Raw genomic sequence first — 51,375 nt, forward strand, 5'->3', positions numbered from 1 at the left:
AACACGTCCACGGCGTCCGGGCCCGCGATGTGCATGCCGCCCTTGGCGAGCACGGCCGCGCCGGAGATCTCGTGGATTCGCTCGGCGGCGGCGGTCAGGTCCTCCACGGTGCGCACGGTCATGCCGGAGAGCTGCTCGGTCTCGAAGCGGTTAGGGGTGGTGAAGGTCGCCAGCGGGAGCAGCTCGTCCCTCAGGGCCCGGTCCGTGTCCAGCGCGTGGCCCGGCTCCTGGCCCTTGCAGATCAGCACCGGGTCCAGCAGGACGTGGTCCCACTCCTGGCGCTTCAGCGCCTCGGCGGTGGTGCGGACGGTCTCCGGGGAGCCCATCATGCCGAGCTTCACGGTGCGCAGACGGCCGGCGTAGTCCGCCTGCACCGCCTCCAGCTGATCCGCGAGCACCGCGGTGGGCACGGGGAAGAAGCGGTGGCTCCAGTCGTCCCGCGGGTCGAAGGAGACGATGCACGTCAGGCTGACGACGCCGAAGACTCCGAGCTCCTGGAACGTCTTCAGGTCGGCCTGCGCACCGGCGCCGCCGGTGGCCTCCGATCCGGCGATGGCCAGGGCGAGGGCGGGCGCGGTGGACGGGGCTGGGGCGTCGGTGGCGGGCATGCGTCCATGGTAGGGCGGACGAGGCCGGGCGTAGGGCGGACGAGGCCGGGGGCCCCGGCCGTGCGGCGCCGTCCGGACACGCAGCGGTGGCCTGGCCCCGGCGTCGTCGGTGTTGAATGGAGGGACGGCGCCCGGTCCGCGCGTCCCGCTCCCGGGACCCCGGTGCCGCGACGGAAGGAAGCGGGTGCGCATGCTCGAGATCCTCACCGGCGCCGGACTGGCCACCTCGGCCGGGCTGAACGCCTTCATCCCCATGTTCGCCCTCGGCCTCCTGGACCGGTTCACGAACCTGGTGAACCTGCCGGAGGCGTGGGCGTGGCTCTCCAGCGACGTCTCCCTCTGGGTCGTGGGCGTCCTGCTCGTCCTGGAGGTGGTGGCGGACAAGATCCCCGGCGTGGACGCCATGAACGACGCCGTCCAGACCGTGGTCCGTCCCGCCGCCGGCGGCATCACCTTCGCGTCCGGCATCGGCACGGAGACCACCACCGTGCGCGACCCGGACGCCCTGTTCGCGGGCGGCGCGTGGGTGCCGATCGCGATCGGCGCGGCCATCGCGCTCGTGGTGCACCTGGCCAAGGCGGGCACACGCGTGGGCGCCAACACGGTCACCGTGGGCACGGCGGCCCCCGTCCTCTCGACGGCGGAGGACGTCTCCGCGGCGGCCCTCACCCTCACGGCCCTGTTCCTGCCGGTGGCCGTGCTCGTGGTCCTCGCCGTCGCGCTCGCGGGCCTGTGGCTGCTCGTGCGCACGGTCCGGGCACGACGACGGCGCGGCACCCGGGGTGGGGGCCGCGCCGTCGTCGGGGGCTGAACGGGGCGAAGCCCCCGCCAGGCAGGGCGGATCAGTCGATCTGGAGCTCGCCCATGGGCCCCCAGCCGTCGCCGTCGACCTGCTTGGAGATGATCTGCGGGGTCTTCGCGAGGTAGGGGCGCTGGGCCTCGAGGCCGTCCTTGAAGTGCTGGGACTCCACGTGCGGACCCGCGCCCTCGTCCGTGAACGCCTCGATGAGCAGGAGCTCGTCCGGGCTGCCCTCGACGGGGCGGTACCACTCGAACCACAGATTGCCCGGCTCGGCCCGGGTGGCGGCGGTGAACTCGGCGGCGGCGGCCAGGAGCTGGTCCGCCTGCCCGGGCTTGGCGGTGAACTTGACGTTGATGAGGATCATGCCGTCATTGTCCCAGTGTTGGCCGGGGCGGCGCACGTCCCGGCGGTCGGACGCGGGGAGCCCTGTCTTCCGCATCACATCGGGGCTAGCGTGAGCCCATGAGCATCCCGCAGCAGGAACCCCTGGAGAACGGACGCACCGCCCGCGTCCCCCGCGAGGGGCGGCTCGGACACCGTTGGCCCACCCGAGTGGCGGACCCCGCGTCCGAGGGCGACGGCCACGCCATCCGCCGCATCACGCAGCTCGCATTCGAGTCCGATGCCGAGGCTCGGCTCGTCGAAGAGCTGCGCCAGGACGAGGGTGCATGGCTGTCTCGGTACTCGATGGTCGCCATGATCGCGGCGATTCCGGGGACGGACCTGCACTCGGACCCCGTGGCGTACGGCGTCCTGGTGCGCGCCCGGATCGGCGACGAGCCGACCCTCGCGCTCGCCCCGCACGGCGTGCTGCCCGAGCACCAGAACCAGGGCGCCGGCACCGCCGTCGTGGAGGCGCTCCTCGAGGCCGCGCAGCGGGACGGCGAGAAGCACGTGGTGGTCTACGGCTGGCCCGAGTACTACTCCGGCTTCGGGTTCCGCCCCGCCGGCGAGCACGGCGTGACGGCCGGGTTCGCCCGCCAGCCGGAGGCCCTCCAGGTCCTGGTGCTGGACGAGACGGCCGAGGTGCCCGCGGGTGAGTTCCGCTATCCGGAGGCGTTCGGCGCCGACAACGCGCAGGTGGCCGGGCGGGACTGACCGCGGCAGCGCCGCCGGCCGGACGCGGTGGGCAGGCACGGGTCTCCCGGAGGTAGTGTGACGTGTCACATCGATCCCGCCGTCGCCCCTGGAGCCTGAGATGACCGAGACCCTGCCCACCGCCGAGCCCGACTACTCCGTCCAGAACCCCCTCGACACGGACTTCTACCTGGCCTTCGCGGACCTCTCCGCCGACGACCGGGCCGTCTGGGAGCGGGCCCGCGCGTTCGCGCTGGAGCCGGACGTGCTGCCTCGGGTCCGCGAGGCGTGGGACCGCCACGAGTACCCGACCGAGCTCGTCGCCCGCCTCGGGGCGGCGGACCTGCTGCGGGACGGCGTCACGGTGGAGGGCATGCCGGAGGTCTCCCGCGTGGCCGCCGGACTCGCCGCCATGGAGCTGTCCCGTCTGGACGGGTCCATCGCGACCATCGTGGCGGTGCAGGGCGGCCTGGCCATGCGCTCCATCGAGCTGTGCGGGTCCGAGGAGCAGAAGTCCGAGCACCTGCCGGCCATGGCCCGCGGTGAGCTCCTGGGTGCGTTCGCGCTCACCGAGCCCACCCACGGCTCCGACGCCGTCTCCCTCGAGACCCGCGCGGAGCGCGTGGACGGCGGCTGGCGCCTCCACGGCCACAAGAAGTGGATCGGCAACGGCGCGGCCGGCGGCATCACCGTGGTGTGGGCCCGCGGCGGCGACGACGAGAAGGTCCGCGGCTTCGTCGTCCGCCAGGAATCCGAGGGCTACGCGGCCGAGGTGATCAAGGGCAAGATCGCCCTGCGGGCCATCGACCAGGCCCACATCACCCTCGACGGCGTGTTCGTCCCGGACGCCGACGTCCTGCCGGACGCCCGCTCCTTCAAGGACACCTCCCGCGTGCTCTTCGCCACCCGCGTGGGCGTGGCCTGGCTGGCCGTGGGCGCCGCCCTGGGCTGCTACGAGGCCGCCGTGCAGTATGCCCAGCAGCGCGTGCAGTTCGGCCGTCCGCTGGCCGCGTCCCAGTCCATCCAGACGCGTCTGGCCGCCATGCTCTCCGACCTCACGCAGAGCCAGCTGCTCGTGCTGCGCGCCGCGCGCCTCGAGGACGAGGGCCGCCTCACCGGGCCCATGGCGTCCATGGCGAAGTTCTCGGCCACGCGGGCGGCCCGGCGCATCGCCGCTGACGCCCGTGACCTGCTGGGCGGCAACGGCATCCTCATCGAGCACGAGGTGGCCCGCCACTTCGCGGACATCGAGGCGATGCACACCTACGAGGGCACGGAGACCGTGCAGGGCCTGATCATCGGCCGCGAGATCACGGGCATCGGCGCGTTCGTCTGAGCGCGGTCAGCCCTTCGGGGCGTAGTACCGGCCGAGGGTCTCGGCCTTGAGATCGGGCAGCGTCCCGTCCTGCATGGCCGCGCGGATGCGGTCCACGAGGGAGACCGTGAACCGCTCGTTGTGGATCGAGACGAGTGTGTGCGCCACCATCTCCTTGGCCTTCATGAGGTGGCGGATGTAGGCCCGCGAGTAGTTCGCGCACACGTAGCAGTCGCACTCGGCGTCGAGCGGCCCGAAGTCCCGCTTGTACTTCGCGCCCGGCAGGTTGAACCGGCCGTCGCGCGTGTAGAACGCGCCGGTGCGGGCCACGCGGGTGGGGGAGACGCAGTCGAACGTGTCCGCGCCGTTCTCCACGGCCGTGAAGAGGTCGTCCGGCTCGGAGATCCCGAGCAGGTGTCGCGGCTTGTCCTCGGGCAGCTCCTGCGCGCACCAGCCGACGATGGTCCCGAGGTTCTCCTTCTCGAGCGCCCCGCCCACGCCGTAGCCGTCGAAGCCGTTCGACGCGGCGTCCAGCTCCCCGGCCGCGGGGAACTCCGTGCGCATCGTGGAGAGGTCCCGGCAGGCCTTGCGGCGCAGGTCCTCGTATTGCGCGCCCTGGATCACGCCGAACAGCGCCTGGTACGGCCGGTCGGCACGGACCCCGGTGAGGCGGGCGTGCTCGTCAAGGCAGCGCTGGGCCCACCGGCGGGTCCGCTCGAGGGCCTCCTCCTGGTAGCCGCGGGAGTTGTGCAGGGTGGTCAACTCGTCGAAGGCGAACATGATGTCCGCCCCGAGGTTGTGCTGGATCTGCAGTGACACCTCGGGCGTGAACCGGTGCTTGTCGCCGGTGAGGTGGGACGTGAACCACACGCCGTCGTCGTCCACGTTGGCCAGGCGCTCCTTGCCGGGGGCGACGGCGTCGTCCGCGCCCTGGCCGGCCGGGGCGTCCGGGCCCTTCATGTCGATGACCTTCTTGAACCCCGAGCCGAGGCTCATCACCTGGAAGCCGCCGGAGTCCGTGAACGTGGGGCCGGGCCAGTTCATGAACGCGCCCAGCCCGCCGGCCTCGTCGAGGAGGTCGTCACCGGGCTGGAGGTACAGGTGGTAGGCATTGGCCAGCAGGGCCTGCGCGCCGAGCTCCTTCATGGACTCCGGCAGCACTGCCTTGACCGTGGCCTGCGTGGCCACCGGGATGAACGCCGGGGTCTGGATCTGCCCGTGCGGGGTGCTGATCACGCCGGTGCGGCCCAGCGGGGCGCCGTCGACGCCCCCGGACTCCAGGCGCGAGGTCACCTCGAACCCGAAGTGCGTGGGATGGGCGGGGGCGCTCGCGGCGGCGGGCGACGACGGCGCGCGGCGCCCTCGGGAGGCAGATGCGGGGGTGACGGACATGCGTCTCAGCGTAGTGGCGGCGTGCGGCGCGGGCGGCTGCTCAGGCCCCCGCGCGCTCGGCCACGGCGACGGCCACCGCGAGGTCCTGCCACGGCATGCCCGTGGTCACGAACACGCCGGGCCTGCCCGTCGGCCGACGCGCCGTCCCCGCCGCGAGCTCGGCGAGCGTGGCCACGTCTCCGATCCCGCGGAGCGCGCCGGCCTCGATCGCCAGGAGCACGTCCCCGGCCTCCCGCAGGGCGGAGTCCCGGGACTCCACGGCCACGAAGCCGCGCCCCATGAGGACGTCGTCCAGCTCTCGGGCGTCCGGGGTGTGGGCGCCCATCGCGACGACGACGGCGTCGTCCCGCACGAGGTCGCCGTCGAAGAAGGGCTGGGTCGCGGATGTGGCGCACACCACCGCGTCGCCCTCGGCGGCGGCCTCCGCGCCGCCGGTGTCCGCGTCGACGCCCAGCTCCCGTTCGATCCGTGCGGCCATGGCCTCGGCCTTGAGACGGTTCCGCCCGGCCACCGTGATCCGCTCCAGCGTGAACACGTCCGCGAACGCCACGGCGTGCTCCCACGCCTGCACCCCGGTGCCGAACACTGCGAGGTGACGTGGCGCCGTCGTCCCCATCAGCCGGACACCCAGCGCGGAGACCGCCGCGGTGCGCAGGTTGGTGAGCTCGGGCCCGTCGATCACCGCGCGCGGGGACTGCTCCTCGCCGCCGAAGAGGACGTAGACGCCCTGGATGAGCGGCCGGTCCCGCGCGGGATTGTCCGGGGAGACGGTCAGCAGCTTCGTGCCGGTGTCCGTGCCCGCCGTCGAGGGCATCTGCAGCAGCTGGCCGTGCGCGGTGTCCAGGCGGGTGCGCGGGGCGTCGTGCTCCGGATCGACGCCGGAGCGCAGCGCCGCCTCGAGGGCGTTCACGGCCTGCGTGGGGGTCAGCGCCGCGCGGACGGCGGGGCCGGGGACGTAGGGCAGGGAGGACGGGGGGACGTCGTTCGCGGTCATGGCCTCCACGGTACGGAAGGGACGGCACGGAAGAGGCGGCCCCCGTCAGGGGGCCGCCTCGTCTCCGGGGGTCCCGCTCGGCTCTCGCCGGCGGGCCCGCCTCATCCGCGCATCACTGCACGCGCACGGTGGTGGTGTCCACCACCCTGCCGTCGTGCAGGATGTCCACGGTGCCCATGTAGGGGCTGACCCCGTCGGTCTCCAGGGTGCCGTGGAAGACGTGCGTCTCTCCGGGCTTCACCGCGGCGGAGGCCGGGTCGAAGGTCAGCACGCCGTTGTCGCCGCCGCCCTCCTGCGGGAAGAACACCCGCAGCGTGTAGTCGATCGGCGCGTCGGAGGGCAGGCCGTCCGCGCCCGGCTTCGCGACCACGTAGACCTGGTGCTCGGGGGCCGAGCTGTAGATCCGGCCCTGGTAGACCTCCGTGCCGGTGCCGCGCGTCGTGGAGCGGGCCACGGGGTAGCCGGACCACGAGCTCGTCACGTAGACGTCCAGGTCCACGTCGGGCGCGGTGGTCTCGGCCTCGATCCGCACGGTGGGGTAGCCGCGCGGGTACGCGAAGTCGTGAGCGGTCAGGGCCGCGTCGGCCTTGTCGAAGAACGGGCGGCGCACCGTGGTGCCGGTGTGCTCCTCGCCGCGGGTCAGCCCGTTCACGCGGGTGGTGAAGGTCCCGTCCACGCCGGAGAGGACCGGCAGCTCGAGCGAGTCGGCGTCCCGCTCCACGGTCACGGTGGCCGGGGCGTCGGCGACGCCGGGGCGCACGACCACGGGGATCCGCACCCGCTGCTCGGCCGGGCCGGTCCACACGATGTGGCCGGTGGCCCACTCGCCCGCGGGAGCGCCCGCGGCGGTGACGGAGATGTCCACGTCCGCGTCGGCCCCGCGGCGCGGCTTGATGACCTGTGGGGAGACGGAGACGTCGAGGCCCTCGAGGCCCTCCACGTGCGCGGTCCACTCGCCGTTGGAGCGACCCACGTTGGTGAGCGTGCGGGTCACGGTCTGCGAGCCGTAGAGCTCGCCCATCGCGATCGAGGGGACGTTGAGGTCCGAGGCGTCGATCGGGTTCTCGGAGACCGGCTCGCCGGTGGCCGCGAACGTGATGCCCTGGCCGGCGAGGTAGTCGAACCAGTCCTCTCGGTCCGAGTCGAACACGAGCCCCGGGTCCATCATCGTCGTCGGGTCCACGAAGCCCGCGCCGCCCGCGAACGGGGACGTCTCGGACGCGTGGTCGCGCGCCGTCGTCATCATGGCGGACTTGATCTCCATGGGGCTGAACTCGGGGCGTCCCTGCTTCACGAGCGCGGCGAGGCCCGCGATGTGCGGGGAGGACATCGAGGTGCCCGAGACGTAGGCGAAGTCCTCGCCCGCCTCCTCCGGCGAGTATGCGGCGAGCACGTCCACGCCGGGGGCGGAGATGTCCGGCTTCAGCAGGTCCGACTCGGCGGCCAGGGACGGGCCGCGCGAGGAGAAGCCCGCGACCTCGGGGACCAGGGTGGTGGTGCCCTCGTTCGTGGCCAGGATCTGGCCGGTGGCGTTCCCGGCCCGCACGTAGGCCAGCAGGGCATCGCGGTCCGTGTGGTCCAGGTGCACGGAGGGGATCGCGTGCAGGTCGGCGTTGAGGCCGGCGTCGGTGACGTTCACGAGCACCATGCCGACGCCGCCGGCGTCCTTGACCACGGTGGACTTCTGGGCGCGGGCGTTCTCGCCGCGGTCGCAGACCACGATCTTCCCGGCCGCCTTCGCGGAGTCGAGGGTGCCCGGCAGGCACAGGGCGGCCTTCGCGGGGTCCGCGCCCGCGGCGGCGATGTCGCCGGCGTAGACCAGGGCAGTGGAGGCGGGCAGCGGGGCGGTGACGGAGGAGCCGATGAAGCGCTGGCCGTCGCCGGTCACGAGCGTGTGCTCGTAGACCGCGTGGCTCGAGGCCGCCACGGTGGTGATCCACGGCGAGGGGTGCGCCGTCGTCGAGACCGTGGGGCCGGAGTTGCCGGACGAGGCCGCGACGAACACGCCGGCGGTGGCGGCGTTCATGAAGGCCACCTCCACCGGGTCCACGACGTTGGTGCTCGTGCCGGAGATCGAGAAGTTCACGACGTCCACGCCGTCGGCCACGGCCGCGTCGATCGCGGCCACGGTGTCCGAGGTGGCGCAGCCGCCGCCGGTGACGCCCTCCCAGCAGGCCTTGTAGGCGGCCACGTGGGCGCCCGGGGCCATGCCGGAGACGGTGCCGCGCTCGAGGCCGCCCACCGTGGCGGTCACGTCCTTGTTGCCGGCCGCCGTGGAGGCGGTGTGGGTGCCGTGGCCGCCGGCGTCCAGCGGGGAGAGCGTCTCGACCTCGGCCAGGCGGGCGGCGCCGAAGCCCTGCACGAAGTACTTGGCGCCGATCAGCTTGTCGTTGCACGAGTCGGCGGGGAATGCCTCCGCGTCACCGGTCTCGCAGCCGCCGGCCCAGTCCGCGGGGGCGGCGGGGTGGCCGCGGTCCTGGAAGGAGGCGGCCTCCGGGCGGATGCCGCTGTCGATCACGCCGACGACAACGCCGCGGCCGGCCTGCGCCTGATCGCCCTTGTTGCCCAGGAGCCCCGCCCACACGCCCTTCTTGCCCGTGAGGCCGAGGAAGTCGGGGGAGGAGACGGTGTCCATCTGGCGGATCTCGTCCGGCACGACGGCGAGCACGGCCGGGTCGGCGGCGAGCGCCGCAGCCTCCTGCGCGGTGAACGTGCCGGAGAATCCGTTGAGGGCGGTGGTGTACCGGGTGTGCGGGGCGCCGGCGCCGGTGCGCTCGAGGACCTTGTCCTGCTTCTTCGTCAGGTGCTTGGCGTAGGCCCGGGCGTTCGCGCTCTTGGGGTTGAAGCCGTTGTCCCGGCCCTTGCCCTTGCCGGGGCGGGTGGGGGCGTACCCCTCGGTGCCGCCGTCGTAGGAGGCCACGGGCGCCTCCGCCAGGACGACGACGTAGGCGCCGTCCTCGAAGGTCTCGGGGGCGGGCGCGGTGCGGGACGTGTCCGCCGCGGCCCCGGTGACGGCGGTGACCGCGGCGGGATCGGGGGCGGCCGAGCCCTGCTCGGGGGCGGCCCCGGCGGTGGCGGCGCCGGAGAGGACCAGGGCGAGGGCCGAGGTCACCCCGAGGGCGCGGTGGCGACGAGTGGGCGAGTGGGTCATGAGGATCCTCCGTGAGTGACGGGACGGCGCCTGGGCGACGTTCCCGCCATCCCACCACCGTGAGGTGCATCACGCACCCCTGTGAGGTAGCGTCAACGTGCCATGACGCCCTTGCGCCACGCCGCTCCCCCCGCCCTCGACCCGGAGGAGCTCGCCGCCTTCCGCGCGCTCCTCGCGCGGCCCGAGACCCGGGCCGATGACGTGGACGCCGCCGCGCTCGCGCACCTGGAGGCGCTCGGGATCGTCCGGCGGCACGACGACGGGTCCCTTGCGGTCCAGTCGCCGCACCGGCCGCTGACGGCCGAGGCGAACCGAGCGCAGGCCCGGGCCGACGCCCTGCGCGAGGCGGCCGAGTCCCTGCACGCCGAGTTCCGACGTCGTGCCGGCGCGGGGCGCGAGTCGCTGGACGTGGTGGTGGGGGCCGCGGAGATCGTGGAGGCTGCCGTCGGGATCGCGCGCACGGCGCGGCACACCGTGCGCGGCTTCGACCGCGGGCCCTACTTCCACGCCGACCCGCTGCCCGAGTCCGCGCAGTCCCGCTCCTCCGCGCGGGGCGTGGAGTGGCGCGTGATCTACGAGGGCGACTCGCTCCGCGGCGAACCACCCGAGCGATGGGAGCTGATCGGGTCCACGCCGGGCGAGACGGGGCGCGTCATGCCGCACCTGCCGTTCAAGCTCCTGATCGCGGACGACGCCGTCGCGCTCGTGGGACTCGTCGGCCCCAGCCCCGGCTCCGGGGAGGGTCTCGTGGTGCGCGGCGCCCTGCTCGTGGACGCCCTCGTCCGCCTGTTCGAGCAGCAGTGGGAGCTGGCCCTCCCGGTCTCCTCGGGGGACCACGGCGCGCTCGACCCCCACGACCGCCGCCTGCTCGCGATGCTCAGCACCGGGATGACGGACGAGGGCATGGCCCGATCGCTCGAGGTCTCCCGCCGCACCGTGCAGCGGCGCGTCTCTGAGCTCGCGCGGCGCATGGGCGCCGAGGGGCGCTTCCAGCTCGGGGTGCAGGCCGCCCGTCGCGGCTGGGTGTGACCCGGCCGTCCCGACGTCGGGCCCGTCAGCCCTCGTAGGCGCGCCGGAAGTTCTCCAGGATCCGCGGCGGCTCGGGCGCGGTCGTCGCGGCGATGCGCGCGAACGTGGCATCGGCCTCCTCGGGGGCGAAGTACCCGTGGTGCGCGTAGATCCGCAGGCGCTCCAGGAGCCCGGCCTGGTCGAGCTCGGGGTGGAACTGCGTGGCGTACTGGTGCTCGCCGAGGCGGAACATCTGCACCGGGCACGCGACGCCGGACGCCAGCACGACGGCGCCCTCCGGCAGCTGCGTCACGGCCTCCTTGTGGCCCACGTAGGCGGTGAAGTCGGCCGGCATCCCCGCGAGGAGGGGGTCTGCCGCGCCCTCGTCCGTGAGGGTGACCGTGACGGGCCCGGCGGACTCGCCGTACGTGCCGTCCACGAGCGCTCCCACGTGACGCCCGAGCGTGCCGACGCCGTAGCAGCAGCCCAAGAACGGACGGTCCTCGGCGAGCACCACCTCGAGCATCCGGGCGAGCTCCGACTCCACCCGCCGCTGCAGCGCGGACTTCGTGTCCTCGGGGTCGGAGGTGGTGTAGGGGCTGCCGGGCAGGATGACGCCGGCGTGCCGGGCCAGGAGGTCACCCCAGTCGGGGCGGGCGTCGGGTGCGGCGCCGAGATCGCGGCCCAGCTGCATCGCGGTCAGCTGTCCGTCCGCGAAGCCCCCGAGGCGCTGCACGGCCTCGGCCTCGGCCAGCGCGGCGTCCACCTCGGGGCGCGTCTGGACCAGGAGGAAGGGGCGCTGCGGGGTGGAGGTCATCGGAGCAGACTAACCGGCCGCGGGCGGGTCTGCGCCGGGTCGTCGTCATGGGACGCCGCGCGTGTCCCTCTGCCTCGCGGGCCGCGTCCCGTGGCCGGGCACGCCCCGCTCAGCGTCCCGCCGCCGCCTTGGACTCCACCGTGCGGGCCAGCTCACGGAGCGTCCCGAGCTCCCGGGAGATCCGCGAGTCCAGGTCCGCGTCCGTGAGGGTCTCGGAGCCGCCGCGCGCCCGCAGGTAGAGCAGCTGGGCGAACCGGGCCTTGCGCCACTGGAACTCGGCGGCGGCGTCCCGGGCCTGCAGGGCCTTGGAGATCTCCCGCTCGTACAGCGGCGGGGCGTTGAGCTGGCGCTGGCGCACCTCGAGCACGCGGGCGGCGCGGCCGGGCTCGCTGGGCACCTCGTCGGCCTCCAGGAGGCGCTTGCCGAGGTTGGCGGCGGTGATGTGCTCGTCCTCCTCCCGCAGGATCTGCGCGGCCAGGGCGAGGGCGGCCTGGATGGACTTCCAGCGGCCCACGGCCCCGTCCCACGGCAGGTTCGTCAGCAGGCCGAGCGTGGCCAGCGTGCCCTCCACGTCCTCGTGCAGCAGGTACATGCGCGCGGCCATGTCGAAGAGGTCCTCGAGCTGGGATCCGGAGCGCAGGTTCAGCCCGTGGGAGAGGCGGGCGGCCGTGGCCACGAGCTCCGGGTCGTCCAGGTGGCGCTGGCCGACGGCCACGATCCGGGACTCGGGGGAGCCCGCGTCCACGGGGGAGAAGGCCGTGTCCGCCGCGGCCTTGCGCTCCTCGGGGCGCTCGGTGCGCACCCGGATCACGGAGCCGTGGGCGATCCTCACCTCGCGGCCGCCCTCCAGGGTGGCGATCACGAGTGCGGGCGTGCCGAAGTCGTCCCGCACCGTCCGCACGGAGGCCACGGCCGGGGCGGGCTCGCCGCGGCGGGTGAGGAAGGAGTCGCCCGGCTGGACCTCCTGGGCCTTGAGGTGACGGAGGTAACCGCCGCTGACCGGTGCCACGCTCATCGCCCCCAGCCCACGTGGGCGAGCGCCTGGCGGAGCAGGTTCCCGCGGCCGCCGATGAACTCGGCCTGCACGTCCTCGCTCAGCGCCTCGTCCGGCGTGAGCCACGTCAGCTCCAGCGCGTCCTGGCGCGGGCTGCACTCGCCCGTCACCGGCACCACGTAGACCATCGAGACGGCGTGCTGCCGGTCGTCGGTCAGCCCCGTCTCGGACGGCGCAGGGAAGTACTCGGCCACGGTGCACGGCACGATCGACGGCGGCAGCTGTGGGAACACGAGCGGGCCCAGGTCCTTCTCGAGGTGGCGCATGAGCGCGGCGCGGATCGTCTCGCGGTACATCACGCGGCCGGAGACGATGGTGCGCTGGAAGCGGCCCTCGTCGTCGGCCACGTAGAGCAGGCCGATCTCGGAGACGTAGCCGAGCGCGTCGAGGCGCACCGGGATCGCCTCCACGTAGACCATGGGCAGCCGCCGGCGGGCCTCGTAGAGGTCCTCCTCGGACAGCCATCCCGGATTCGGGTCGGGGGTGCGCACGCTCATGGCTCTGTTCTACCGGAGTTCCGGGCTCGGGGCACGTCGGGCCGGCGCGTTCCGCCCTCGGCGAGGGGCGCGACGACGGCGCGGCTCAGTGCGCACCCGGGCCCCACGTCGCGCGGAAGTACTGCCGGGCCATGGGGGCCTGCTCCGCGCTCGCCCCCAGCTCGAGGGCCGCCTCGACCGGCCAGTTCGGGTTCGCGAGGGCCGCCCGCCCCACGCACACGGCGTCCGCCGCGCCGGAGGCGAGCACCTCCTCCACCTCCTGCGGCGTGGTCAGGGAGCCGACGGCGGACACCACCATCCGCTGCGTCCCCTCCTTCACCGCCCGCGCCAGGGGCACCTGGTAGCCCGGGCCCTTGGGGCCGTGGTACCGGTCGCCCAGGCCCGCGGAGGAGACGTCCATCCAGTGCACGCCCTCCTCCTCGAGGATCCGGGCCAGGCGCACCGTCTCCTCGATGCCCCAGCCCTCCTCCACCCAGTCGGAGCCGGAGATCCGCACGCCCAGGATCTTGTCCGCGGGCCACACCTCGCGCACGGCCGCCACGATCTCGCGCAGGAACCGCGTGCGCCCCTCGAAGTCTCCGCCGTACCCGTCCGTGCGGGTGTTGGTCAGCGGGGAGAGGAACTGGTGGATGAGGTAGCCGTGGGCGGCGTGCAGCTGCACGGCGCCGAACCCGGCCTCGTCCGCGCGACGGGCGGCGTCCGCGAAGGCGCGCACGGTGCCCGCGACGTCCTGCTCGGTCATGGCGCGCACGTTCGCCGGCATCGAGGTGGCGGGCACGCCAGAGGGGGAGAGGGTCTCCCACGCGTCGGGGCCCTCCAGGATCGGCTCGCCCGCGGGCACGCCCGGGTGCATGGGCACGGTGGAGGCCTTCGCTCCGGCGTGGCCCAGCTGGACCGCGGGCACCGCGCCCTCGGCGGCGACGTACGCGGCGATCGGCGCCCACGCGTCCCGCTGCTCGTCGTTCCACAGGCCGGTGTCCCACGCGGAGATGCGCCCCTCGGGCGTCACCGCCGTCGCCTCCGCCACCACGATCCCGAAGCCGCCCGCAGCCCGTGCCCCCAGGTGCTGGAAGTGCCAGCCGTGGGGGACGCCGTCGCGGGCCTCGCACGCGTACATGCACATGGGCGGCAGGATCAGGCGGTTGCGCACCTCGACGCCGTTGATCGTCAGCGGCTCGAGGATCGCGGGCAGGGCGGGAGAGGTCGCGTCGGTCATGGCCCCACCTTACGAGGGCCCCCGGACCCCGGAGGCCGTGCGGCGCCGCCTCGCTACCCTGGCGGCATGCCCTCCTACCGCGCCCGTCTGCAGATCGGCGACCTCCGCCCCGGCCATCGCCCCGAGGAGGTCATGGACCTCGCCGAGGCCGCCGTGCAGGCCACGCACGTGCTCGCCGCGAAGGACGTCGAGGTCGTCTCCCGGGTGCCGCGCATCGTGCTGCGCTTCACCGTCCCCGCCTCGCACCGCGCGGGGGAGGACGCCGAGGCCGCGGGCGTCGGCGCGCGGATGGCGGAGGCGGTGTCCGGCGTCGCCGTCACGGGGCGCCTGGACGTCCTGCGGCGCGACGGCGGCCGCTGGGTCCCGGTGCACGCCGCGCCGTGAGGGTGACGCGCCCTGAGCACACGGGGGACACCGCGCTGCGCCGTCGACCGGCCGCGCGACGCCGGTCGGGGCTCAGGGGGTGAGGCCCGCGTCCCGCTCCACCTGGCGCACCCACGAGCGGCGCACGGCGACGGCGAGCACGAGGGCGAGGGCCCCGAACACCGCGGTGAGGCCGACCCAGGCGCTCTGCTCGGCACCGAGCGGGGGCGGCAGCAGGCGCGGGAGGCCGAGGTTCAGCAGGGTCCAGCCCATGCCCAGCGCGACCCCCATGCGGCCGCGATCCGTCAGCGCCAGGTGCAGGCCGAGGACCAGCACGGCCAGCAGCAGGAGGGTGGCGAAGAGCTCAGTGGGGAACCACGGCAGGGCCACGCCCCACGCGTTCAGCGCCGAGCCCAGCGTGGTGGGCAGGCCGGCCAGCAGGACACCGGCGAGCAGACCGGCGGCGCCGTCGGTGACCACCCGCTCCGCGCCCGTGCGCGCGGGCCGGTCCGTGAGACGCCGGATCACGCGCACCATCAGCGCCAGGGCCACCAGCCACACCAGCACCTCGAGCCCCCACGGGACGAGCACGGCGAGCGGGAACCACGTGCTGACGGCCAGGAGCGCGCCGGCCAGGGGCCAGCCGACCTCCCGCTGCCGTGAGGAGGCCGCCTGCCCGGGGGCCCACTGGTGGAGCACGTGCACGCCCACCGCCGCCCACAGCCCCGGCCACACGAGCGGGTGCAGCGGATACAGGGAGAAGACGGTGGTGGTGAAGCCGTAGCGGCCGTCGTGTGCGGCGCGGTAGGAGCCGAAGTCCAGGGCGTCCAGCCCGGGGAGGCGGCCGAACAGGCCCAGGCCCCACGCGCCGGCGAGCACGAACACCAGCCACGCGAGCGTCAGGCCGGCCTGCCGCCGGCGGTCCTTGGCCGTCGCCGCGCGGCGCGGCTCGGGCGCACCCAGGGGCGCAGTGTAGGACGGGATCAGGGGGATCGCCGCGGTCGTGGGGCCGTCGGGTGCCGGCGCAGGAGCGGCCGCCGAGCGGATGGCCTCGGCCTTCGTGCTCAGGCGGTCCCGGCGGCGCCACTCGGGCAGCGCGACGCGGGCGCGGGCGAACAGCTCCTCGTCCGTCACGTCCTCGTCCGGGTGGGCGAGGAAGGGCCGCTGGGACGCCACGGGGATGATCTCCGGGCCCTCGAGCTCGCGCGCCGCCCGGTAGAGGGCCTGCGACTCCCGGTCCTGGTGGGCGCGCAGCCGGCTCGCCTCCTCGAGGGCCTGCTGGTCGCCCAGGTGGCGCTCGCGGTCGGCGAGCAGGCGAGCCTGGCTCAGGGCGCGGTCCGCGGAGTGCCCGGCGTAGCGGCGCGCGCGCTCGATCCAGCGCCGGCGCGCCTCCTCCGCCTCCCGGCGCAGACGCTCCTCCTCCGTGCGGCGGCGGCGGCGCTCGGCCTCCTCGGCGGCCGCGGCCTCCTGGCGGGCGCGCTCGCGCTCCTCGGCCTCGCGGCGCAGGCGTTCGGCCTCCACGCGTGCCGCGTGGCGCCGGCGCTCCTCCTCCGCCAGGAGCCGGGCGTGCTCGGCCTCGGCGCGCCGGCGCTCACGCTCGGCGGCCTCCGCCTCCTCCCGGGCGCGACGCTCGGCCTGGACGCGGGCGCGCTCGGCGGCCACCTCCGCCTCGCGGCGGCGCCTCTCCTCCCGCTCCTGGCGGTGGCGGGCGGCCTCCTCGGCCTGGCGGGCCTTCTGCTCGGCGCTCGCGCGGCGCTGGCGCTCGGCCTCCCGCTGCCGGCGGGCCCGCTGCTCCCCCTTGCGGCGGCGGGCGAGCTCGGCGGCGCGGCGACGGCGCTCCTGCTCCTCGGCCTTCTCCAGCGCCAGGGCCTCGGCCGCGCGCCCGGGGTCGACCGTCGGGGCCGCCTCGGGCTCCACCGGGCGGTGGCCGAGGGTCCCCACGAGGGGCGTGGTGAAGCGGGCGAGGTCCTGGCCGCCGATCCGGTCGAGGATGGCGCGCAGGTCTCCGTGGGAGCGCTGGCCCGCCGGCGAGCCCTCCGCGCGCAGGCTGTCCATGGCGGCGTTGACGTCCGCGCGGCGGCCTTCACGAGTGGTGCGCTGGGCGGGCGTCTCCGGGCGCGTCGGCGTGCCGCGCAGGGCACGCGCGTGGCGCTTGATCTGCCGGCGGGAGATCTCCCCGGGGGCGGCGAGCGCGTGCCGCGGGCGCGAGCGAGGGCTCTCGGAGGACTCCGCGGGCTCGGGAGACGCGCCGGTCATGCTGCCCCCTTCCCGGATCGTCGGCGCCATGCCACGATCCCCGCGATGATCATCCCTGCAAGGGTACCCAACGCCACCCCCACCAGTGCCGACGCCCACCAGGGGAGCCCGGTGGTCTGACCGGACACCCACCCGAGCCCCACCATGTAGACGCTCCAGGTCAGCGAGCCGAGGCCGGAGAGCCACAGGAACACGGGCCACCGGATGCCCGCGATCCCCGCCGCGGCCATGGAGGCGGTGCGCCCGCCGGAGACGAACCGCAGCACGAACAGCCCCGCGAGGCCCGTGGCCGGCCCGGCCTTGACCAGCAGGGAGCGGATCCCGCGGTGCACCCAGCGGCCCCACGCCCAGCGGTCGAGGCGCCGGGCCAGCCCGTGCCGGAAGAGCGCGTACAGGCCGATGTCGCCCGCCCAGCAGCCGAGCCACGCGGCGAGGACGGACGCCCACAGGCTGACCCGGCCCGCCAGCGCGAGCGAGCCCGAGCCGATCACCAGGATCTCCGACGGCACCGGCGGGACGGGCGCGTCGAGGGCCACGAGCAGCGCCGTGAGCGGGTGGAACCACGCGCCGAGGCGGTCCAGGAGGTCCGCGGGTCCGGTCTCCGTGGAGGCCGCCGCCAGGGCGGTCATGGCCGTCATCGCGGACGCTCCTGGAGCTGTGCCGGGGAGGCGAAGGTGCGCGGCACGCCCGTGACCGGGTCGGTGAAGCTCAGGGACCGAGAGAGCAGCTGGAGCGGGCGGGCGAGGTCGTCCGGCGCGGCGTCCAGCAGCTCGGGGTAGAACGGGTCGAAGGCGATGCCCAGGCCCAGCGACGCGAGGTGGATCCGCAGCTGGTGCGTCCGCCCCGTGCGCGGGGTGAGCCCGAGGTGCACCACACGCCGCCCCGCGAGCATGCCCGCCGAGCGTCCGACGCCCAGCACCTCCACGCGCGTCTCCGCGTTGGCCCCGGCGTGGGCCGCGTTCGACTTCTTCGTGCGCACCGGCGCCCCGGCGGCCCGGCCCGAGGCCGCCGCCGGGATCTCCTCGACCACCGACCGCAGGACCCCCCTGTCCTTGCGGATGCGGCTGCGGATGGTCAAGGGGAACCGCGTGAGGCGGGGGTCGTCGTCGGGGCGGGCCGCGTCGTCGTCGGGGTCCGCGGGCGACTCCGGGAGCACGGCGACCGCCTCGTACCGCTTGGCCACCGCGCGCCGCTCGAAGAGCAGGTGGTAGGCGCCGCGCGTGGCGGGGTTGGCGGAGAACATGACGACGCCGGCCGTCGCCCGGTCGAGGCGGTGCAGGGGCACGAGGTCGTCGAGGTCGAGCTCGTTGCGCAGGCGGACCAGCGCGGTCTCCTGGATGAAGCGCCCGCCCGGCGTGGTGGGCAGGAAGTGGGGCTTGTGGATCACCACGAGGTGCTCGTCCGCGTGGAGGATCTCGTGGGCGACCGGCAGGGGCTGCTCGTCCGGCAGATCGCGGTAGTACCAGAGGTCCTCGTGCGCGCCGAGCGGGGTGTCCGCGGGGATGGGCGCGCCGTCCACGGCCACGACCTCGCCCTCCGCGAAGCGCCGCCGGATGCCGTCCGGGTCCACGTGGCCGAAGCGGTCCAGCACGTACTCCTGCACGCTCGCCCAGGGCCCGGAGGAGGGCAGGCGCAGTCGGGTCGCGTTGACGCCGTCGCGCAGGGGGAGGGGGGAGGTCACGGCCACGGCCCCATCATTCCAGGCCGGGTGGACGGGCCCGCGCAGTCAGCCCTTCACGGGGGAGCCGGTGCCGGTGGTCTCGTCGCCGCTCTCGGGGGAGCGGTCGCGCGGGCCCAGCACCACGACCTCGTCGGCCGGCTCAGCCTTTCCGAGCACCTCGCGCGCCGGGACGTGCCCGCCGACGTCGACGATGACCGTGTCCAGCACCGCGCCGGAGGGGACCGTGGCGTCGCCGAGGAGGAGGGATCTGCGCACCGTGGCGCCGGCCTCGACCACCACGCCCGGGCCGACCACGGAGTCCACGACCTCGCCCGCGATGCGGCAGCCCGGGCCGAGCAGCGAGCCGGTGACCCGCGCGTCGGAGGCCACCCACGCCGGGGGCGACTGGCGCGCGTTGGTGAGCAGCGGCCAGCCCTCGGCAGTGAGGTCCAGCCCGGTGCCGTCGAGGATCTCGCGGTGGGCCCGGAAGAACGCGTCGAGCGTGCCGATGTCCCGCCAGTAGCCCTCGAGGCGGTGCTCGCGGACCCGCCCGCGGTCCACGAACGCGGGGATGATGCTCTCCCCGTAGTCGCCGAGCGAGCCGCCGACCGGATCGCCGTCCTCGTCGGTCTCGCCGTCCTCCTTGGTGCCGGCCTCGTCCTCGGCGGCCAGGAGCTCGCCCACCACCTCGGAGAGCGCCGCGACGTCGAACACGAACACCTCCGTGGCCACGAGCGAGCCCTCGGGGTCCTCGGGCTTGTAGTCGTAGGCGGTGACGGCGCCGTCGTCGTCGGCCTGGACCACGCCGAAGCGGGAGGGGTCCTCGTCCGTCCGTGTGGTCACGACGGTGAGCTCCGCGCCCGAGGCCGCGTGCTCGGCCAGCACGGGGCGCAGGTCCAGCTGGTAGAGGTGGTCCGCGGACATCACGACGACGGTGCTCGCGCCGAACTGCTCCAGGACGGGCACCTGCTGGGCGATCGCGTGGCCGTTGCCGCGGGAGAAGCCCTCTTCGGCGCGGCCCTGCGCGGGAGGCAGGATCCGCAGGCCGTGGCGCGTGCCGTCGAGGTCCCAGGGGCGGCCGCCGGCCAGGTGCTGGTTCAGCGTGAACGGGCGGTACTGCTCCACGATCCACACGTCCTGCAGCCCCGAGTGCGCGAGGTTGGACAGCGCGACGTCGATCAGCCGGTACTGGCCCGCGAGCGGGACCATCGGCTTGGCGCGGGCCGCGGTGAGCGGCATGAGGCGGCCGCCGGTGCCGCCGGCGAGCACGAGCGCGACCGTGGCGCCCTCGGGGTCCTTCGGGAACGGGTCGGCCATGGGACCACCGTAGTCACCACTGGCAGTTCGGGCACCACCACAGCTGCCGCTCGGCGTCCTCGGGGGAACCGTAGTCCTCCTTGCGCACGCGCCCGCCGCAGCGCAGGCACGGGAAGCGATCGTGGCCATAGACCCAGTAGCTCGGCTGCCGGCCGCGAGGCGGTCCGTCGAGGACCTCGATCGCGAACGGCCGGGACTCGTTGCGGCGGACATGCGTCGTGGCCCGCTGTGAACCGATCACCGGCGACGCCGGCGGGACGTTGGCGCGCAGCAGGTCCCGGGCCAGCAGGACGAGTCCCGGGACGTCGTCGACCTCGCCGATCGGGCGGTGGGGGTCGATCCCGGCGAGCAGCAGCGTCTCGCAGCGGTAGATGTTGCCGATCCCGGAGACGAGGCGCTGGTCCAGCAGGGCCCGCCCCACGGGACGCCCGGGCCGCTCGGTCAGGCGGCGCACGCCCTCGGCGAGCAGTGCCGCGGCGGTGGCGGGGTCGGCCCACCCGGGGTCGAGCAGGTCGGGGCCCAGGTGGCCCACCACCGTGTGCTCGCGATCCGTGCGGACGAGCTCGAGCAGGCCCAGCTGCGCGCCGATCACGCGGTCCTCGTCCGTCTCCAGCACGCACCGCACCTGCCACGCGGGCGCGCCCCAGGGCGCGTCGAGGCCGGAGTCGAGCCAGCGCCCCTCCATCTTCAGGTGGGAGATCAGCGTGAGGGGCGCGGCGCCGTCGTCCTCGGCGGGTGGTGTGAGCCGCATCAACAGGTACTTGGCCAGCGGCCGCACCTCGGCCACCGTCCATCCCTCGAGGCGCGCGGTGGCGTGCCGGGGCACGCGCAGGTCAGCATGCCGCAGCACCCGTCCCGCGAGCAGGGGGCGCAGGCGGTGCGCGGCGCGGACGAGGGAGTCGCCCTCGGGCATGTCAGGCCACCGCCACGACGGCGGCGCTCACACCGCGTTGAGCTGCCACGTCACGCCGAAGCGGTCGGCCACCCACGCGAAGCGGCGGGAGAAGCCGTAGTCGTCCGGGGGCATGAGGTCGGCGCCGCCGCCGGAGACGAGGGCGTCGTGGATCGCGTCCACCGCCGTGGGGTCCGGCAGCTCCACGAAGAGGCTGATCGAGGGGGTGAAGGAGAAGCCGTGCGGGGTGAACGAGTCGAAGAAGCGCAGCCGCTGGCCCGCGATCTCGAGCTCGCCGTGCGAGACCTTGCCCGCCCACTCGGCGCCGCGGGGCGTCGAGTCGTCGAACAGGTCGCGGCGGACCTCGGTGACCGGCAGGTGCTCCACGAACGCGGTGAGGTAGGCGTCCATGGCGGCGCCGGCGTCGCCCTCGAACATGAGGAACGGCGTCACGGAGGGCTCGGAGGGGTGCGGCATGGACTCGCCGAGGAGCTCGGCCTCGGGGTCGGCGCCGAACGGGCCGTCCGGCTCGGACGGGGCCACGGGATCCGTGCCGGCCAGTCCGCTCGCGGGGTCGTGCGTCAGGGTGTCCTCGGCGGTGCTCGGGTTCTCGCTCATGGGCGCGAACCTACCCGGCGCCGCCCGGTGCTGTCGTGCGCCCGCCGCCCGAGCCGCCACGCCTCCCGCGTGACGCCATGATGACGCGCCGCGGCTGCGGTGGGGCCTCCCCACGACGGCCTGCCTCAGCTGCGGTACCGGATCCCAGACGGGGACGAGTAGAACCCCGCGTCGAGCATCGCGCCGGCCAGCGGGGTGCCGAGAACGGGAGCCCCGTTGACCTTCTCGAGGCTCAGGCGCTCGGTCTTCCCGGTGCGCAGCGCCCACACGAGCGCCGCTGCGGCGGCCCGCAGCTCCGCCGCGTGCTCCGTGAAGCACAGCAGGGTCTTGCCGCCGCGCTCCATGTACAGCACCAGCCGGCCGCGGATCAGCACGACGACGGCGCCCGCCTTCCGGCCCGGCCGGTGCCCCGTGGGGACCACACCGCCCGGGCCCGGCGGCACCGAGGGCCAGTCGAGGGCCGCGCCGTAGGGGTTGGCGGGGTCCGTGGCGGCGAGCGCGAGTGCCGGCGGGTCCGGCTCCTCCGGCCGGGCATGGGGGTTGACGGCCGGGCGGCCGGGGGGCGGCCCGAGAGGGCTGACCCAGCCAGAGGGCGGACCGCCGATCGCGCCGGGACCGTCCGCGCCGTCGTCGTCCCCGCCCTCCTCCTGCGCGCGCTGGAAGCCGCGCAGCCGGTCCACCACGGCGCCCGTGGAGAACTGGGCGCCGCCGAGGCCCTCCACGAAGTGGCCGCGGCGCACCTGGCCGGCGTCCTCCATGCGGGTGAGCAGCTGGTACTGCCCCGCGAAGCCGCCGGGCACCTCCTCGGCCACCACGGAGCCGCGCGTGATCACGCCGTAGCGGTCCAGCAGCAGCTCGGCGGTGGCGTGGGCGCGCACGGTGGGATCCTGCTCCGCGGCGGGCAGCAGGGCCCAGCGCCCCGCCGCGCGCGCCTGCTCCGCGGCGGAGAGCCCGCCCACGCCGGGGGCGATGCCCGCGCTCGCCGACCCCGCCGCGCCGTCGCCGGCTGCGAGGCCCGCGTACCGGCCGCGCCCGCGCACCCCCGCCAGCCGACTGCCCAGCCCGCGGCCCGCACCGCCCGTGCGAGCGGTCCGCGCCCGCGGGGACTGCCTCCCCGTGCGGTGCGCGGTCTTGCCGAGCGAGAGCAGTCCGCGCACGGGCGCGAAGGTGTCGTTGCCGACGCGCCCGGCCCACACGAGCCCCCACAGCGCCTCGAGGACCGCGGGGCCGCGCACCGGGTCGGCGCCCTGCTGGGCCCCGAGGGCCAGCACCCGCTCCACGAGCTGCGGGAAGAACCACGCGCCGCCCGCGCCGAGCACCGCGAGGATCCGCTCGCGCAGCTCCGCGTCCGCGGGGGCGGGCCCCTGCTGGGCCTCGGGAAGGCGGAGCGTGAGGTCGACGGCGTCGGCAGGGTGGATCGCCACCCAGCCGTCGTTGCCGGCGGCCTCCGCGGTCCCGGACCACACGTACTCGCCCGTGGAGAGCAGCTCGTCGAGCATCGTGGGCGCGTAGTCCCGCACGCGCGCCGGCAGCACGAGGGACTCCCACGCGCTCGCGGGCAGGGGCATGCCGGCCAGCTGGTCCAGGGCGACGGCCACGCCGTCCACGCCCTCGAGCGACGCCGGGGACGGGCGCCCGGGGCGGGGGCGCAGGTGCTGCCAGTCGGCGAGGAACCGGCCGTAGGCGGCCTGCTCCACCGGCTCCACCTCGGCGCGCAGGGCGGCGAGGGAGCGGCGGCGGATGCGGCGCAGCACCTCGGACTCGCACCACTCGGCGTCCAGGCCCGTCGCGCCGGGCGCGCCGTCCGGGCGGAACGCGCCGGTGCTGACCCGGCGCTCGGAGGCCAGGCGCTGCAGCACCCCCAGCACGACGGCGCCGCCCAGTCCGAGCGCCGCGCCCGCCTCGGCGGCCGTGAAGGGCCCGTGGGTGCGGGCGTAGCGGCCCACGAGGTCGCCGAGGGGATCCTCGACCGGCTCGAGGAACGTGACCGGCACGCCCATGGGGATCGGCACGCCGAGGGCGTCGCGCAGGCGGGCCGCGTCCTCGACCGCCGCGTAGACCTCCCCGCCTTCGCGGCGCAGGCGGAACGCCCGGTTGGCGCGGACGAGCTCGTCCAGCATCCCGGCGACGGCGGCCTCGTGCGCGGCGGGGTCCGGCTCAGACGCGGGTGTCTCACCGGCGGCCGGCTCAGGGTCCGCCGCCCCTGCCTCGACCTCCGGCTGTGTCCGCCGCGCCGCCTCCACCACGGTGAGCGGGCCCACGAGCCGCAGCAGGTCAGCGAGGCCTTCGGCCCCGCGCACGCGCCGGTCCGGGGCGAGCCGCTGCAGCTCCGCCTCGACGCCGGCGATGACGTCCGCGTCCAGGAGCTCCCGCAGCTCCTCCGTGCCGAGCAGCTCGGACAGCAGCGCCGGATCGAGGGACAGGGCCGCCGCGCGGCGCTCGGCCAGGGGGGAGTCGCCCTCGTAGATGAACTGGGCGACGTACCCGAAGAGGATGGACTGCGCGAAGGGCGAGGGCGCCGTCGTCGTGACCTCGACCATGCGGACCGCACGCGACGCGAGGCGGGCGGCGACGTCCTTGAGGGCCGGGAGGTCGTAGACGTCCTGGAGCACCTCGCGGACGGTCTCCAGGATCACCGGGAACTGCGGGAACTTGCGGGCCACGTCCAGCAGCTGGGCGGCGCGCTGGCGCTGCTGCCACAGGGGCGAGCGCCGGCCGGGGTTGCGGCGGGGGAGCAGCAGGGCGCGGGCGGCGTTCTCGCGGAAGCGGGCGGCGAACAGCGCGGATCCGCCGACCTCCGCCGTGACGATCTCGTCGAGCTCCTCCGCCGTGAACTCGAAGAGCTCTGCGCCCGGCGGCTCCGTGTCCATGAGGGGGATGCGCAGGACGATGCCGTCATCGGCGGCCATCGCGGCGCCGGAGCCGGTCTCGAGGCCGTAGCGCTGGGCCAGCCGGGCGCCCACCGCGAGCGCCCAGGGCGCGTGGACGGCCATGCCGAAGGGGGAGTGGAGCACCACGCGCCAGTCGCCGAGCTCGTCCGTGAACCGCTCCACCACGAGGGTCTTCTCCGTGGGCAGGGTGCCCGTGGCCTCACGCTGCGCCTTGAGGTAGGCCACCAGGTTGTCCCGCGCCCACGGGTCCAGGCCCGCGGCCTCGAGGCGGGCGGGCGCGGACTCCGGGTCCGCGTCCACCTCGCGGCGGAAGCGCCCGACGGCGTCGCCGAGCTCGGCGGGGCGTCCGGCGGCGTCGCCGCGCCAGAACGGGAGCTTGCCCGGCTGGCCGTAGGCGGGGAGCACCAGCACGCGGTCGGCGGTGATGTCCACGATCCGCCAGGACGTGGCGCCGAGCAGGATCACGTCGCCCACGCGGGACTCGTAGACCATCTCCTCGTCCAGCTCGCCGACGCGGCGCCCGCCCGAGCGCGCGGAGCCGGCCGAGGACTTCGCCGCGGACTCGCCGGTGTCCCCGTCGGCGGCCGCGCCGTCCGGGCCGCCGCCCGCGCCGGAGGAGTCCGTGGCCAGGAAGACGCCGAACAGGCCGCGGTCCGGGATGGTGCCGCCCGAGGTGACGGCGAGGCGCTGGGCGCCGGGGCGGCCGGAGAGCGTGCCCTCCTCGCGGTCCCACAGGATGCGCGGGCGCAGCTCGGCGAACTCGTCCGAGGGGTAGCGGCCGGCGAGCAGGTCCAGCACAGACTCGTAGGCCGAGTGCGGCAGAGCCGAGAACGGGGCGGAGCGGCGCACGAGGTCGAACCAGGCCTCGGCCTCCACGTCCTCGATCGCGACGGCGGCCACCGTCTGCTGGGCCAGGATGTCCAGCGGGTTGGCGGGGACGCGCAGGGACTCGATGCACCCGGCCACCATGCGTTCGGCGACCACGGCGGTGTCGACGAGGTCCCCGCGGTGCTTGGGGAAGAACACGCCGCGGGAGACCTCTCCCACCTGGTGGCCCGCGCGGCCCACGCGCTGCAGGCCCGAGGCCACCGACGGCGGCGACTCCACCTGGATCACCTGGTCCACCGCGCCCATGTCGATGCCGAGCTCGAGCGAGCTCGTGGCCACGACGCAGCGGATCTGCCCGGTCTTCAGCGCCTCCTCCACGATGGCGCGCTGCTCCTTGGAGACGGAGCCGTGGTGGGCGCGGGCGAAGTCGGAGACCGTCCCCGAGCCGGTGCCGGTCTGCCCGGCCACCTGGGCGGGTCCGTGGACCGGGGTGCGCGGCGTCGCGGGGGCCGCGTCCCGCTGCGCCAGCCATCCGGCGACGACGTCGCCCGCCTGGGCCGGCTCGCGGAAGCCCGGGACGGCGTCGGGCAGGTCCGCGGCGGCGGCCGCCTCCTGGCGGGCCTCCCAGATCTCGTTGAGGCGACCCGTGAGACGTTCGGCGAGGCGGCGGGAGTTGGCGAACACCAGGGTGGAGCGGCGCTCGGACACCAGGTCCACGATCCGCTCCTCCACGTGCGGCCAGATGGAGCCGCCCATGGCCGCGCCCCCGTCGGCCCCGCCCGGGGCGCCCGCCGGAGAGGATCCCGGACCCGTGTCCTGGGCACCCGAGGGGGCGGAGAGGTCGGTCATGTCCGGGATGGGGACGCTCACCGTGAGGTCCCACTGCTTGGCCGAGGCGGGCCGCACGATGGTGACCGGCTGCACGCCGCCGAGGAAGCGGGCGACCTCGGAGGCCGGCTCCACCGTGGCGGAGAGGCCGATGCGCTGCACGGGCCTCTCGAGCAGCGCGTCGAGGCGCTCGAGGGACACGGCCAGGTGGGCGCCGCGCTTCGTGCCGGCGACGGCGTGCACCTCGTCCACGATCACGGTGCGCACGCCGGCCAGGGCCGAGCGGCCCTTCGAGGTGAGCATCAGGAAGAGGGACTCGGGCGTGGTGATGAGGATGTCCGGCGGGTCCTGCAGCAGACGGCGCCGCTCTGCCGCGGGGGTGTCCCCGGACCGCACGCCCACGCGCACCTGCGGCACTGCCCGGCCGAGGGTGCGTGCGGTCTGCGTGATGCCGATCAGCGGGGCACGCAGGTTGCGCTCCACGTCCACGCCGAGCGCCTTGAGCGGGGAGATGTAGAGGACGCGGGTGGCGGAGACCTCCGGGTCCGCGGGCTCGCGCACGAACGAGTCCAGCGCCCAGAGGAAGGAGGAGAGGGTCTTGCCGGAGCCCGTCGGGGCGATCACGAGGGCGTGGCGGCCCGAGGAGATCGCGTCCCACGCGCCCACCTGCGCCGGCGTCGGCCCCTCGAAGGCACCCGTGAACCACGCGCGGGTGGGCTCGCTGAAGCGGGAGAGGACGGCGGCGGCGCTCGGGGCGGGCGCCCCGGCCCCCTCGGCGCCGCTCATGCGTGGTGGTACGGCCGGCCGGCGGAGATCTCCTGCGCGCGGTAGACCTGCTCTGCCAGGATGAGGCGCACAAGCTGGTGCGGGAAGACGAGGCCGGAGAGGGACCACACGCGGTCGGACCGCGCGTGGACGCGCTGGTCCACCCCGTACGCGCCGCCGATCACGAGCGTGACGGGTGCGCCGACGTCGAACTGCGCCTGCAGGTGCCGGGCCAGGCCGGGGGAGTCGAAGCCATTGCCGCGCTCGTCCAGGAGGATCATGTGCTCGTCCCCGCCGACCTTGGCCAGGATGCGGTCCGACTCCTCGGTCCGGGCCGCGTCCTCCTGCCGCGCGGAGTGGGGGAGGAGCTGCCACGTGAGATCGTAGGGCCTCTTGAGGCGCCGCTCGTAGCGTGCGATCCCGTCCGAGACCCACGCTTCATGCTTCTTGCCGACGGCGAGCACCTTCACTGACATGGGGTCCATGATGGCACCGGGCCCGGACGCGCCAGGCACCCGACCCCGGTCGTACGACCCGGTGACGTCAGTCGACGCGCTGCGTGACCTTCGCCCGCTCGCCGGGTGTGCCGCCCCTGCGGGCCAGGAACATCAGGACGCCGGCGGCCGCGAGCGCGAGGCCGGCCAGGCCCATGAGCACCAGGCCGATGCCGGGGCTGGCGCCGTGGCCGGCCACCCTCCCGATGTTCGCGAAGCCGTCCACCATCAGGAACAGGCCGGTGAGGACAGCCAGGACGCCGGCGGCGATGCGCGCCCACGCCGCTGAGACCAGGAAGGCCGCCACGCACAGGGCGATGGTGAGCAGCAGCAGGGCCAGGATGATCCCGGCCTCGTCCGCGCTCGCCTCCAGGAAGCTCTGGCTGATCCGGCCGCCGAAGAGGCTCACGCTCGCGGCCGGCAGGAAGAGGGTGAGCAGGGACACGAGGGCGGAGGCGACCGCTGCGAGCGGCGCCCACGGGAAGCGCAGGTGAGGGGCACGGCGGGCCAGGGATGAGGCGTTCGCCGGCGGGGTGGGGCCTGCGGCGGGATCGGTGGTGGGGGACAAGGGGGGCCTCCAGGGCGGTGAGGGAGCGGTGGTGACGCCGCGCACTCTAGTGGAGGGCGGGGAACGGCCCGTGAACAGGCTGTGCGCCCGATGTGGGTGCATGACGAAGGCCCCGGTCAGCGCAGGATCACGCGGGACTCGGGGCCTTCACATCTGGCGGTGACGGTGGGATTTGAACCCACGGTACGGGGTTACCGTACACAGCATTTCGAGTGCTGCACCTTCGGCCGCTCGGACACGTCACCAGACTGGGACACTCTACCCGAGCGGCCACGACGCGCCCAAACCGGCCGCGGGCCGTCGTCGTCGTCGGCCCCGGAGCCGGCCGTGCCCGGCCGTCGGCTCATTCCCGGTGCGCGGCGAAGAATCCGCGCAGCAGGGCGGCGGACTCCGCGGCGCGGACGCCGCCGCGCACCTGCACCGTGTGGTTGAAGCGCGGGTCCCGCACCACGTCCAGCACGGAGCCGCACGCGCCCGCCTTGGGATCCCACGCCCCGAACACAACGCGCGGGACGCGGGCGAGCAGCAAGGCCCCCGCGCACATGGGGCAGGGCTCGAGGGTGACCACGAGGGTGGAGTCGGTGAGGCGCCATCCGTCGCCGCTGCCCGAGGCCGCCAGGGCCTCGGCCGCGCGGCGCAGCGCCAGGACCTCGGCGTGGGCGGTGGGGTCGTGGTGCTGCTCGCGCTCGTTGCCCTCCGCCGCGAGGACGGTCCCGTCCCCGGCCACGAGGACCGCGCCGATCGGGACGTCTCCGGCCTCGCCGGCGGCGCGGGCGACCCCGAGGGCCAGGCCCATCCAGGCGTGCTCCTGCGCGGAGGTGGGCGCGGGGGCAGACGCGGAGGACACGGAGGAGGGCACGGCTCCAGCGTACGGGGGACGGTAGCGTGGGAGCATGCGCGTTCACGTCGTCGACCACCCCCTCGTCGCCCACAAGCTCACCGTCCTGCGGAAGCGGGAGACCCCCTCGATGATCTTCCGCCAGCTCACCGAGGAGCTGGTGATGCTCCTGGGCTATGAGGCGACGCGCGACGTCGCGGTGGAGCCCGTGACGATCGAGACGCCCGTGACCACGACGACGGGCACCCGCCTGGCCCGCCCGCGTCCCCTCGTGGTGCCCATCCTGCGCGCGGGCCTCGGCATGCTCGAGGGCATGGTCAAGATGGCGCCCTCCGCGGAGGTCGGCTTCCTGGGCATGGCGCGCAACGAGGAGACCCTCGACATCGTCACGTACGCCGAGCGCCTGCCCGCCGACCTGACCGGACGCCACGTCTTCCTCCTGGACCCGATGCTCGCCACGGGCGGGACCCTGGTCGAGGCCATCCGCTTCCTCTACGAGCGCGGTGCGGCACGGGTGACATGCCTCTGCCTGCTCGCGGCGCCGGAGGGCATCGCGCGCCTCGAGGAGTCCCTGGGCGACATGGAGGTGGACCTCTACCTCGCGGCCCTCGACGAGCGGCTCAACGAGCGCTCCTACATCGTCCCGGGACTCGGCGACGCGGGAGACCGCCTCTACGGCCTGGCCGAGTGAACCGGCTGCACCGCCGGCCCCGGCGCTGCAGCCCGCTCCCCGAGACCCCCGCTCCGGCGGGGGTCTCGTGCTTTCGGTGACCACCGTGTCGAATGTGTCGTCCACCAGATGGACGGGCGGGGGGCGACGTCGGAGGCAATCCGGTGTGGGAGATCTCAACTGGGAGTCTGCTGGGAGAATATGCGGCATACATCTGCGAGGCCCTCGATGGGGGCGGCGTCCGGTCAAAAATGACGCGGCGGGGTTATGCAGGTCGACGAATGGTGAGCTTAGACACAAATGGATCCTGAGCGTCCGATATGCGAGACGATCCACTCAGTGTTACTTGCCAGATCGCCGGGCGACGTCACATAGTCGTCATATGACGATCCCGCCCGCGTTCTCGCGAGCAGGCGGGGAACCGACTGAGGAGTGACGGTCATGAGTGAGTCCGCCGGATACGTGCATGTCTCGGTGCGCAACGCGCAGCGCCGGACCCCGGGCCACCGGGTGCGGGGCGCGGCAGGCCGCGGCGACCTCCGCCTCGCCGGGACGCCCGCGCCGGGCCGGCTCCCCGCGCAGACCGATCCGACTCCCGTGCTCGCGCCCAACGGCGTCCCCGGCCCCCAGGCGGTGGCCCGGGAGAACGAGGCCCGCGGCTTCGTGATCTACGTGGGCATGGACGAGCTCGCGGCCTCGGCCGCCGGCACCTCGCTCACCCGCCTCGCCAACGAGCTGCGCCACTACGTCGAGTCGCTCGTCCCGGGCTCCCAGTCCCACGCCGCCGTCGCCCTGGCCCCGGCCGGCGCTGAGGGCGACGACCTCGAGGTGGTCCGCCAGGTGCTGGGCGACCCCACCGTGCAGGGCGCCTTGCGCCCCGACCTGGCCCAGGCGCCCGCCCCGGTGTCCACGCGGCAGCCCGGCGTGCTGATCGACCTGTCCCGTCGCGAGGTGCAGCTGGACGGGGAGCCGCTGAACCTCACGTTCAAGGAGTTCGAGCTGCTCAACTACCTCGTGGAGAACGGGGAGCGCACGGTGGGCCGCGACGAGCTGCTCGAGGCGCTGTGGCGCACCTCGGACGAGGTCCCCAACGAGCGCACGATCGACGTCCACATCCGCCGCCTCCGCGCCAAGCTCGGCCGCCTGGCCAACACCGTGCGCACCGTGCGCGGCCAGGGCTACCGCTTCTACCGGCACCCCGAGGTCGTCGTGTGGGCCGCTCCCGAGTACTCCATCTGACCGCGGCGCCATGAGCGGCTCCGACGCGAAGACCCTGATCGTCCTGCGGCATGCCAAGGCCGGCTGGCCCGAGGGGGCGGACGACCACGACCGCCCGCTCGCCGCGCGCGGGCACGATCAGGCGCCCGCCGCCGGCCGCTGGCTCCGGGAGAACGGGCTCGTCCCGGACGGCATCGTCTGCTCGGACGCGTTGCGCACCCGGCAGACCTGCGTGTGGGTGTGCGAGCAGCTCGGCGAGCTCGCCCCCACCCCCTATCTGGACCGACGGCTCTACGAGGCCGACGCCGCCCGCGCGCTCTCGATCGTCAACGAGACCGAGGAGGGCGTCCGCCGCCTCCTGGTGGTGGGTCACATGCCGTGGGTGCAGAACCTCGGCATGCGCCTCATGAGCCTCGACTCGGACCAGGACGCAGCGCTGGCCATGACGGAGCACTACCCCACGCTGGGGCTGCAGGTCTTCCGGGTGGACAAGCCGTGGGCCGAGCTCGACGGGCGCGACGCCGCCCTCACCCACTTCGTGGTGCCGGGCCGCTGACGCCGCCGGAGCGGGCCCCGACGTCGCTGGACCTCTCGGGGACGACGAAGGCCCCCGCTCTCTGAGGAGCGGGGGCCTTCCCTGTGGTGCGCCCAAAGGGATTCGAACCCCTGACCTTCTGTTCCGTAGACAGACGCTCTATCCAGCTGAGCTATGGGCGCATCTTCCGTTCCGCCGGAGCGGATCGAACTCGTAGAACTATACACACCTTCCCCGCACGTGCAAAACGGGCCCCGTGGGCGGCCGGGCCGCCCTCGGGTGAGGCCGCCCTGGGCGGCCTCGCCTCAGGCCCCTCGGGTACCATGGCCCCAAGACCGTGCGACCACAACGGCGTGGCGCACCATGATCGGTGTGCACGTCTGTGGTGGGACGGAACGGTACAGGACCCCTACGGGAGGACTCTCCATGGCTGACAACGCCACCCCCACCTTCGCGGAGCGTGCTGTGCAGGACGCGCCCACGGACTACGCCCAGCTGCGCGACTGGGTCGCCGAGATCGCCGAGCTGACGCAGCCGGACGAGGTCCACTGGGTGGACGGTTCCCAGGAGGAGTACGACCGCCTCGCCGCCGAGCTCGTCGAGGCCGGCACCCTGACGAAGCTGAACGACGACCTCTTCCCGCACTCGTTCGCCGCGTTCTCCGACCCGGCCGACGTCGCCCGCGTGGAGGACCGCACGTTCATCTGCTCCGAGAAGGAGGAGGACGCGGGCTTCACCAACAACTGGAAGGCCCCCGCCGAGATGCACGGCATCCTCGACGACGCCTTCCGCGGCTCCATGCGCGGCCGCACCATGTACGTGATCCCGTTCGTCATGGGCCACCTCGACGCCGAGGACCCCAAGTACGGCGTGGAGATCACCGACTCCGCCTACGTCGTGATGTCCATGCGCATCATGGCCCGCATCGGCACCGACGTGCTGGAGAAGATGTCCCGCGAGCAGGCCTTCTACGTGCCCGCCGTGCACTCCGTGGGCGCCCCCCTCGCCCCCGGTGAGCAGGACGTGTCGTGGCCGTGCAACGCCACCAAGTGGATCGTGCACTTCCCCGAGGAGCGCTCCATCTGGTCGTACGGCTCGGGCTACGGCGGCAACGCCCTGCTGGGCAAGAAGTGCTACGCGCTGCGCATCGCCTCCGTGATGGCGCGGGACGAGGGCTGGCTGGCCGAGCACATGCTGATCCTCAAGCTCACCAACCCCGAGGGCCGTGCCTTCCACATCACGGGCGCCTTCCCCTCCGCGTGCGGCAAGACCAACCTCGCGCTGATCGACCCCACGATCGAGGGCTGGAAGGCCGAGACCCTGGGCGACGACATCACGTGGATCCGCGCCGGCCACGATGGCGAGCTGCGCGTGATCAACCCCGAGACCGGCTACTTCGGCGTGGCCCCCGGCACGGGCTGGTCCACCAACCCGAACGCCATGCGCGCGATCGCCCGCGGCAACTCCATCTTCACCAACGTCGCCCTCACGGACGACGGCGGCGTGTGGTGGGAGGGCATGACGGACGAAGTGCCCGCGCACCTGACCGACTGGCGCGGGAACGACTGGACGCCCGAGTCCGACACCCCGGCAGCCCACCCCAACTCGCGCTTCTGCACCCCGATCGAGCAGACCGACATGCTCGCGGACGAGTACCGGGACCCGGCCGGCGTGAAGCTGGACGCGATCCTCTTCGGCGGCCGCCGCAAGACCACCGTCCCCCTCGTGACGGAGGCCTTCGACTGGGAGGACGGCATCCTCAAGGGCGCCACCCTCTCCTCGGAGACCACCGCGGCCGCCGCCGGCGCTGTGGGCGTGGTGCGCCGCGACCCGATGGCCATGCTGCCGTTTCTCGGCTACGACGCCGGCGACTACCTGGCCCACTGGATCGAGGAGTCCGGCAAGGCCGACGCGGAGAAGCTGCCGCGCATCTACCTCGTGAACTGGTTCCGCCGCAACCGCGACGGCGGCTTCGCGTGGCCCGGCTTCGGTGAGAACTCCCGCGTGCTCAAGTGGGTCGCGGAGCGCCTCGAGGGCAAGGCCGACGCCGTGGAGACCCCGATCGGCTTCACCCCCACCCCCGAGTCCCTCGACCTGACCGGCCTGGACGTGTCCGACGCGGACCTCGAGGACGCCCTCAAGGTGGACCGTGAGGAGTGGGCCAAGGAGTCCGAGCTCATCGAGGAGTGGCTGGAGCGCTTCGGCGACTCGCTGCCCGCCTCCATCCGCGAGCGCTACGAGGCCCAGAAGGCACGCTTCGCCCTCTGAGCCCCGCCACCGACGACGTCGGCCCCCCACCACCGCGAAGAAGGAGGGGGGGGGCCCGACGTCGTCCTGCGGGCGGCTCCGCTCAGACGGCGAGCCAGAGGTCCGGGCCGAAGATCTCGTAGCGGATCCCGGTCGCCGGCACGCCGGCGTCGATCAGCGCGGAGCGAGTGGCCTGCATGAAGGCCAGCGGGCCGCAGAGGATGACCTCGGCGCCGGCGGGGAGCTCGATCTCGGAGGGGTCCATGCGGCCCTCGTGGACGGTGATGCCCTCGGGCGCCTGCTCCGGGGCCACGCCGAGCCACAGGTGGGCCTGGGCGTTCGGCAGCGCGGAGAGCGACTCCGTGAGCTGCCCGAGCAGGGCCACGGACTCCAGGGAGGCATCGGCGTGCAGGACGACGACCTCGCGGTCGGACCCCTGTTCGGCCAGCGAGCTCAGGATGGAGGCGGCCGGCGTGATGCCGATGCCCGCGGTGGCGAGCATGAGGGGCGCCGAGTCGTCCTTCGGGGTGATCTCGCCGTAGGGGTTGGACAGCTCGACGACGTCCCCGACCTCCACCGCGTTGATGAGCGTGGGGGAGACCTCGCCGGCCTCGTCCAGCTTCACGGTGATCACGCGCTCGGTGGTGGAGGCGGCGTGGTCCGAGAGCGAGTACTGCCGGGCCTGGCGCAGGCCGTCGGCCACCTTGACGCGCACCGAGACGAAGCCGCCGGCCTCGCCGGGGGTCTGCGGGGTGTCGTCGGCCGGCTCGAAGCGGAAGGTCACGGCGGCGTTGCCGGTGGGCTCCTTGGAGGCGACCTTCCAGTCGAGCCACATCTTGTCGTTGGCCTGCTTGGCGTAGAGGCCCTTCTCGAGCTCGATCAGGGCGTCGGCCATGAGCCAGTACACCTCGGTCCAGGCCTCGGCGACCTCGGGGGTCACGGCGTCGCCGAGGACGTCGGCGATGGCCCAGAAGAGGTTCTCGTAGACGATCTGGTACTGGTCCTCGGTGATGCCGAGGGCGGTGTGCTTGTGCGCGATCCGCGCGAGCACGGCCTCGGGCAGGGAGTCGGGGTGCTCGAGCTGGTGCACCGCGAAGCGCACGATCGAGCCGGCCAGGGCCTGGGCCTGCTCGCCGCTGCGCTGGTTGGCGCGGGAGAACAGTCCGTCCAGCAGCTCCGGATGGGCCTCGAACATGTGGGCGTAGAACTTCGGCGTGATCTCCGGCATGTGCTCGGCGACGACGGCGGCGGTGGCCTCGATGACGGGGCGGGACTTCTCGGACAGCATGGGGGTCTCCTCGGGAGCCTTATATGTGCATTACAGATGCAAGATTACACCGTGGCCGCGTGGGATCCCATCGCGGGCAGGCCCAGGGAGACCGGCCCCGCGGCGCCCGCTCCGCCCGGACGCACGAGGTCACGGACCGTCAGGAGGTCGAGCTCGGCCATGAAGGCCTCCCGGGCGCGCGCGAGGGCCTCCCGCAGTCGGCAGTCCGACGCGAACGGGCACGGGACGCCCGTCTCGTGGCCGGCGCAGTCGAGGACCTCTGCGCGGGGGCTCAGGTCGCGCACGAGCTCTCCGACGCGCTGGTCCAGCCCCGCCTCCGTGATCCGGGCGCCGCCCAGCCGGCCGCGGGCCACCTGGATGGTCCCGCGGCGGCGCAGCTCGGCCACGGCCTTGATGACGTGGTTGTACGGCACGTGGATCTCGTCCGCGATCCGTTGGCTGGTCAGCTGGCGCCCCTCGGCGCGGGCGAGCACCATGAGGACGCGCAGGCTCACGTCGGTGAACGCGTTCAACTTCATGGCGCCGATTCTCCCATCGGGGGGCACGCTCCTGCACAGGCGCCCCACGGGAGGCCTGCGTCCCCGGCGTCCCGGCGCCCGCCTCATCCTGTCCGCCTCCGTTGGCATACTGGCGCCATGACCTCCCCCAGGCACGACGCCGGCCCGCCCCTCCCTCCCGCCGCCGCCCCGGGCGGCCCGCGGCGTGAGCCCGCGGCGGACCCGGAGCTGCACTCCCAGGCCCTGGAGGTCCTGCGCCGCCTGGTGGACCGGTCGGACGCCGAGTTCAAGGAGGGCCAGTACGAGTCCGTCGAGGCGCTCGTGGCGCACCGCCGGCGGGCGCTGGTGGTGCAGCGCACCGGCTGGGGCAAGTCCGCCGTGTACTTCGTGGCGTCCCTGCTGCTGCGGGCGCGGGGCGCCGGCCCCACGCTCATCGTCTCCCCGTTGCTGGCCCTCATGCGGGACCAGGTCTCGGCGGCGGCGCGCGCGGGCGTGCGGGCCGTGTCCGTGAGCTCCGCGAACGCCACCGAGTGGGACGAGGTCCGGGCCAAGCTCGCGGCGGACGAGGTGGACGTGCTGCTGATCTCCCCGGAGCGGCTGACCAATCCCCGCTTCCGCGAGGAGCAGCTGCCGGACCTCGTGGCCCGCATGGGCCTGCTCGTGGTGGACGAGGCCCACTGCATCTCCGACTGGGGGCACGACTTCCGGCCGGACTACCGGCGCATCCGAGACCTGATCGGACAGCTGCCCTCCCAGGGACCCCGGGCGGTGCCCGTGCTGGCCACCACCGCCACGGCCAACGCCCGCGTGGTGCAGGACGTGGTGGAGCAGCTCGGCGTGGACTCGGCGCAGGACGTCTTCGTGCTGCGCGGTCCGCTGGCGCGCGCCTCGCTGCGCCTCGGCGTGCTGCGGCTGCCGAACCCCGCGGCCCGCCTCGCGTGGCTGCTGGCCCACCTGGGAGAGCTGCCGGGCTCAGGCATCGTCTACGCGCTCACGGTCTCCGCGGCGGAGGACACGGCGCGGGTGCTGCGCGAGGCCGGCCACGAGGTGGTGGCCTACACGGGCCGCACGGACCCGGAGCAGCGCGCCCGCATCGAGGAGGACCTCAAGGCCAACCGCGTGAAGGCGGTGGTGGCCACGTCCGCGCTCGGCATGGGGTTCGACAAGCCGGACCTCACGTTCGTCGTGCACCTCGGGGCGCCGAGCTCCCCGGTGGCGTACTACCAGCAGGTCGGCCGCGCGGGCCGTGGAACGGACCACGCGGACGTGCTCCTGCTGCCCGGCGCGGAGGACCGCCAGATCTGGCAGTACTTCGCCACGGCCTCCATGCCGGACGAGGCCCAGGCCCACACGGTGCTCGCGGCGCTCTCCGCGGACGGCGGGGCGATGTCCGTGGCGGCGCTGGAGCCCGCCGTGAGCATCAAGCGCACCGCCCTCGAGCTGCTGCTCAAGGTGCTCGCCGTGGACGGTGCGGTGGAGCGCGTGGGCGGCGGCTGGCGGTCCACGGGCCGCCCCTGGACCTACGACGGCGAGCGCTACGCCCGCGTGGCCGAGGCCCGCCGGGCGGAGGAGCGCCTCATGCTGGACTACCAGACGACGCAGACGTGCCGCATGGAGTTCCTGGCGCGGACCCTGGACGATCCCACGGCCGCGCCGTGCGGGCGGTGCGACGTCTGCGCCGGCCCGTGGTACCCCACGGGCTCGGACGGCGCCGCTCGGGAGCGCGCCGAGCACGCCCTGCACCGGGCCGGCGTCCCCCTCGAGCCGCGCCGCATGTGGCCCTCCGGGATGGACCGGCTGGGCGTGCCGGTGACGGGCCGCATGGCCGCCGGTGCGCAGGCGGAGGAGGGGCGCGCCCTCGCGCGTCTGACGGACCTGGGCTGGGGCGGAGTCCTGCGCGAGCTGCTCGCCGCGCCGGATGCCCCGGTGCCGGAGAACGTGCTGCAGGGCGCCGTGGGGGTCCTCGCCGGGTGGGGCTGGCAGGACCGCCCCATCGCGGTGGTGGCCATGCCCTCGAGGGGGCGGCCACAGCTCGTGGGCTCCTTCGCCGAGGGGGTCGCACGGATCGGCCACCTGCCGTTCCTCGGCACCCTCGACCTCGTGGGCGGCGGCCCGACGGCCGGCCCGGGCGGCAACAGCGCCTACCGGCTGGCCTCGGTCCACGGCCGCTTCGCCGTCCCGGAGGCCATGGCCCACATGCTCCGCACGGCGCCTGAGGCGGGGCACGTCGGCCCCGTCCTGCTCGTGGACGACCTCGTGGACTCCCGGTGGTCGCTGGCCGAGGCCACGCGGGTGCTGCGCGAGGCCGGTGCCCAGGGGGTGCTGCCCTTCGTCCTTGCCCAGTCCGGCTGATTCGACAGAGCTGAGGCGGCGGAGGCTGATTCGCCGGGACCCGACGTGACGAGGGCTGACACGCCGAGGGGGCGGGACCGGATGGTCCGGCCCCCTCGGGCCCGTGGAGGGCGGCCCGCCCGCCGTCCGTCAGCGCTCGGTGCGGACGATCTCCAGCACCGCGTCGCGGATGGCCTCCATGGTCTCCGGGGTCCGGGCCTCGCCGTTGTAGCGCAGGAACGGCTCCGTGTTGGAGGGGCGCAGGTTGAACCACCATGAGCCGTCGGCCGCGGAGACGGTGGTGCCGTCCATGCGGAGCACGCGCGTGGCCACGCCCGCGAAGTCCCCGTGGGTGGCCTGGCCGGCGTCGCCGCCGTCCTCGGCGCCCGCGGCGAACTGCGCGAGCACGGCGGCCACGGCGGCGTCCTTGTCCTCCACCTTCGAGTTGACCTCGCCCGAGGCGAAGTACGGCTCGTACTCCTCGGCCAGCTCGCTCAGGGGCTGCTCCTGCTCGCCCAGGGCGGCCAGGACGTGCATCGCGGCGAGCATGCCGGTGTCCGCGTTGAAGAAGTCACGGAAGTAGTAGTGCGCGGAGTGCTCGCCGCCGAACACGGCGCCCTCGGACGCCATGACCGCCTTGATGAAGGAGTGGCCCACACGGGTCACCACGGCGCGGCCGCCGTCGGCCTCCACCAGCTCGGGCACCGCTCGGGAGGTGATGAGGTTGTGGATGATCACGGGGGTCTCCTCCCCGTCCGCCTTCGCGCGGGCGATCTCGCGGCGCGCCACGAGGGCGGTGACCGCGGACGGGGACACGGGGTCGCCGTTCTCGTCGATCACGAAGCAGCGGTCGGCGTCTCCGTCGAAGGCCAGGCCGAGGTCCGCGCCGCGGTCCGTCACGGCCGCCTGCAGGTCGCGCAGGTTCTCCGACTCCAGCGGGTTGGCCGGGTGGTTCGGGAAGGTGCCGTCGAGCTCGAAGTAGAGCGGCTCGATGGTGAGCGGCAGGCCCGGCAGCAGCGTGTCCCCCAGGACCGCCGGAGTCGTGCGTCCCGCCATGCCGTTGCCCGCGTCCACCACGACCTTCAGCGGGCGGATGCCCCGCAGGTCCACGAGGGAGCGCAGGTACTCGGCGTAGGCGCCGAGGATCTCCTGCTCGGACACGGAGCCCGGGGCGTCCACCGCGGGGATCTCGCCGCCGTCCAGGTAGCGCTGGGCCACGTCGCGGATCTCGTAGAGGCCGGTGTCCGAGGAGACGGGCACCGCGCCGGCCTGGGCCATCTTCATGCCGTTGTACTCGGCCGGGTTGTGCGAGGCCGTGAACACCACGCCGGCGGCCTGCTTCACGCCGGCCGCGTAGTACAGCATGTCCGTGGAGATGAGGCCCAGCAGCAGCACGTTCGCGCCGCGAGCCGTGGCGCCGGCCGCGAACGCGTCCATGAACTCGGGAGAGGAGGGGCGCATGTCCCCGCCCACCAGCACGGTCTGCCCGGCCAGCTCGAGGACGTCCACGAAGGCTGCGCCCACGGCTCGGACGGACTCCGCCGTGATGGTCTCGCCCACGATGCCGCGCACGTCATAGGCCTTGAAGGAGTCACGCAGGTCGATGGGTCCAGAGGAAGTAGTCACCCGACCGATGGTAGTGGACCCCTGGATACAGTGGGCTGGTGGCCTCCGCGAACCGCTTCCCGCGCTCCGGCGGCGTGCCGGGCGGCCCGCCGCCGGAGGCCCCGGAGCCGCTCTCGCCCGGCACGCCCGCCTACCGCCGGCTGCTGCTCGGCCTCTTCCTGGCCGGCGTGGCCACCTTCGCCCAGCTCTACTCGCCGCAGGGCCTGCTCCCCCTCGTCAGCGCCGACCTGGGCGTGCCGGCCCACGAGGCGGCGCTGCTCGTCTCCGCCGCCACCCTCGGCCTGGCCGTCTCCGTGGTGCCGTGGTCGCTCGCGGGCGACCGGTGGGGCCGTCGACCGGTCATGGTGGTCTCGCTCGCCGGCGCGAGCGCGCTCGCGGTGGCCAGCGGGCTGGCCCCCTCGCTCGAGGCCATGATGGTGCTGCGCCTGTTCGAGGGGATGGCGCACGGCGGCGTCGCGTGCCTCGCCGTGGCGCTGCTCGCGGAAGAGGTGGCTCCGCGCGCGGTCACCGCGGCGGCGGGCACCTACATCGCCGGGACCACGCTGGGCGGCCTGTCCGGCCGGCTCATCGCGCTGCCCGTCGCCGAGGCGGCCTCGTGGCGCGCGGGCATGCTCGCGGTGAGCGCGGTCGGCGTGCTGTGCACCCTGGGGTTCCTCTGGGCCACCCCGCGGGCCCGCCGCTTCGTCCCCTCCCGCACCTCCGTGCGGCAGGTCACCCGCACGGTCCGTGCGCACCTGCACGCGCCCGCGCTCGTGGCGGTGTACGCGCAGGCGCTGCTGCTCATGGGCGGCTTCGTGGCCCTGTACAACTACGTGGGCTACACGCTCCTGGCCCCGCCGTTCTCCTGGGACCCCTCGGCCGTGGGACTCGTGTTCCTCGCCTACCTCGCCGGCACCTGGGCGTCGCCGTGGGCCGGCCGGCTGGCCGCACGGCATGGCCAGCTGCGGGTCCTGGTCGCGGCGACGACGGCGATGGCCGTGGGCGTGGCCCTCACCCTGGTGCCCCACCCGCTCGTGCTCGTGCCCGCACTGGTGCTGGCCACCGGGGCGTTCTTCGCGGCGCACTCGGTGGCCTCGGCATGGGCCGGCACCGCCGCGGTGACGGGCCGCGCGCAGTCCACCTCGCTGTACAACCTGGCCTACTACGCGGGATCGAGCCTCTTCGGCTGGCTGGGCGGGGTGTTCCACGAGGCCCACGGCTGGCCCGGGACGGTGGTGATGGTGGTGGCGCTCGTGCTCACCGCCACCGTGGTCGCCGTCGTCGTCCTGCGCGGAGACGAGACGGCCCCGGCTCGATGAGCCGGGGCCGGGCGGGTGCGGCGGACGGTCACCTGCCGCGGCCGGCGGCGTCCGTGCCGTCGGCGGAGCGGGCCTGCTCCTGCCACTGCTTGAGCACGGCCGGGTCCTGCAGCTCGAGCCAGTCCAGCATCTGCTGGTAGGTCACGCAGTACGTGTCCTCCTTCTGGCAGACCTCGCGCATGACCTGGTCCACCGCGGGGTTGAACGTGTTGTCGTTCCACGTGTTGAAGTGGTTGCCGAACACGAGCGGGGCGCGGTTGCCGTTGAACGCCGACTCGTACACGTACAGGTAGGTCTCCCGCTGGAACCTGCCGAGGCGCCCCTTGTCTGCGGGGACCTCCTTGCCGCCGTTGCCGTCCATCCAGAAGTTGTAGTCCATGGCCAGGACCATGGGGTACTTCTTGCCCTCCTCGGCGAGCACGGGGGAGTAGACGGTGGGCATGTCGAACTCCCAGATGCCGTCCTTCTGGTAGGGCCAGGCCACCCCGGGCTTGCGCTCCCAGTGCGACGTGTCGTACTCCAGGCCGTGCTCCTTCCAGACCGGCACGAGCGCGTCCCACTCCCCGTCCAGGCAGGGCAGGCGGCCGCCCTTGACGTCCTCCGCCTCGACCTCGAGCTCGGGGAAATCCTCCCCGTAGCCGTTCACGCGGCGCGGGTCGTCCAGGAACTCGTAGAACGTCCCGATCTCCTGCTCCCACTCGGCGGTGGACCACTTGTTCGCGCCGTACTCCGCCGAGGCACAGAGGTGGCCGCTGTAGTGGGTGCCGATCTCGTGGCCGCGGGCGTGGGCCTCGTTGATGTTCTCCACGCGCTGGGCCACCTCGGCCTCCGGTCCGCCGAACTCGGTCTGCACCACGCCGGGCTCGTTGCCCGGGGCGCTGTAGATCTCCTTGTTCGCACTGCCCACCAGGTTGATGCCGGACTGGAACACGGTGAACTTGGCGCCGGCCTCGTCCGCGGTCTCCATGAACGACTTCCAGCGGGCGTCCTGGTTGCCGCCGTCGAAGGAGAACAGGACGAACTGCGGAGGGCGCTCGTCCGCGCCGTATGCGCGCATCGGCACGTCCGGGTTGGACCGGGCCGCCAAGGGGCCCTCGGTCTCCGCCTCCGAGGACGACGCCGCACTCGAGTCCGCGCTCGGCCCCGTGCCGGTCGTCGCCGAGGCGGACGCATCGCCGCCCTGAGCAGCCGGACCGCCGGGTGAGGCGCCGTCGCTCTGGGGGGCGGAGCAGCCGCTCAGGAGCAGGGCCAGGGCCGCCGTCGCACCCCACACGCGGTGCCGCCGAGACCCGGAGCGCTCGGTGAGGCACGAAGGGGGAAGGGGCATGGTGATCTCCTGCGTGGTGGCCGGTGCTGCCGGTGGTGTCGTTGCTGTTCGGGGCGGGCGAGGTCGCGCGCGCGGTGCCGCGGCCGTCCAGCGGCCGCCGCCTGTCCACCCTAGGCACACCCGAGGGCCCCGGCCGGCGATTTCCCGGGAACTGTGACGAAGGTGTGACCCCTCGCCGCGGCGGGCTCTTCGGCCGCCGGGGCCCCGGAGCGCCGACCTAGACTGACGGGCATGGAATACCTCGTTCCCGCCCTGGCCGTGCTGGCGATCGGCGTGCTCACGCTGGCGGTCGGCAACCGGATGGCGCGCAGCGCCCACAGCGGGAGGACGGCCGCGCCGGCGTCCACCCAGCGGGCGGAGGCGAGTGAGGCCCGGGCCAGGGAAGCCGTGTCCCTGCTCGACGAGGGGGGCCACCGCGCCGTCTACGGGCACATCGCCCAGAGCCGCGTCATGGAGGCCATCCGCGCCTACCGGGGCATCACCGGCCGGAGCCTGAAGGACGCCGTCCTGGACGTGCAGTCCCTGGCCGCCTACCCGCAGGTCTACCCGACGCGCCCGCCCGCAGGGCTCGAGGACCTCGACGGCTCGCACGCCTCGACGCCGTCCGCAGGTGGGGACGAGCCCGTGGTGCCCGAGCCTGCCCCCCAGGAGAGGGGCGGGACGCAGAGGGGTGGGGCACCCCGCCGGGTCGGGGAGACCGAGGGCCCGGACGAGGCCGGCGGCGGCGCTGGGTCCCACGCCGCGGCCCCGGGCGCGGAGTCCGGGGCGCCGCGCGAGGCGGACGGCTCCGCCGACGCCGTCCCGGCACCCGCGGAGGCGTCGGCCGGCGCGGAACCCCTCACGATCCCGACCGAGTGGATGGGCGATCCCGCGCCGGAGGAACAGCCGTTCGAGGTGGAGGTGCTGCGCGGCGAGGGATCCGTGCGCGTCTCCTCCCGTGACCTCCCGCCGTGGCTGCGCGATCAGCTGGCCGCCATGGTGCGGGATGGGAACCTGGAGTCCGCGGCCGTGCAGCTGTCCACCCATTCGGAGCTCACGGTCCCGGAGGCGTTCGAACTCCTGCGCCGCATGCGGGAGCGCCGCGAGGGCCACGGGGCCTGAGGGTCCTTGGACGCGGAAAGGGCCGGAATCGCAATGATTCCGGCCCTTCCTGGGTGGCGGAGACGGGGGGATTTGAACCCCCGGCTCAACTTTCGCCGAGCCCTTCATTAGCAGTGAAGTCCATTCGGCCGCTCTGGCACGTCTCCATCCGTTCCGTCGGCGCCGTGACGGCGTCCAGGGAACCCGGTCAGCTTAGCCTGCGCGGGGGAGAGAGGGCAAAGGCTCTGCGCCGGGGTTCGTCGTGCACCGTCTGCACCGCCGCCGGGCGCCCGTTCCCCTGCCGGGACAGAGAGGGCTCAGGCGAAAGGGCCCCGGATCACCGCGGTGATCCGGGGCCCTTTCGGCCTCACTCGACCTCAGCGGCCGGGCGTCGCGTGACTCAGATGCGGTCGTTGCGATCGTTCAGGTCGGCGCGATCGGTGGTGGTGTCACCGTCGATCTTGACGTCCTCGTGGCGCAGCTCCTCGGAGACGGTCTCGGTCTCCTGGATCTGGCGCTTGCCCAGCGACACCTTCTCGGCCTCCACGGTCTTCTCGACGACCGGGGTCTCCTCGTAGGTGGTCACGGAGACCTCGCCGTCAGCGTCGGCGCGACGGGCCTCGGCGGAGTTGGGATCCACGGACTCGCGCTCCACGACGACCTCTTCGCGGGTGACGGGCACCTCCACGGTCTCGGTGGTGGTGTAGGACTGCTTGCGCAGACGCACACGGCCGGAGGCCTTGCGCTCGGTGCCGACGTTCAGGTGCTCGTCACGGACGACGACGCCGTCAGCGTCGTTCACCTCGCGGCGGTCGGTGTCGACGACGTCACGGTCGGTGTCGACGACGTCGCGGTCGCCGACGACGCCGGCGGTGGTGTCCACGTCGCGGCGGTCCTCCACGTGGCCCTCAGTGGCGGTGTACTCCATGGAGTAGTACTCGTAGATGCGCTGCTCCTCCTGCGGGGTCAGCGAGCCGTCGGCGTCCACGTTCGGGGCATCCTTCACGAAGGCCTTCTCGTAGGGGACGGTGATGCCGTCGGCGGTGGTCTGCGCCTGCTGCAGCGGGATGAAGGTCTCGTTGGCGCCGAAGAGGCCGGTCTTCACGGTCACGAAGGTCGGCTCGTTGGTGACGTCGTCCAGGTAGACCTGGCCGACGGAACCGATCTTGTCGCCATCGGTGGCGTACACGGAAGCGTTCTGAAGCTGATCAAGCATGTTGCGGTCCATGGTATTTCTCCTTCTGGGTTGGGCTTTTTCTTTCCCGTACGACAAGAACAATTCCTCACGAGCGTCCTCCGCGTCAACCGTCGATCCACGACTTGCGGTTATTCCCAGGGTTCTCACAGCCGGGAGGGAAGCACCCCCCTCATTCCGCGATCTGTCAAGGATTCGCCGCGAGATCGCCTCTCGGCTCGACCTCGAGGATCGGCGGATCCCACGCCTTGACGGAAGGCGATAGGGTGTGGTTTTACGCGGGCGAGGCTTCGGACGAGTCCGGAAGGAATCCCAGGAGGCAGTGTGCAAGATTCTAGAGAGGGCGTCCGTCGCCTCTCGATCGTGGGCGCCGGGCCGCGCGGCGTCATGCTCCTCGAGCGGCTGCTGGCGCACCTCGAGCAGGGGAGCCTCCACCGCTCTCCCGCGCTGAGCATCCATGTGGTGGACCCGTACCGGCCGGGACCCGGACGGGTATGGCGGACGGACCAGTCCGAGCTCTACTTCATGAACACGCCGGCCTTCTACCCCACGGCGAGCGCGGCCGACAACCCCGGGCTGCGGCCCTCGACGGCCGCCCTCTCCTTCGACCAGTGGCGCCGGGTGAATCCGCAGGAGAGTCGTGGCGTCCAGCGGCACCAATACCCTGCCCGCGCCGCGTACGGGCGCTATCTGCGCCACCTCTACGACACGGTGGTGGAGATGCTGCGGGCCCGCCCCGAGGTGGTGGAGGTCCGGGAGCACCGCGCCGAGGCGACCGCCCTGCACCCGCGGCCCGACGGCGGGGCGCAGCTCACCCTGCGCCATGCCGGCGGCGAGGAGAGCCGGCTCGAGGCGGACGCCGTCGTGCTGTGCCTGGGCCACCAGCCGGCCGAGCTGAGCGCGGGACAGCGCCGCATGGCGGAGGCCGCCGAGGCATCGCCGCACCTGCACTACCAGGGCCCGCAGATCCCCTCGGACGTGGACTGGTCCGCGGTGGAGCCCGGTGCGTCCGTGCTGGTGCGCGGCATGGGCCTGAACGCCTTCGACCTGATGGCTCAGCTGACCCTCGGCCGGGGCGGCGCGTTCCACCGGACCGGAGACGGGGCCGGCCGGGCGCTGCGCTACGAGCCCTCGGGCCGCGAGCCCTCCCTGCGCCTGATGTCGCGGCGCGGCGTGCCGTACCTGCCGAAGGCGGAGGTGGACGCGTTCGTTCCGCGCGGAGTGGCGCTCTCCTACCTCTCCGACGCCGTCGTCGACGGCCTGCTGGCCGAGCACGGGGAGCTGGACCTCGCCGAGCACGTCTGGCCGCTGCTTCATCGGGACGTGGTGCGCCACTACTACGCGACGATGGCGCGCACGCAGCCGGAGATCCTCGGCGGGCCCGTGGCGGCCCGCCGCTTCCTCGGGGAGCTCGTGGGCCTGCTGGAGGAGGCCGGGCGGGGCGCCCCCGTCACGTCGATGCATGCGGCGGACCTGCTCCGCCAGTACGCGCCCGGCCGCGGCTTCCTCGACATCCTGGCGTACGCCGAGCCCTTCCGGGACCAGGTGTTCGACAGCGACGAGGAGTACCAGGCGGCCGTGTCCCACTACGTGGGGCAGGCCTGCGGGGAGGCGGCGCGCGGCGAGGGCTCCCCGTTCATGATGGCGGTCGGCGCTCTGCACGCCGGGCGACTGCGCATCAAGCAGTGGGTGGCGCAGGGGCGGATCACCGAGGCGTCGAGGATCAAGGACGTGCAGGGCTGGTTCGAGCCCCTCGTGGAGGGGCTGGCCTCGGGCCCGCCCCTGTGGCGCGTGGAGCAGATGCTGGCCGTGCACCGGGCGGGCCTGCTGACCTGGTCGGGGCCGTGGCCCACGGTCGAGGCCGACGGCGAGGACGCCTTCCGCGTGCACAGCCCTCAGGTGGGCGCCGCGGACTCCCGCGTGCCGGCGGCGGCCTCGGGGACGTGGCTCGTGGAGGCCATGATGCCGCCCAACCGCGTGCGCTCCGCCTCGACGCCCCTCGTGCGCCAGATGCTGGCCGACGGCGTGGCGGCCACCGGCGTCTGGGAGGACGAGGAGGGCGCCCGGCTCCCCTCGACAGGGTTCGACGTGACCGGACGGCCCCACCGGCTCCGCGCCGCTGACGGCCGCGTGCACGAGCACATCCTCGTGCTCGGCCTGCAGCTCTCCGGGGTGCAGTGGGGCACCGCGATCGCCGCGGAGGCGGGTGCGGACCCGGACGGCCGCGCCCTCTTCCTCGGGGACGCGGATGCGGCGGCCCGCGTCCTGCTCGGAGGCCGACCCGCGGGGTGAGCACGGGGGACCGGTCCCCGCGCTGACGCGGTGGGGCGGGCCGACGACGACGGCGGGGCCGCCCGGGATCATCTCCCGGGCGGCCCCGCCGTCGTGCGAGGGGTCAGCCGATCAGCCGGCGGCGGGCACGAGGACTCGGCCCTTGCCCTTGCCCGGGTGGGAGCCGTCATGGCCCTTGCCGGGGTGCATGCCGGTGCAGCGCATCCACTCGGCGGCGGAGAACCCGCCGTTCCCCTTGCCCTTGCCCTTGGACGGGTGCGTGACGTCCTCGCACTGGCCGCCCGGGGCCGGATCCGTGGGATCCGTGGGATCCGTGGGGTCGACCGGGTCCACGGGGTCGACCGGCTCGGTCGCGGGGGCGTCGAGCTGCAGGCCCACGAGGATCGGGTTGTGGTCCGAGGAGCGCCACTGGTCCGGGGAGTAGAAGTCCTCCTCCACGTAGTCGTGGCGCGAGTACTCGAGGGCCACGGACTCGTTGGCGTTGATCATCCAGATGTCCTGGCCCGTGATCGCGGCCGAGGCCGCGGGCGAGGCGTAGATGCCGTCCAGGCTGCCCACGCTGCCGCCGAAGACGTACGAGTACTCGTCGGTGAGCGCACCCTGGGAGATGTAGCCGGCCTCCTCGAGGACGCGGATGGGGTCCTCCTTCTCGTAGGAGTTGAAGTCGCCCATCAGCAGGACCTTGTCGGTCCCGGCCAGCACCTTCATCTGCTCCGCGAAGGCCACGAGGGCCTCGGCCTGGCCGACGCGGTCCGCGTTGTAGGCGCCCTGCCCGTCGCCGGAGTCCACGTTCTCGCCGGTGGCGCCGGAGCCGCCCTTGGACTTGAAGTGGTTGGTGATCGCGATGAACTCGGTGCCCTCGACGCCGTCGCCGGAGGCGTCCGCCACGCGGAAGACCTGGGCCATGGGCTCGCGGGCGTTGTCGAAGTTCACCTGGTCGTCCAGGATCACGGACTCGCCGACCGGGGTGACCTCGGCGGGCTGGTAGATGAAGGCGCTGCGGATGACGTCCTCGTCCTCGACGGCGGGACGGTCCGCGGGGGAGGCGACGTACGCCCACTTCTCGTAGCCCGCCTGCTCGTTGAGGGCGTCCACCAGGTGCGCGAGCGCGTGGTCGCGGTCCAGGCCGAACTTCTCGGAGTTCTCGATCTCCTCGAGGGCCACCACGGAGGTGTCCATGCCGTTGATCGCGGTGGCGATCTTGGCCTGCTGGCGAGCGAAGGCCTCATCGGTGTAGGCGCCGCGGGGGAGGCAGTCCTTGGTGGCCACCGGGTCGCCGTCGTTGTCGTAGTAGGCGGAGCAGCCCGGCACATCCTCACCGAGGGTGGTGAAGTAGTTCAGGACGTTGAAGCTGCCCACGGTCACGTTGCCGCCGAGCTCCTCCGGGGCCGCCTCCTCCACGCGCGTGTTCTCGATGGAGACGGGCTGCACGGTCGACGCCGTGGCGTCGGTGAGGTGGCCCAGCGGCTGGAAGGACCACGCGCCGAAGCGGTAGTCCAGGATGACGCCGGTGGTGAACTCGAGGCCGGCACCCACGCGGACGGGCTGGTCCGCGTCGAGGTAGGGCAGCGGGTTCTGATTGCCGGGGGAGCGGAAGAAGTTCACGGTCGAGCCGTCGTCGAGGACGATCAGCTTCTCCGCGTTCGCGGCGGCCACGGCCTGGGCGTCGGCGCCGGGCAGCGCGACCGACGTCGGGTTGTCCAGCGGATCGGTGCCCGGCACGATCCCGAGCGAGCCGTACTGGTTCAGGCTGTAGTTGTCCGTCACGGTCCACTCGCCCTGCGGGGCGAGCAGCTCGCCCTCGTGGGCCTCGCGCTCGGCCTCGGTGAGGGGGAACTCCACCGCGGTGGGGGCGACGGCGGCGCCGTCGGCCAGGGTGGTCACGCCGCCGGCGTCCACGCGGATCTGCGTGAGGCCGTAGTACTCGGAGACCGTGCCGGTGACCTGCACGTGGTCGCCCATCGCGACGGTGCCGACCGTGTCCGGGGAGTACACGAACAGGCCGTCCGACGCGCCCGGGGTGGCGTCGACGGCGTCGCCGCCGGTGCCCGCCGTCTGGATGTAGTAGCCGTTGTAGCCGCCCGTGGAGTACACCGCGGTGACGACGCCGGTGGTGGCGACGGACTGGCCCTCGAGCGGGGACACGGCGCCGGTGCCCTGGATCTCGGCGATGGTGACGCGCTCCACCGGGGCGGGCTCGACCGGGTCGACCGGATCGACGGGGTCGGTCGGATCCGTGGGCTCCGTGGAGGAGCTCGTGGAGTTCATCGGCGTCACGTCGGCGGTGACGGTGAAGTCCGCGGAGTTGTCGTTCGTGTCCACGCCGTCCGCGCGGGTCAGCGACTTCGGGTCCGTGTTGGCCGAGGGGGCGCCGGAGGGAGCGGTCTCGTAGGTGTTGGTGGCGCCGTAGCCCAGCAGGTCGGCGACGCCGGCGGTCTCGTCGGTCACGGAGCCGACGGGGAGACCCGCCAGGGTGCCCGCCTGGTCCGCGAGCACGATGGTGCCCTTGGTGCCCGCGGGGTTGAACGAGCCGCCCGCGTTGAGGTCCGGCGTCGGGAGCGCCTCGCCGGAGGTGCCGTTGGAGCCGCCCTGGATCAGGAAGTGGCCGTGGGCCGGGACCACGCCGCTCAGGGCGACGGTGTTGTTGGTGGCGCCCGTGCCGGTGCCGGAGCGGTACTGCAGCGACCAGCCCTCAAGCGAGATGGGCTCGTCCGTGGGGTTGTAGAGCTCGACGAACTTGTTGGTGTACACCGCGTTGGCGGAGCCGCCGTTGGTGTACGCCTCGTTGATCACGAGGCTGTCGCCGGCGGGGGAGGCCATGGCTGGGCCGGCCACCACGGCGGGGGCCAGCAGGGTGAGGGCCGCGAAGACGGCGGCGGGGCGCGTGCGGCGCAGGGAGATCGGCATGATCGTTGTCTCTCTTCTCAGTCTGTCGTCGTCTCAGCGGCCGGTGGGGGCGGTGCTGAAGGCCTTGCGGAAGCGCACGAGCGCACCCGCACCGAGCGCGGCGATCCCGGCGAGCCACCACGCGGCCTCATCGCCGGTCTGCACCTTGGTGGGGACGGTGTGCTCGGCGGTGTCGGACTCGGCCGGCTTGGCGGGCTTGGCCGGCTTCTCCGGGTGGCCGGGCTGCGCGGGCTTGGCGGGCTTGGCCGGCTTCTCCGGGTGGCCGGGCTGCGCGGGCTTGGCGGTCGTGGCCGGCTTCTCCGGGTGGCCGGGCTGCGCGGGCTTCGCGGGCTGAGCAGGCTCGGCGGGCTCGCCCGGCTTGCCGGGGTTCGCGGGGACGGCCGGCTCGGCCGGCTGAGCCGGGGTGGTCGGCTCGGTCGGGTCGGTCGGCTCGGCGGGGACCTCGGCGGCCAGCACCTCGAGGGCGTGGCGCACCACGGTCTCGGTGCCGTCCGCGTAGCGCACGGTCATGCGCAGCTCACCGGCGCCGGCGGTGGCCGGGGCGGTGATGCCCGAGAGGGTCACGGTCTCAGCGCCGGCGGGCACCTCCACGGTGCCCAGCTCCACGGCGGTGCCGTCCGTGCCCACGAAGGCGACGTCCACGGCGGTGGCGGCGGGGGCGCCGTCGGAGTCGATCACCAGGTCGCCGAGGGTGAGGACGATCTCCTCGCCCGCGGTCACGGTGGCCGGGGCGCCGGTGACCGGCACGCTCTTCTTCGCGTAGTCGGGGGCGACGGCGCCGTCCTCGGCGGCCTGGGCCCGCGCGTAGTCCTCGACCGCCTGGGAGTCGAGCAGGCCCGTGTTGACGAAGTTCTCACGGCCCTTTGCGAAGGCGGTGTAGCCGTCGGGGGCCTTGGCCGGGTCGCCGAGGGCCACCCAGGTGTCGTCCGCCAGGAAGGACTGCGTGGCCAGGGTGTACATGGCATCCATGTCGATCGGCTCGCCGTCGATCCAGATGCCGGTGACCTTGTCGCCCTGGGCGCGGGAGTCGTCGTAGGTCCAGGTCAGGTTCTCGGACCAGCCGAGGGTGAAGCGGCGCTCGCCGTCGCGCCAGTTCTGCTCGATGGCCTCCTTGATGGAGGAGCCCGGGATGTCGAAGTAGGCGATGGTGTTGCCGAACGGCGCGACGTCCAGCAGCTCGCCGAGGGTCAGCTGGCCGGTGAGGTCGCCCTTGGAGGTGAACGTGCCGCCGTCGTTGAACTGGTCCTCGAGCAGCTCGGAGCGCAGGCCGCCGGGGTTGGTCACGCCGAGGTCCACCTCGGGGTTGACGGCGGAGGCGGCGTGCTTCACGGCCTCGCCGACCCAGTTGCCCAGCGTGGTCTCGGCCATGCGGGTGCCGCCGGCCTTCCACGGCTTCCCGGCCTCGATGAGCTTCCGGTAGTCGGTGGTGATCGAGCCGCCCAGGTCGGCGACGACCTCGGACTGCATCTCCTCGAAGACCTTCACGGCCTCCTGCTCGATCTCGTAGACCTCGGCGGTGACGGCCGACTCGGCGGCTGCCTCGGCGGGATCCTGGGTGGAGCGCTCCAGCATCTGCTGCGTCACCGAGGTGACCTCGCCGGAGGCGTCCAGGGTGAGCTCGACGGCGGCGAGGTTCTTGCCGGACTGCGCGGCCTGCATCACGGGGCGGGCCACGCCGCCGTTCTCGGTGGAGTACTGGTAGAGCTGGTGGGTGTGGCCGTTGAAGATGACGTCCACGGCGGGGACGGTGTCCTCCACCATGCGCTGGAAGACCTCGCGGTCGGCGAGCTCGGCGGCCAGGTCGCCGCTGCCGGCGGCGCCGTCGTGGTACGAGGCCACGATCACGTCCGCGGAGCCCTCGTTCTCGATCTGCGTGGCCACCGCGTTGACGGCGTCCGCCATGTCGATGACCAGGTTGCCCTCGAGGCCGGCGCCCGTGGTGGTGGCGTACAGCTCGTTCGGGGAGGCGCCGATCACGGCCACGCGCACGCCGTTGACCTCGCGGATCACGTGGGAGGTGAGGACGGGCTCCTTGGAGGTCGGGTCCACGAAGTTGGCGGAGAGCACCGGGAAGTCGGCGCGCTCGGCGACGCGGCCCTGGAGGTCGTCCAGGCCCTTGTCGAACTCGTGGTTGCCCGCGGCGAGGGCCTCCAGGCCCAGGGCGTTCATGATGTCGATCGTGGGGTTGTCCTGCTGCACGTTGGAGACCGAGGCGGAGCCGCCGATCAGGTCGCCCGCGGAGGTGAGCAGCACGGAGTCCGCGCCGTGCTCGGCCTCGAACGCGGTGCGGTAGTCCTCCACGGTGTCGGCGAACTGGGTGCCCGAGTAGCCGGAGGAGAGGGCGCCGTGGAAGTCGTTGAACGAGAGGATCGAGATGGTCTTCTCGTCCGCCGCGGACGTCTCGACGGCGAGGGCGGGCATGGCGCTCGCGGGCGCGAGGATCAGGGTGGTGCAGACGATGGTGGCCGCGGTGCGGCGGCTGAACAGGCTGGACATGGTTCTCCCCGGGGTGCGTGGTGATGAGGTGGCGCCGCGCGGTGCGTGGCGCATCACCCCCGATCACAGCACCGTGAGGTGACCTCCGGATGAACGCCGGGTGGGGAGGGAATGACGGG

The 51,375-nt window shown here is 73.9% G+C and carries 39 protein-coding genes and 3 tRNA genes (1 of these 42 only partly in view); 13 read left to right on the forward strand and 29 right to left on the reverse strand.

Annotated elements, in window-relative coordinates; all coding sequences use genetic code 11:
* Nucleotides 1-608, reverse strand: the 5' portion of a protein-coding gene (locus NJC10_RS07165; RefSeq protein WP_319075549.1) for a hydroxymethylpyrimidine/phosphomethylpyrimidine kinase. The gene continues 277 nt to the left of window position 1, outside the view; only the first 608 of its 885 coding nucleotides appear in the window; it begins with the start codon at nucleotides 606-608; its stop codon lies off the left edge, out of view.
* Between the two features lie 190 nt (nucleotides 609-798).
* Between NJC10_RS07165 and NJC10_RS07170 the strand changes: the two genes are divergently transcribed.
* The gene (locus tag NJC10_RS07170; protein ID WP_319075550.1) at nucleotides 799-1,419 is read left to right on the forward strand and encodes a DUF4126 domain-containing protein; all 621 of its coding nucleotides are present in this window, start codon (nucleotides 799-801) and stop codon (nucleotides 1,417-1,419) included.
* Between the two features lie 31 nt (nucleotides 1,420-1,450).
* Here the strand turns inward: NJC10_RS07170 and NJC10_RS07175 are convergent, their stop codons facing one another.
* Nucleotides 1,451-1,774, reverse strand: a complete 324-nt coding sequence (locus tag NJC10_RS07175; RefSeq protein ID WP_319075551.1) for a putative quinol monooxygenase — start codon at nucleotides 1,772-1,774, stop codon at nucleotides 1,451-1,453.
* Nucleotides 1,775-1,872: 98 nt separating this feature from the next.
* Between NJC10_RS07175 and NJC10_RS07180 the strand changes: the two genes are divergently transcribed.
* Complete coding sequence (locus NJC10_RS07180) at nucleotides 1,873-2,508, forward strand: N-acetyltransferase (protein ID WP_319075552.1); 636 nt, start codon at nucleotides 1,873-1,875, stop codon at nucleotides 2,506-2,508.
* Between the two features lie 100 nt (nucleotides 2,509-2,608).
* Nucleotides 2,609-3,823, forward strand: coding sequence for an acyl-CoA dehydrogenase family protein (locus NJC10_RS07185; protein WP_319075553.1), 1,215 nt, complete (start codon nucleotides 2,609-2,611; stop codon nucleotides 3,821-3,823).
* Nucleotides 3,824-3,829: 6 nt separating this feature from the next.
* Here NJC10_RS07185 and tgt read toward each other — a convergent pair whose 3' ends face one another.
* From tgt to NJC10_RS07200, 3 genes are all read right to left on the reverse strand, one after another.
* Entirely contained in the window at nucleotides 3,830-5,194 is a 1,365-nt protein-coding gene (gene tgt, locus NJC10_RS07190) for a tRNA guanosine(34) transglycosylase Tgt (protein ID WP_319075554.1), read from the reverse strand.
* Nucleotides 5,195-5,234: 40 nt separating this feature from the next.
* On the reverse strand, nucleotides 5,235-6,188 hold the full coding sequence (locus NJC10_RS07195; protein ID WP_319075555.1) for an ornithine cyclodeaminase family protein: 954 nt from the start codon (nucleotides 6,186-6,188) through the stop codon (nucleotides 5,235-5,237).
* 112 nt (nucleotides 6,189-6,300) lie between these two features.
* Nucleotides 6,301-9,339 (reverse strand): S8 family serine peptidase, encoded by a 3,039-nt coding sequence (locus NJC10_RS07200; protein WP_319075556.1) that lies wholly within the window; start codon nucleotides 9,337-9,339, stop codon nucleotides 6,301-6,303.
* 102 nt (nucleotides 9,340-9,441) lie between these two features.
* Here NJC10_RS07200 and NJC10_RS07205 point away from each other — a divergent pair, with 102 nt between their 5' ends.
* The gene (locus tag NJC10_RS07205; RefSeq protein WP_319075557.1) at nucleotides 9,442-10,368 is read left to right on the forward strand and encodes a LuxR C-terminal-related transcriptional regulator; all 927 of its coding nucleotides are present in this window, start codon (nucleotides 9,442-9,444) and stop codon (nucleotides 10,366-10,368) included.
* A gap of 25 nt (nucleotides 10,369-10,393) precedes the next feature.
* Here NJC10_RS07205 and NJC10_RS07210 read toward each other — a convergent pair whose 3' ends face one another.
* The 4 genes from NJC10_RS07210 to NJC10_RS07225 form a co-directional block, all read right to left on the reverse strand.
* Nucleotides 10,394-11,164: a glutamine amidotransferase gene (locus NJC10_RS07210; RefSeq protein WP_319075558.1), complete on the reverse strand. Its 771-nt coding sequence runs from the start codon at nucleotides 11,162-11,164 to the stop codon at nucleotides 10,394-10,396.
* A gap of 109 nt (nucleotides 11,165-11,273) precedes the next feature.
* A complete protein-coding gene (locus tag NJC10_RS07215; protein ID WP_319075559.1) occupies nucleotides 11,274-12,179 on the reverse strand; it encodes a DUF6707 family protein in 906 nt (301 codons plus the stop codon).
* Complete coding sequence (locus tag NJC10_RS07220; protein ID WP_248118053.1) at nucleotides 12,176-12,715, reverse strand: NUDIX hydrolase family protein; 540 nt, start codon at nucleotides 12,713-12,715, stop codon at nucleotides 12,176-12,178. Before NJC10_RS07220 ends, NJC10_RS07215 begins: the two co-directional genes overlap by 4 nt.
* 85 nt (nucleotides 12,716-12,800) lie before the next feature.
* Nucleotides 12,801-13,931: an NADH:flavin oxidoreductase/NADH oxidase gene (locus tag NJC10_RS07225; RefSeq protein WP_319075560.1), complete on the reverse strand. Its 1,131-nt coding sequence runs from the start codon at nucleotides 13,929-13,931 to the stop codon at nucleotides 12,801-12,803.
* A gap of 66 nt (nucleotides 13,932-13,997) precedes the next feature.
* On the opposite strand from NJC10_RS07225, the gene NJC10_RS07230 reads away from it, so the two are divergent.
* Nucleotides 13,998-14,315 carry a hypothetical protein gene (locus NJC10_RS07230; RefSeq protein WP_319075562.1) on the forward strand — a complete coding sequence of 106 codons (318 nt, stop codon included), beginning with the start codon at nucleotides 13,998-14,000 and terminating at the stop codon, nucleotides 14,313-14,315.
* A 72-nt stretch (nucleotides 14,316-14,387) separates the two neighbouring features.
* Here the strand turns inward: NJC10_RS07230 and NJC10_RS07235 are convergent, their stop codons facing one another.
* The 11 genes from NJC10_RS07235 to tadA form a co-directional block, all read right to left on the reverse strand.
* Nucleotides 14,388-16,550, reverse strand: a complete 2,163-nt coding sequence (locus tag NJC10_RS07235; RefSeq protein ID WP_319075564.1) for a hypothetical protein — start codon at nucleotides 16,548-16,550, stop codon at nucleotides 14,388-14,390.
* Nucleotides 16,547-17,188, reverse strand: a complete 642-nt coding sequence (locus tag NJC10_RS07240; protein ID WP_298713600.1) for a DedA family protein — start codon at nucleotides 17,186-17,188, stop codon at nucleotides 16,547-16,549. Before NJC10_RS07240 ends, NJC10_RS07235 begins: the two co-directional genes overlap by 4 nt.
* Nucleotides 17,185-18,237 (reverse strand): pseudouridine synthase, encoded by a 1,053-nt coding sequence (locus tag NJC10_RS07245; RefSeq protein WP_319075566.1) that lies wholly within the window; start codon nucleotides 18,235-18,237, stop codon nucleotides 17,185-17,187. The genes NJC10_RS07240 and NJC10_RS07245 overlap by 4 nt, the downstream gene beginning before the upstream one ends.
* Before the next feature lie 39 nt (nucleotides 18,238-18,276).
* A complete protein-coding gene (locus tag NJC10_RS07250) occupies nucleotides 18,277-19,527 on the reverse strand; it encodes a glucose-1-phosphate adenylyltransferase family protein (protein WP_319075567.1) in 1,251 nt (416 codons plus the stop codon).
* A gap of 13 nt (nucleotides 19,528-19,540) precedes the next feature.
* Entirely contained in the window at nucleotides 19,541-20,440 is a 900-nt protein-coding gene (locus tag NJC10_RS07255; RefSeq protein ID WP_319075568.1) for a DNA-formamidopyrimidine glycosylase family protein, read from the reverse strand.
* 27 nt (nucleotides 20,441-20,467) lie between these two features.
* Nucleotides 20,468-21,037, reverse strand: a complete 570-nt coding sequence (locus NJC10_RS07260) for a VOC family protein (protein WP_298713594.1) — start codon at nucleotides 21,035-21,037, stop codon at nucleotides 20,468-20,470.
* Nucleotides 21,038-21,162: 125 nt separating this feature from the next.
* Complete coding sequence (locus tag NJC10_RS07265; RefSeq protein WP_319075571.1) at nucleotides 21,163-26,370, reverse strand: ATP-dependent helicase; 5,208 nt, start codon at nucleotides 26,368-26,370, stop codon at nucleotides 21,163-21,165.
* Nucleotides 26,367-26,825, reverse strand: a complete 459-nt coding sequence (locus tag NJC10_RS07270) for a 23S rRNA (pseudouridine(1915)-N(3))-methyltransferase RlmH (RefSeq protein WP_319075572.1) — start codon at nucleotides 26,823-26,825, stop codon at nucleotides 26,367-26,369. Before NJC10_RS07270 ends, NJC10_RS07265 begins: the two co-directional genes overlap by 4 nt.
* Before the next feature lie 67 nt (nucleotides 26,826-26,892).
* On the reverse strand, nucleotides 26,893-27,411 hold the full coding sequence (locus NJC10_RS07275; protein WP_319075574.1) for a hypothetical protein: 519 nt from the start codon (nucleotides 27,409-27,411) through the stop codon (nucleotides 26,893-26,895).
* A gap of 154 nt (nucleotides 27,412-27,565) precedes the next feature.
* Nucleotides 27,566-27,656: transfer RNA gene (locus NJC10_RS07280), tRNA-Ser, on the reverse strand.
* A 98-nt stretch (nucleotides 27,657-27,754) separates the two neighbouring features.
* Nucleotides 27,755-28,306 (reverse strand): tRNA adenosine(34) deaminase TadA, encoded by a 552-nt coding sequence (gene tadA / locus NJC10_RS07285; protein WP_413466409.1) that lies wholly within the window; start codon nucleotides 28,304-28,306, stop codon nucleotides 27,755-27,757.
* Between tadA and upp the strand changes: the two genes are divergently transcribed.
* The 3 genes from upp to NJC10_RS07300 all read left to right on the forward strand — a co-directional run bounded on the left by upp (nucleotide 28,305) and on the right by NJC10_RS07300 (nucleotide 30,693).
* A complete protein-coding gene (upp, locus tag NJC10_RS07290) occupies nucleotides 28,305-28,940 on the forward strand; it encodes a uracil phosphoribosyltransferase (RefSeq protein ID WP_248118076.1) in 636 nt (211 codons plus the stop codon). The genes tadA and upp overlap by 2 nt on opposite strands.
* Nucleotides 28,941-29,360: 420 nt before the next feature.
* Nucleotides 29,361-30,158, forward strand: a complete 798-nt coding sequence (locus tag NJC10_RS07295) for a winged helix-turn-helix domain-containing protein (protein ID WP_319075580.1) — start codon at nucleotides 29,361-29,363, stop codon at nucleotides 30,156-30,158.
* Between the two features lie 10 nt (nucleotides 30,159-30,168).
* A complete protein-coding gene (locus NJC10_RS07300) occupies nucleotides 30,169-30,693 on the forward strand; it encodes a SixA phosphatase family protein (RefSeq protein WP_319075581.1) in 525 nt (174 codons plus the stop codon).
* Nucleotides 30,694-30,777: 84 nt separating this feature from the next.
* Here the strand turns inward: NJC10_RS07300 and NJC10_RS07305 are convergent.
* Nucleotides 30,778-30,854, reverse strand: a tRNA-Arg gene (locus tag NJC10_RS07305).
* A gap of 244 nt (nucleotides 30,855-31,098) precedes the next feature.
* Here NJC10_RS07305 and NJC10_RS07310 point away from each other — a divergent pair.
* Nucleotides 31,099-32,940 (forward strand): phosphoenolpyruvate carboxykinase (GTP), encoded by a 1,842-nt coding sequence (locus NJC10_RS07310; protein WP_319075582.1) that lies wholly within the window; start codon nucleotides 31,099-31,101, stop codon nucleotides 32,938-32,940.
* Between the two features lie 82 nt (nucleotides 32,941-33,022).
* Here the strand turns inward: NJC10_RS07310 and NJC10_RS07315 are convergent, their stop codons facing one another.
* Entirely contained in the window at nucleotides 33,023-34,207 is a 1,185-nt protein-coding gene (locus tag NJC10_RS07315) for a globin domain-containing protein (protein WP_319075584.1), read from the reverse strand.
* Between the two features lie 44 nt (nucleotides 34,208-34,251).
* Nucleotides 34,252-34,725, reverse strand: a complete 474-nt coding sequence (locus tag NJC10_RS07320; RefSeq protein ID WP_319075586.1) for an Rrf2 family transcriptional regulator — start codon at nucleotides 34,723-34,725, stop codon at nucleotides 34,252-34,254.
* Between the two features lie 117 nt (nucleotides 34,726-34,842).
* Between NJC10_RS07320 and NJC10_RS07325 the strand changes: the two genes are divergently transcribed.
* Nucleotides 34,843-37,056, forward strand: a complete 2,214-nt coding sequence (locus NJC10_RS07325) for a RecQ family ATP-dependent DNA helicase (RefSeq protein ID WP_319075587.1) — start codon at nucleotides 34,843-34,845, stop codon at nucleotides 37,054-37,056.
* A gap of 129 nt (nucleotides 37,057-37,185) precedes the next feature.
* Here NJC10_RS07325 and NJC10_RS07330 read toward each other — a convergent pair whose 3' ends face one another.
* Nucleotides 37,186-38,661 carry a phosphomannomutase/phosphoglucomutase gene (locus tag NJC10_RS07330; RefSeq protein WP_298986846.1) on the reverse strand — a complete coding sequence of 492 codons (1,476 nt, stop codon included), beginning with the start codon at nucleotides 38,659-38,661 and terminating at the stop codon, nucleotides 37,186-37,188.
* Nucleotides 38,662-38,828: 167 nt separating this feature from the next.
* Here NJC10_RS07330 and NJC10_RS07335 point away from each other — a divergent pair, with 167 nt between their 5' ends.
* A complete protein-coding gene (locus NJC10_RS07335; RefSeq protein ID WP_319075599.1) occupies nucleotides 38,829-39,959 on the forward strand; it encodes an MFS transporter in 1,131 nt (376 codons plus the stop codon).
* Nucleotides 39,960-39,987: 28 nt separating this feature from the next.
* Here NJC10_RS07335 and NJC10_RS07340 read toward each other — a convergent pair whose 3' ends face one another.
* Nucleotides 39,988-41,286 carry a hypothetical protein gene (locus tag NJC10_RS07340; RefSeq protein ID WP_319075588.1) on the reverse strand — a complete coding sequence of 433 codons (1,299 nt, stop codon included), beginning with the start codon at nucleotides 41,284-41,286 and terminating at the stop codon, nucleotides 39,988-39,990.
* 231 nt (nucleotides 41,287-41,517) lie between these two features.
* Between NJC10_RS07340 and NJC10_RS07345 the strand changes: the two genes are divergently transcribed.
* The gene (locus NJC10_RS07345) at nucleotides 41,518-42,387 is read left to right on the forward strand and encodes a hypothetical protein (protein WP_319075589.1); all 870 of its coding nucleotides are present in this window, start codon (nucleotides 41,518-41,520) and stop codon (nucleotides 42,385-42,387) included.
* Nucleotides 42,388-42,441: 54 nt separating this feature from the next.
* On the opposite strand, the gene NJC10_RS07350 is transcribed toward NJC10_RS07345, so the two are convergent.
* Nucleotides 42,442-42,533, reverse strand: a tRNA-Ser gene (locus tag NJC10_RS07350).
* Between the two features lie 233 nt (nucleotides 42,534-42,766).
* Nucleotides 42,767-43,594 (reverse strand): PRC and DUF2382 domain-containing protein, encoded by an 828-nt coding sequence (locus NJC10_RS07355; protein WP_298713543.1) that lies wholly within the window; start codon nucleotides 43,592-43,594, stop codon nucleotides 42,767-42,769.
* Between the two features lie 291 nt (nucleotides 43,595-43,885).
* Here NJC10_RS07355 and NJC10_RS07360 point away from each other — a divergent pair, with 291 nt between their 5' ends.
* Nucleotides 43,886-45,853 carry an FAD/NAD(P)-binding protein gene (locus NJC10_RS07360; protein WP_319075590.1) on the forward strand — a complete coding sequence of 656 codons (1,968 nt, stop codon included), beginning with the start codon at nucleotides 43,886-43,888 and terminating at the stop codon, nucleotides 45,851-45,853.
* A 111-nt stretch (nucleotides 45,854-45,964) separates the two neighbouring features.
* Here NJC10_RS07360 and NJC10_RS07365 read toward each other — a convergent pair whose 3' ends face one another.
* Both NJC10_RS07365 and NJC10_RS07370 read right to left on the reverse strand, forming a co-directional pair.
* A complete protein-coding gene (locus NJC10_RS07365) occupies nucleotides 45,965-48,760 on the reverse strand; it encodes an ExeM/NucH family extracellular endonuclease (RefSeq protein ID WP_319075592.1) in 2,796 nt (931 codons plus the stop codon).
* A gap of 33 nt (nucleotides 48,761-48,793) precedes the next feature.
* Nucleotides 48,794-51,256, reverse strand: a complete 2,463-nt coding sequence (locus NJC10_RS07370) for a bifunctional metallophosphatase/5'-nucleotidase (protein ID WP_319075594.1) — start codon at nucleotides 51,254-51,256, stop codon at nucleotides 48,794-48,796.
* Nucleotides 51,257-51,375: the final 119 nt, after the last annotated feature.

This window comes from Micrococcus sp. M4NT (genome assembly GCF_033790745.1).
In the GTDB taxonomy this organism is placed as follows: domain Bacteria; phylum Actinomycetota; class Actinomycetes; order Actinomycetales; family Micrococcaceae; genus Micrococcus.

What these genes read in the sequence shown, in the direction of transcription:
- NJC10_RS07170 (WP_319075550.1), top strand. Translation starts at nt 799, where the DNA reads ATGCTCGAGATCCTCACCGGCGCCGGACTGGCCACCTCGGCCGGGCTG.
- NJC10_RS07175 (WP_319075551.1), bottom strand. Translation starts at nt 1,774, where the DNA reads ATGATCCTCATCAACGTCAAGTTCACCGCCAAGCCCGGGCAGGCGGAC.
- NJC10_RS07180 (WP_319075552.1), top strand. Translation starts at nt 1,873, where the DNA reads ATGAGCATCCCGCAGCAGGAACCCCTGGAGAACGGACGCACCGCCCGC.
- NJC10_RS07185 (WP_319075553.1), top strand. Translation starts at nt 2,609, where the DNA reads ATGACCGAGACCCTGCCCACCGCCGAGCCCGACTACTCCGTCCAGAAC.
- tgt (WP_319075554.1), bottom strand. Translation starts at nt 5,194, where the DNA reads ATGTCCGTCACCCCCGCATCTGCCTCCCGAGGGCGCCGCGCGCCGTCG.
- NJC10_RS07195 (WP_319075555.1), bottom strand. Translation starts at nt 6,188, where the DNA reads ATGACCGCGAACGACGTCCCCCCGTCCTCCCTGCCCTACGTCCCCGGC.
- NJC10_RS07200 (WP_319075556.1), bottom strand. Translation starts at nt 9,339, where the DNA reads ATGACCCACTCGCCCACTCGTCGCCACCGCGCCCTCGGGGTGACCTCG.
- NJC10_RS07205 (WP_319075557.1), top strand. Translation starts at nt 9,442, where the DNA reads ATGACGCCCTTGCGCCACGCCGCTCCCCCCGCCCTCGACCCGGAGGAG.
- NJC10_RS07210 (WP_319075558.1), bottom strand. Translation starts at nt 11,164, where the DNA reads ATGACCTCCACCCCGCAGCGCCCCTTCCTCCTGGTCCAGACGCGCCCC.
- NJC10_RS07215 (WP_319075559.1), bottom strand. Translation starts at nt 12,179, where the DNA reads ATGAGCGTGGCACCGGTCAGCGGCGGTTACCTCCGTCACCTCAAGGCC.
- NJC10_RS07220 (WP_248118053.1), bottom strand. Translation starts at nt 12,715, where the DNA reads ATGAGCGTGCGCACCCCCGACCCGAATCCGGGATGGCTGTCCGAGGAG.
- NJC10_RS07225 (WP_319075560.1), bottom strand. Translation starts at nt 13,931, where the DNA reads ATGACCGACGCGACCTCTCCCGCCCTGCCCGCGATCCTCGAGCCGCTG.
- NJC10_RS07230 (WP_319075562.1), top strand. Translation starts at nt 13,998, where the DNA reads ATGCCCTCCTACCGCGCCCGTCTGCAGATCGGCGACCTCCGCCCCGGC.
- NJC10_RS07235 (WP_319075564.1), bottom strand. Translation starts at nt 16,550, where the DNA reads ATGACCGGCGCGTCTCCCGAGCCCGCGGAGTCCTCCGAGAGCCCTCGC.
- NJC10_RS07240 (WP_298713600.1), bottom strand. Translation starts at nt 17,188, where the DNA reads ATGACGGCCATGACCGCCCTGGCGGCGGCCTCCACGGAGACCGGACCC.
- NJC10_RS07250 (WP_319075567.1), bottom strand. Translation starts at nt 19,527, where the DNA reads ATGGCCGACCCGTTCCCGAAGGACCCCGAGGGCGCCACGGTCGCGCTC.
- NJC10_RS07255 (WP_319075568.1), bottom strand. Translation starts at nt 20,440, where the DNA reads ATGCCCGAGGGCGACTCCCTCGTCCGCGCCGCGCACCGCCTGCGCCCC.
- NJC10_RS07260 (WP_298713594.1), bottom strand. Translation starts at nt 21,037, where the DNA reads ATGAGCGAGAACCCGAGCACCGCCGAGGACACCCTGACGCACGACCCC.
- NJC10_RS07265 (WP_319075571.1), bottom strand. Translation starts at nt 26,370, where the DNA reads ATGAGCGGCGCCGAGGGGGCCGGGGCGCCCGCCCCGAGCGCCGCCGCC.
- NJC10_RS07270 (WP_319075572.1), bottom strand. Translation starts at nt 26,825, where the DNA reads ATGTCAGTGAAGGTGCTCGCCGTCGGCAAGAAGCATGAAGCGTGGGTC.
- upp (WP_248118076.1), top strand. Translation starts at nt 28,305, where the DNA reads ATGCGCGTTCACGTCGTCGACCACCCCCTCGTCGCCCACAAGCTCACC.
- tadA (WP_413466409.1), bottom strand. Translation starts at nt 28,306, where the DNA reads ATGCTCCCACGCTACCGTCCCCCGTACGCTGGAGCCGTGCCCTCCTCC.
- NJC10_RS07295 (WP_319075580.1), top strand. Translation starts at nt 29,361, where the DNA reads ATGAGTGAGTCCGCCGGATACGTGCATGTCTCGGTGCGCAACGCGCAG.
- NJC10_RS07300 (WP_319075581.1), top strand. Translation starts at nt 30,169, where the DNA reads ATGAGCGGCTCCGACGCGAAGACCCTGATCGTCCTGCGGCATGCCAAG.
- NJC10_RS07310 (WP_319075582.1), top strand. Translation starts at nt 31,099, where the DNA reads ATGGCTGACAACGCCACCCCCACCTTCGCGGAGCGTGCTGTGCAGGAC.
- NJC10_RS07315 (WP_319075584.1), bottom strand. Translation starts at nt 34,207, where the DNA reads ATGCTGTCCGAGAAGTCCCGCCCCGTCATCGAGGCCACCGCCGCCGTC.
- NJC10_RS07320 (WP_319075586.1), bottom strand. Translation starts at nt 34,725, where the DNA reads ATGAAGTTGAACGCGTTCACCGACGTGAGCCTGCGCGTCCTCATGGTG.
- NJC10_RS07325 (WP_319075587.1), top strand. Translation starts at nt 34,843, where the DNA reads ATGACCTCCCCCAGGCACGACGCCGGCCCGCCCCTCCCTCCCGCCGCC.
- NJC10_RS07340 (WP_319075588.1), bottom strand. Translation starts at nt 41,286, where the DNA reads ATGCCCCTTCCCCCTTCGTGCCTCACCGAGCGCTCCGGGTCTCGGCGG.
- NJC10_RS07345 (WP_319075589.1), top strand. Translation starts at nt 41,518, where the DNA reads ATGGAATACCTCGTTCCCGCCCTGGCCGTGCTGGCGATCGGCGTGCTC.
- NJC10_RS07355 (WP_298713543.1), bottom strand. Translation starts at nt 43,594, where the DNA reads ATGGACCGCAACATGCTTGATCAGCTTCAGAACGCTTCCGTGTACGCC.
- NJC10_RS07365 (WP_319075592.1), bottom strand. Translation starts at nt 48,760, where the DNA reads ATGCCGATCTCCCTGCGCCGCACGCGCCCCGCCGCCGTCTTCGCGGCC.
- NJC10_RS07370 (WP_319075594.1), bottom strand. Translation starts at nt 51,256, where the DNA reads ATGTCCAGCCTGTTCAGCCGCCGCACCGCGGCCACCATCGTCTGCACC.